We start from the raw sequence: 56,121 nt of genomic DNA, 5'->3' as shown, positions 1-56,121 counted from the left end.
GGCGAACGCATTCAGATCGGTCAGCACCGGCAGGCGGCTGAGCCGCGCGCCATAGGTGCCGGCCGCTTCGATGCTGGTGTCGAAGACGCAGACCGGCTTGAAGCCGGCTTGCGGAGCATGGTCGAGATGCGCGAGCAAGGTGCGCGAGAAGCCGGGCGCGCCGACGATCGCGACCGTGCGGAAATTCATGCCGCGCCGGCGCACGCTGCGCAAGGCCACATGCACGAGGCACTTGGTGGCGATGATCAGCGCGCCGGAGATCAGCGTCGAGTAACCGAACCACAGGCGCGAAAGCGCATCCATGCGGTGCAGTGTGAACGCCAGAACAAGGGCGGTGGCGACCACCACCAGCCATGCGGCGGCGACTCTCAGCAGCATGGAGGGCAGTGCCTTGCCACGCCACGTTTCATAGACGCCGAAGCCGGGAAACATCAACAGCACGAGCACGCAGTTAAAGGCGATCAGGAGGCGCTCGGTGTCCGACAACGCAATCGGCGTCGAAAAGCGCATCCCGTGAGCGAGCAGCCCGCCCGCAATCACAAAGAGTGCGTCGAGACATCGCGCAGTATTCCTGAACATAATGATCTACCCTGTAATCGAACGATGCAGCCTTGAGTTGACTGCTTATTCGACGGTCTCGGCCTGGCGAAGACGCGGCAGCAGGCGGTCGAATTCCCGCTTGACGAGGCCGTAGCATTCGCAGGCGCGCGCTTCGAGACCCTTGCGATCGAGTATCTTGATGTGGCCGCGGCTGTGATGAATCAGGCCTTCGTCGTGCAACTTGCCGGCCGCTTCGGTGATGCCTTCGCGGCGCACGCCGAGCATGTCGGCGATCAGTTGCTGGGTGACCGTCAGATCGTTCGACGCCACGCGGTCCACTTCAATCAGCAGCCAGCGGCACAGTTGCTTGTTCAACGCGTGGTGGCGATTGCAGGCGGCGGTCTGCGCGACCTGCGTGAGCAGGGCGTGCATGTAAAGCAGCATCAGGCGGCGCAGGAAGTCTGAGCGTGCGAATTGCTGCTTGAGCGCCTGTGCGTTCATCCGGTAGGCGAAGCCGGCGCATTGCACCTGCACGCGGTTCGGCATGGTTTCGCCGCCCGTGAGCACCGGCACGCCGGTCATGCCTTCGCGGCCGACCGCGGCGATTTCGACCGAGCTGCCGTCTTCCATCGTCGAAAGCATCGAGATGATCGCGGTGGTCGGGAAGTAGACGTGATGGATCCGTTGACCTGAGTCGCACAGCAGTTGCTCGGTGCGCAGATGAACGAGTTCGAGATGAGGGGCAAGTGCTTGCCATTCGTGGGACGGCAATGCGCCGAGCAAATGGTTGCCGTGCAGATCTGATTGAAGTGTCAACATGATCGGTCCTTGCTGAAGCGGCGCACAGCGCAACCTCGTGTTTTTGATCCGATGCCTGCATCCTTGAATGAACGACGTGCTACCTGGCGAGCAGCGAGGATGAACAGGAACGGCCCCGTATTGGCCTGGTGCGCCACCGCCGTTCTTGTAGATCTCGTCGCGGCGTCGCGGTGTTGCGCTCTTTCTTTAGCGAGGAGCGTGCCAACCCTGGGGAAAACGAGTGCTGGTGCGGCGCAGCGAACAAAGCCCGAGCAGCGCGGGAAGCCAAAAGTGGCTTTTTGTTTCAATTCTGTACAACGCCTGCTTAACGCGCGCCCCCGGTGAGGGGTATTTTTATTCGAGTCAAGTCCTTGTTCGGATTGGGTTAGCGGCTGATGAGCGTCCCTTTGCGGGGGCTGTCTCACGGATGAACCAGCCTTTGCGTGTGCGTTATCGGGGGCCGTCCGGGTTGTGCCGGATTTGATTCATATGTGTTCCATGCGTTGCGTACGGTGGCGTACGCAACGCCTTTTTTGAAGACCGGAAAGTCGCGAAAAAACCAACAGTGACTCCGCAGACCAGACAGCTGGATTCGCGCAGCGCGAGGTTTTGCGCGCCTTGCGAAGGGATAGCTAGGTCAGGGGCGACATTCATCCGTAGATGATGGCGGATATCGCATTGATCGCGCGGACTTCGCCGGCGGGCACCCCGCATGTTGCATCAGCTTTAAACGCCGCGTTAGATGCGTGCGCAACGAGTTTCTCAACGGGGATGAGCGGTACGGCGCAGGGGCGGTTCGGCGGCAGATGGAACCAGTCGTGCGCGGCGCGGTAATGCGTGTCAATGATATGAACGAAGCGTGCAAAGCGCTTCGCTTCGATAATCAACTGCCAGCCGTCGGCGGTACGCTCGGCGCGGACCGTCAGACCGAGGTCGTGTCGTTCGCGGGCGCGCCGCTCTGGCAGATGAACCGCTTCTGACACGATCTTGCCGCTCGCCGGATCGCGCAGTGTTGCAATCGTGACGTCGTGGGCGCGCGGCCCGAAGCGGTATGCGTGCGTGAAATCGAAGAACTGGCCGAGGTGCCCGGCCGCGCCGATACGCTGCGCGCTGTGCGGCGCCAGTTCGACCGCGCGGCTGGCCGACGCGACCTTGACGCTGCCGTCGCGCAGGCAGACCAGCTCAAGTTGAGCGTGCAACGGCTCGGCACGTTCGTTCAGCAGATGGATATCGAGGCCGTTGAGGCCTTCGTCGATCATGACCACCTGGATGGGTTGCAGCGTCCGCGCGAGGCCGTGCAGGGCGCTTTTAGGCCGTCCTGTGGCGTCGATCAAGCCCCAGCCTGCGCCCGGCTGCAGATCCTGAAGCTGCCAGACCAGCGCGCCGCCGCACGCCGAGCCGGCGCGCCGCCATTCGGCGAATACGTCGCCCATCAGGTCGGCGACCACCGCGCGCGACAGATCCAGGTAGCGCTCAGGGTCTTCGTACCGCAACTGTGCCGGCTCGATGCCGTAGAGCGTCTGAAGATAGTGGTCGCGCACGTCGTCGAAGTCCCAGCCGGCGCCGGGGTCGCGCGGCACGGCTCTTTTCCAGCGCGGATCGTGCAGATGAATCGTGCCCAGCGCGTCGTGCAAGGTGGCGTCGTCCGGCACGTTGGCGAAGGCGAGGCATTCGGCGGCGAAACGGACCTGCGCGCGGCGCACGTCGTCGAGTGGGCGTTGATAGGCGCCGACTCCGTAGTAATGCGTGATGCCCTCGTTAGTCGAAAACGGCCACGCGCCGCCCGAGGGCGAGTTGCTCACATACGGTACGTCTGCGCGCTCGCGCGCGGCGATGGCGGGTAGCTGTTCGGTAAAAAGTGGTTGCGCGCGCATTGAAGCGGGCAGGCCGAACATGGCCGCCTGCTGGTCGACTTCGCTGCCGCCGCACAACACCGCGAGCGATGCGAAGCGCCTTGTGCGGGTCAGAAATTGCGTCGCTTCGCGCTCGATGGAAGCACCGAAGGCGGCATCGGTCGGGTAGTCGAAATTCGCCAGCGCGAAGTCTTGCCAGACGAGGAGGCCGTATTCGTCAGCCAGTGCGTAGAACGCGTCGGACTCGTACACCATCGTGCCGCCTACCCGCAGCATGTTCATGCCGGCATCGCGGGCGAGCGCGAAAGTGTGGCGCAGTTGCGCCTCGGTGCCGGTCAGCGTGACGAGATCCGCGCTGGTCCAGCAGGCGCCACGGCAGAACACCGGTGTGTCATTTACGCGCAATGCGAAGCCCGTACCGTCCGCGCCGCGATCCACTTCGATGCTGCGAAAGCCGATGAATCCCAATGACTGGGATATCGCGTGTTCGTCATCAAGCTGCAACGTCAGAGGATATAGAGTTGGCTCGCCGTGCGTGTGGGGCCACCAGCGTTCGACATGCGGCACACGCACGCTTCCGGTCAGTGTATAGGCATCGTTCCATTGCAAAGACGAAACACAACCGCCGCAATTTAACGTTGCGGTGCACGTGTCGACGTCATGCGGATGCACGAAATGTAGCGTAAGCGAAACAACGCCGTCGTCGTCTTCGAGGCGGTTTGTCAGATCAATCGTGTCGAATGCGTGCGGCGCGTCGCTCAACATTTCAATCGGCCGCCATGGGCCAACTGCCTGCACCGATGGACACCATCCCGGCATATGGCCGAGCAGGGTGGTGCGCACGTTGCGCAAGGTGGGTGGCGTGACGAGCCGTGGCCGCCAGCGGGCACGTGAGCGTTTGGCCGCCAGCGCCGGGGTCAGCGAGCGAAAGCACAGCGCGAGTGTCGCACTGCCGTGCAGTTCGATGTCGAGATCGTGCGCGACGAACATCGAATCCGACTCGATAAGCCTGATGCCGTCGAGCCAGACTTCGGCGAGCGTGGCGAGGCCGTGCAGGCGCAGGCGGCGTTTGCCTGTGCCCGTCAGCGTGAGCCGGTACCAGTGATCGTCGAAGGCAAGCGGCGGCGGATTCGCGGCGTCCAGCAGGCCCGCAGCACGGCGCGCGCTTGCCACCGTACCGGGTACTTGCGCGGCGAGCCAGCCCTGCGCGGGCAAGTCGGCGGGGGAGGCGCATGCGCCGGCCGGCGTGCTGACGCACTGCCAGCCTGTGTCGAGTGGCTGCGGCCAGAGGTCATGGGGTGAGGCAACCGCCGTGATAGCGCCGACAGCGTCATCAACTTCGGCCGCCTCCGGCGTTTTGGCAAAGGTCACCGGAAGCGAGCCGCCTGCATCCGGTACCCGGTCATTCGTCAGCACATCCACGGCGATTTCCTGAAGCTCGAAACGAGCTCGTTACAGCACAAGCGCGGCGAGTGGCGGCAGCGTCTTTTCATAGGCGCTTTCGAGCACGTCGAAGCAGTCTTCACACGAATCGCGGCGTCCGCGCGTGATCGCTCGCACGAGCCTGAACTGCATCACCATCGACTCCGACGCGATACGCTGCGCCGCCTCCGGGATCGCCGCCGGCATGTCGAAGCCTTGCGCGGAGAGCCACAACAGATACTTCGAGAGAAATTCGAAGTTCGCGCCGAGCTGCCGCATCAGGTTGAACGAGTAGGGGTGGAAGAACGCCTCGCCGCGTTCGAGCAGCGTATCGAGATGCGCGGGAAACGCGGCGCGCCACTGCGAGATGGGGTTAGTCAGCGGCCGCCGGTTCAGATGCGCGCACAACAATTCCGCCGAGGCTTCGGCGAGCGCGGTGCCTTCCAGCGCGGGCCGCGCCTGCTTGGCGAATTCAACATACGGAAACAACAGATCGGGCTGCTGCGCGAATTGCGGCAGCTTGCGGAACACGCCGTCGTAGTCTTCGCCGTCGAGCAGGTGATAGCCGGTGTTGTGGAAATAGCCGAGACGGTGTGCCGGGGGATCGATAAAGTCGATCCCCACCGTGGTTTTCGGATGCTCGCGCCGATATGACGTGGCGCGCGTATTCGGCAGGTAATAGCCGTCCACTTCCACCAGCACGGTATGGCCGCGCAAGGTCTGCGCGAGCACGCGGGCTTCGAGCGAGTCGTAGATCGCCAGTTCCTGCACCTGAGTGCCGTACAGCCGCTCGAGGTCTTCGAGTGGAAATTTGAAGAAGGTGAACTGATCGCCTTCGAAGTCCTGCGTGACGGTAAAGCCGAACGCCGCGCGCGGATCGAGCCCGAAGCCATGCAGCAGTTCGATCCACAGGTCGACGTAGCAGTTGGTCTCCTGCCAGACGCGCTCGCCTTGATGCAGCGCGTGCGGTGCGTGCTGGCGCAGCGGCGTGGCAGGCGCGGCCGCGCCGCCCTGAGCCGGCAGGTCGAGCCGGCGGGGCAACGCAAAGGCGGACGGCACGCCCTTCGGCACGGGGATCAGGGATGGATTCATGCGCTATCTCCGGCACCCTGTTCAGCTACCGTGGACGCCGACTGCATGCCCTGCGCCACGCGTGCCTCGGTGTCGCCCCACAGCAGCGCGCGCACGTCGTCGGGCCACGCGTTGACGTCGAGCCCATGATGACGGAATAGCGCCAGCGTGATGCGTTCCATGCCGAAGCCGACGCAGCCCGTGTGCGCCACCGCGCCGTCTTCGCACTCGATCTTCCAGATCGCGCCGAAGTGGTCCATGTGATAGTTGAACGAGAGGCACGCGGTCTTGCCGCGCGGGTCGGCCACCGGAATCAGCAGTTCGAACTTGAGCGCCTGGGCACGCTGGCTATCGGCGACGATCTTGCCGCCGCGGCCGAAGAACGGATCGTTGGCGAGATCCACTTCCATCGGCAGTTGCAGCAGCGTAATCAGCAGCGAGCCGCGTTCGACCCACATCTGCCGGAATGCCATTACCTGTTCGGCGTTGCCGAGGCGCACGTATTCGCGCTGCCGGAACATCTGCATGCGGCCCGGATCGAGCGAGGGTTCGTGGCGGAAGCAATACGACAGCACGTCGATGGTGCGGCCGTCTGCGGGCAGCGGGCCGCGCCGCGCCATCACCGGATAGATCGGATAGCAGGCGGCCGGCGTAAGTACCACGCGGGTCGGTTTTTGCTGCGCCATCCATTCTTCGCTGCGTTCATCGTCGCGCTCGGTCATCGCGTCGTCGAGTGCGCGCAACAGGCGCTGGTGGCCCATGTCGTTGCCGCAGAACGAGTGGATCGTGCCGGCGAGGTTCGGAAAGCTCTTCAGATATTCGCTGTCTTCGAAATCGGTGCGGCGCATGGCGGGCGGAAAGCGCAGCACTTCGGGCTGCTGGTCCGCGCCGAGATGCGTGATCGCCACGTTCAGACGGTCCACCACGTCTTCGAAAACCTGGCTGCGACCGTACAGGCCGTTTTCGCCGGTATCGATCAGCAGGCCCGTGGCCAGCAGTTCGTCGCGGAAAGTCGGCGCCGAAGATTCCGGAGCGGCAGCGGCGAGCGCGGCGGTATCGGTCATCGTGTTCATGTCAGGCTCTCCCCGGGGCGGCAGGACGTTGCGCGAGCAACAGGCTTGCCGTGTTCTGCGCGATACGGTCGTTATTGATCATCAGCGGCGCGGAGTAGAGGTCGCGCAGATGCCGTCCCACGCTGTATTCCGTGCCGTTCTTGTAGCCCGCCATGCCGCAGATCATCAGCACTTCCTGCACGACTTGCAGTGCGGTGGTCGAGATGCTGGTCTTCAGCGTGTTCATGTCGGAAGCGAAGCCGAGCATCGCCGAGAGCGGCGCGTCGGCCTGGCAGCCGCCGTGTTTCGCGTGGTGGGCGGTGCGCGCGGCTTCGAGCGCGACCGACAGGCGCGCCTGCATCATCTGCAGCAGGCCGACCGCTTCGGCGAGGCGCAGGCCGGCCGGCGGAATCGAGCCGGGTTTCGAGCGGGCCTGCGCGCGAAAGAAGGCTTTCGCGCGATTCACCGCGTCGCTGGCGACGCCCGTCCATACCGAAGCCCACAGCGTGTGCGACACCGGCAGCATGGTCTGATCCGCGATATCGGCGAACGGTGTCGGCAGGATCTGCTCGGCGAGACCCGTGGCGACGAGCCGGAAGCCCTCGCTGCAGGTGCCGCGCATGCCCATCGAATCCCAGCCGCCGCGTTTTTCCAACAGCGTTTCTTCACGTAACGCCACGATCAGCACCTGGTCGGCCGCGGCCGACTCGGCGGTGCGGCGCGCGGTGACCAGGATGCCGTCGGCGTGCGCGCCGTACGAGATCGTCGGCGCGAGTTTTTCGATGCGAAAGCGCTGCTGGCCGGGCTCGCCGTCGAGTTCGACCGAGCAGGCGCTGGTGCGCATGTTGCCGCCGATGGTTTCTTCGGAGGTCGCCGAAGCCAGCAGCCATTGATGTTCAACCAGTTGTGCGAGCAACTGCCGGTGCCATGCCGACTCGCTGCCATACGCCTCGATGCAGGCCACCTGGATCTGATGCATTGCATACACCATCGCAGTGGAAGCGCAGCCTTGCGCAAGCGTTTCGCAGATCGCAGCGACATCCGCGAGCGAGAGCCCCGCGCCGCCGAACGCGGCCGGCACCATCGCCGACAACAACCGTTCGCGCTTGAGCGCGTCGAATGCTTCGTGGGGAAAGCGCGCTTCGCGGTCCACCGGATCGGCGAACTGCGCGGCTATGGCGGCGCAGCGCTGCGCCGCGGCGCGCCAGCCCGGTTCGGTTTCCACCGCGCTCAGCACGACGCTTGCGCCGGCGGGTTGTACCGCAGCGGGGTCGGCGAGCGGCGCCGGCACCGCGGCCGTGTCCAGCAGCGGGGCGTTCATGCTGCCGCCTTCGCCTGTTGCAGCTCGGTGACCGCGGTGGCCATCGAATCGATGCTGGAGAACAGCCGGCGCGTCAGCATGCGATCCGGAATCTCGATGCCGAATTCATCTTCGATGGCCAGCATCAGATGCACGGTGGCGAGCGAGGACAGGCCGGCGGCGTACAGATCGGCGTCGTCGGCCAGCGTGTCCGGCGCGACGTCGAGACGGGCCGATTCGGAAAGGATGCGTCGCAGTGCGGTTTTCATGTTGAGGTGCCCCCTTGTTGGTCAACGGTCTCTCGAATGTTGCTGACGTAAAACGAACAGACTTCTTCGCTTTTGGTGTTTATTGCAGCGCGTGGCGCAGGCGCGCGTCTTCGCCGCGCTTGCACGGTGCCCTGAGGGCCGCTTTGGCGGCTTCCAGCTACACCATGTTCTAACGCCTTGTATTTAAGAATTGTCAAAGGCCTGCGTCGGTGCGATGCCGCACGGAAACACGCGTTTCGGGGACGTACCGTGTAGCCATGACAACAGGTCGGCGTGTCGAGCCAGGCCGTCGGAGGCGGCGTGCGATACCGTGCTCGCTGAACTTATTTACCGCTGGGGAACGTGATGAACTGGAAAACGCTGGAATTCGAGCAGCTTTCGGCACGCGAGCTGTATCTGATCTTGCGGGCGCGCAGCGCGGTCTTCGTGGTCGAGCAATCGCACGTCTTTCTTGACGCCGACGGTCGCGACGAGAACGCGCTGCATGTCTTCGCGGTTGAGGATATGGCGCGGCCGATGCCGATCCTGGCCTACGCACGCCTGCAACCCGGCGACGCCGAAGATCCGGAAATCACCATCGACAAGGTGCTGACGAGCCCGCTGCGGCGCGGCGACGGCACCGCCGAAGTGTTGCTCGAACGGGTATTGCAGGCGATCGCCGAGCGTTGGCCGGGGCACGCCGCGCGGGTGAGCGCGCCGCTCGGTTTGCGCGACTTCTACGAGCAATTCAGCTTTCGCAAGACAGAAGGGCCGTACCTCGAACATGGCGTGGCGTTCATCGGCTTGACGCGCCAGGTGCGCGGCAGCCAGCCGCTCTTCGGGACGCGCCGCCGCGAGCGTGACGGCGTGGCACTCGTCAATACGTTTGAGCTCCTGTAATGGTGCGAACACTGATCACGCCTTCCACCCAGGTTGGACTATCGACATCGCCGGGTAAACCGCGTGCGCTGCCTGGTGAGGCGTTTGTGCCTGAGCGGGCCACGCCTCGCGCGCCGGCAGCGCGCCCGCGACGCAAAGGCTTGCGTCATCCGCTGAGCTTGCCGGTGCTCCTGTTTGCCATGACCTTGGGCCTGATCCTTCTGCATCAGGGCGGGCTGGTCGAATATTTCTTTCCGCTCGGCGCGTTCGGCGTGGCGTTGGTGTTGTATTGGCGCTCGCCCGCGCATTACATCGGCTTCGTCTGCTGGCTGTTCTTTCTGACGCCCGAAGTGCGGCGCCTCGCGGACTTCGTCAACGGTTCGTTCAATCAGCAAAGCCCGATCATGGTGGCGACGTTGCTCGCTGTCTCACTCACCGGCCTGACCTTGCTCAAGCATGTTTCGTTGCTTGGGCAACGCCGCGCGGCGCCGCTGGTGCTGATCGTGATCGCGTTGCTCTATGCCTTTGTCGTCGGCATGGCGCAGGTCGGTCCGGCGGCGGCGACGTTTACGCTGATCAACTGGCTGTATCCCGTGATGGTGGCGTTTTACCTCACCGTGACGTGGCGCCACTACCCGGACTATCACCGGGTTCTGCTGAAGACCTTCGTTTATGGCGGACTCCTGATGAGCCTGTACGGCCTGCTCGAGTTCGTTTCGCCGATGCCGTGGGATGCGTTCTGGCTGATCTCCTCGAAGATGCTGTCCGAGGGGCAGCCGGTGCCGTTCGGCATGCGCGTGAGCAGCACGATGAATTCATGCGGCCCCTTCGCGGTGACGCTCATGACGATCCTGCTGATGTCGCTGGCCGCGCGGGGTAAAGCGCGCATCGTGCTCGGATGCGTCGGGGTTCCCGTGTTGCTGCTTACCAGTGCGCGCAGCACATGGGGCGGCTTTGCGATCGCGCTGGTGTACTCGTTCGTCATGCTCGACGGCAAGAGCCGTAGGCGGCTGATGGCCGGCGTGCTCGGACTGGCCGTGGTGGCTGCGCCGCTGATGATGATCGATCAGGTCGCGGAACCGGTGCTGCAGCGCTTGAGCACGATTCAGGACCTCGGCAAGGACGACAGCTACCAGGCGCGCGCGGAGTTCTACAAGTCATTCATGTCGTCGGCGCTCACCGATATCGCCGGCCAGGGGCTCGGTACGACCGGCCTCGGCAGCAAGCTGTCCGACGACACGGCGTCGCAGGCGAGGCTCAATTTCGACAGCGGTCTGATGGAGGTGCCCTTCGTGATGGGGTGGCCGGGCACGCTGCTTTACACCACCGGCATCGTCATGCTGCTGTGGCGCGCGTATCGCGCGAGCCGCCAGCATCCGACCGACCTGCTGGCGGTCTCGGGCGTCGGCGTAGCGGTGGCGATTTTCTCGATGATGGTGTTCATCAACACGCTGACCGCGGTGTCGGGGATGTTTTTCTTTCTCGGCGTGACGCTGCCGGTGATTTCGCTGCGCTACGCACGTGAACGCCACGGTGCGGTCGCTGCGGCTCCGGCGCGATTCTAAAAAAAAGACAGGCAGATGAAGGACAACAGGATGCGGATTTTGATTGTCACCCATGTCGTGCGCAAAAACGATGGGCAGGGACGCGTCAACTACGAGATCGTGCTGGCCGCGCTCGCGGCCGGTCATTCGGTGACGCTGCTCGCCACCGGGGCGGCGCCTGAGCTGGTGCAGCACCCGCGCGTGCGTTTCGTGCAGATCGCAGAAAGCCGGCTGCCGACCAAACTGGCTCAGTACCAGATGTTCGCGTGGCGTTGCGGCGCGTGGATCCGCGCACATCGTCAGGACTTCGATGTGACTCACGTGAACGGCTTTATCGCGTGGGCGCGCGCCGATGTCAATGCGGCGCATTTCGTTCATGACGGCTGGTATCGCTGTGGTTTTTACCCGTTCCGCCTGTGGCGAAGCTTCTACGATGCGTATCAGGTGATCTACACGTTACTGAATATCGGCTGCGAAACATGGGCTTTCCGGCATGCGGAGGTCGTCGTGCCGGTGTCGCATGCGGTCGCCGCCGAGGTCCGCGCGCTGGGCATCGGCCGGGCGCGCCTGCAAGTGATTTATAACGGCGTCGACGTCGACGAATTCGCACCGGGTCCGTCTGAGCGGGCCCGCTTCGGTTTGCCGACGGCACCGTTCATGCTGCTGTTCGCAGGCGACCTGCGCATGTCGCGCAAGAATCTCGACACGGTGCTGCACGCACTCGTGCACACCTCGGCCGACGTGCATCTGGCAGTCGCGGGGATTCTGCACAATAGTCCGTATCCGGCGCTGGTGGCGTCGCTCGGGTTGACGGAACGGGTCCACTTCACGGACATGGTGATGGACATGCCCGCGTTGATGCGTTCGGTCGATGCGTTCGTGTTCCCCTCGCGTTACGAACCGATGGGACTGGTGCTGCTCGAAGCGCTGGCCGCGGGATTGCCGGTCATTACCGTGCGGACCGCGGGCGGCGCCGAAGTGATTACGGCCAGAAGCGGCATCGTGCTCGACGATCCCAACGATGCGACCGCGCTTGCCGCAGCGATCGAACACCTCGCGAGCGATCGCGAATACGCCCACCGGTTGGGGCAGGCGGCGCGTGAAGTCGCCAGAACCTTGAGTTGGCAGGCCATGGCGGAGCGCTATTTGTCGCTCTATGAGCAGGTGCATGCGCGGCGCGCTGCGCAATCGTTGCCGGCCGGCTGTGCGACTGCATCGGTGGACCTATGAGCGCGCCAATCGATTCGCTGCAGATCGGCATGCACTGGTTCAACGAGCGGCCGGGTGGCCTCGATCGCATGTTCAAGGCGCTGATCGATACGTTGCCGGAGCAGGGCGTCAATGTCCGTGGGCTGGTGGCGGGCAGCCCCGGGGTGTTCAATGCGTCGGGTGGCAGTGTGCTGGCCTTCGCCGGCGTAGAGGCGCCGCTCGGCACGCGCCTGTGGGGCTCGCGCAGGCAGTCGCGCGCGCTGCGGGCGGCGAAGATGCCCGACGTCGTCGCCACGCATTTCGCGCTCTACGCGGCGCCGACCGCGGGCCTGTTCAGACACGTGCCGAAGGTCGTGCATTTTCATGGACCCTGGGCGGCCGAGTCGTACCCGGGCGGCGGTGGCGGCTGGTCGCGTGCGATGCGGGTTGCGCTCGAGCGCTTCGTGTACCAGGGCGGCACGCGTCACATCGTGCTGTCGCAGGCGTTCGGGAAGATTCTGCGCGAGACCTACGGCGTGGATGAAGCGCGCATCCGGATCGTGCCCGGTTGTGTCGACGTCGGGCAATTCGATACCCGCGTGACGCAGCGGCAGGCGCGTGAGCGTCTCGGTTTGCCGATGGACCGGCCGCTGCTGTTCTGCATGCGGCGGCTCGTCTCGCGCATGGGACTCGAGGACCTGATCGATGCGATGGCCATCGTCAAGCCGATGCTTCCCGACGTACTCCTGACGATCGCCGGCAAAGGGCCGCTGGAGGCGGAGTTGCAGGCGCGCATCGCCGCGCGCGGGCTCGAGCGTCACGTGCGGCTCGCCGGCTACGTGCCCGACGACAAGGTGCCGCTCTGGTATCGCGCCGCGGATTTGACGGTAGTGCCGACCGTGTCGCTCGAGGGCTTCGGGCTCACAACAATCGAATCGCTCGCCGCCGGCACGCCGGTTCTGGTGACGCCGGTGGGCGGTCTGCCGGAAGCGGTCGCGCCGTTATCGGCTGAGCTGGTGCTGTCCTCGGGCGGATTCAAGGCGATCGGCGAAGGTATTGCCGATGTCCTGCTTGGCCGGCGCGTGATGCCGGACTCGCAGGCATGCCGCACCTATGCCCGCCGCCATTTCGACCGGCCGGTGGTCGCCGCGCAGGTCGCCCGGATTTACCGCGAAGCGATCGACGCGTTCTGACGCGTAAAAGATCATGCGACGCATCACACGCAAAACTTTCGAACGGCTCGTATGCGCCGCCGCGCTGGCGTTGCCGGTGCTCGTGCTGATCGCGGCAAGTGGCCCGGGGGGCGGCACGACACTGGGGCCGGCGCAGACAACCGGGGCCGCGCCGGGTGCAAACTTCGTGGCTTCCGCTAGCAAGCCCGCCGACGAAGTACGCGCCGCCGCCGCGCATCCGTCGCTGTCGTACCGCACTTCGTGGATCGGCAATACCTGGGGCTACGCGGATCATCGCTGGGTGCAGATCGACGTGCAGGCGCTTGCTGTCACGCCTGATGGCGAAGTCTTCACGAACGCACCGTGGGACGAAGGCGGCGGTGAGATCGGCCAGTACCGTAACGGTCAACTGGTTCGCTACGGCGGCGAGTCGCACGGCTGGGGCATGATGGGCGGCGACGCGATCGCCGTGAACGACGAGTACGTGTTCGTCGCGCAAACCGTCGTCAGTCTTGGCAACGAGATGGCGCAACACCGGCGCATGCCGCACGAGGGCGAAGTGTGGACCGGCGTGGCGCGCCGCAGCCGCGCCGATATCCGCGATGGCGTGCCGTTTGCCGGGCAGGTGAGTTGGCCGGGCGGCAACCGTCTGGCGTTTCTGCTGGTCTCGACTTTCTCGAGTAAAGAGGATTACGCGATCCGTGGGCTTGCCGCGGACGAGGCGCGGCTATTCGTGTCGAATCAGCGTGACAACCGCGTTCAGATCTTCGACGCCCAAACCATGCAGGCGGTCGGCAGTTTTCCGGTGCACGAACCGGGCCGTCTCGCGCTCGCGCCCGACGGTTCGCTGTGGATCGTCGAGAACAGCCGCACCGCAGGCGCCGAGCGCGTGGTCCATCGTGCGCGCAATGGCGCGCGCCTGGGCGAGCTCGCCTTGCCGCCAGGCGTGGTGCCAGCGGATCTGACGGTCGACACCCGCGGGCGGCTGCTGATCGCCGACAACGGCGTGCGCCAGCGGATCCTGGTTTTCACGGCGAGTCCTGACACAGCGGCATCCACCGCCGCGCAGCCGGGCGCGGGCATGCACCTGTCGGCGAGTTTTGGGGAAGAGGGCGGCATTTATGCCGGCCGCGCCGGTGCGCCGGGGCCGCGGCGTTTCAATGGATTAACCGGCGTCGGCGTGGACCGGGCCGGCAACCTCTACGTGTCGATGAACGGTGCGGGACCGCGTCCCATCGGCACGGGGCCGAGTACCTACGACGGTGCGCTGATCGAGAGCTATGCGCCCGACGGTACGCAGCGCTTCAGTCTGCAAGGGCTGCTGTTCGTCGATGGGGCGCAGTTCGTCGATGGCGAGCCGCCCTCGGTCTATAGCGGCAGCAAGCGCTTCACACTCGACCTGACACGCCCGGTCGGCGAGGAGTGGTCGTACGCCGGCTACACCGCCGACCGTTTCCGCTATCCCTATGATCCGTATTTCCATCTCTACCTCGGCGGCCAGCGCGGCATGCCGCTCGTGCGCGATGTCCACGGACATCGGCTGCTCTATACGACGGACATGTATTCGTCGTATCTGCGCATCTATCGCTTTACAGCCGATCGAGAGACGGCGATTCCTTCGGGTCTGTTCGCGCAGTCGCACATCGACGGCGCGTGGCCGCCCAACCAGCCGGCTCAAGGCGAATGGATCTGGCGCGACGCGACCGGCAAGGGCGATTTCTCCGCCGGCGCGTTCGACCAGAACACCGGCAGCACCGATGCGCCGCAGATGCGCGCGTGGTGGGTCGATAGCCATGGCGATATCTGGCAGGGCACGGAGTCGCAGGGCATCCGCCTGTTTCCTTTAGAGGGTTTCGACCGGGTCGGCAATCCGATCTACCGCTACGCCGCGATGCGGCAGTATCCGCCGCCCGCGCCGTTCTACCGCATCGCGCGCCTGAATTATTTCCCCGCTGACGACACGATGTTCATCTCCGGGTCGACACCGGCGCATCCATTTGTTCAGGACAACTGGAATAGCGCGGGCTCGCAACTGGCGCGTTATGACCACTGGAAGAGCGGCAAGCCGGTGCTGCGCTACATCATCGGCTTGCCCGACCGTGGCGCGCCCGACTGGTCGTCGATCAGCGGCTTCGCGGTCGCGGGCGACTACGTTTTCGCCATCGAAACCCGCACCGCGATCGTGCGCGTCTACGACCGGGATACCGGACGCGATGTCGGCCGGCTCGAACCGGGCAAGGAAGTCGGTTCGACGAGCGGCTGGATCGATGTGCCGATGCCGCTGACCGCTCATCGCCTCGCGTCGGGCGAGTACCTCGTGCTGGTCGAGGAAGACGCACACGGCAAAGCGCTGATGTATCGCTTCACGCCACAGACGGCGCCGCTCGCCGCGGCGCCCCCTCACTCAACGGATGTTGCGCAGACTCCATGAAAATCATCCATCTCGCCAATCACGCGCAAAGCGTCGGCAACGGTATCGTCAACGTGATGATCGACCTTGCCTGCCTGCAGGCGCGCGCCGGCCACGACGTCACGGTGGCGTCGGCGGGCGGCGGCTTCGAAAACCTGCTGGCGCGGCACGGCGTGCGTCACGTGCTGCTTCCCCAGTCGCCCAGGCCGTCGCGTGTGCCGGGCATGGTGGCGGGCTTCAGACGCCTTGTCGCGCAGGTCGATCCCGACGTGGTGCACGCGCACATGATGACGGGCGCGCTGATTGCACGCCTGAGCGCGCTGCGGCGGCGTTTCGTGCTCGTCACGACAGTGCACAACGCGTTCCAGCGAAGCGCCACGCTGATGCGCGTCGGCGATCACGTGGTGGCGGTCAGCGACGCCGTAGGGGTGGAGATGGTGCGGCGAGGTATACCCAGGACGCGCCTGAGCGTGGTGCGCAACGGCACGATCGGCACGCCGCGCCTCGCCGGCATGCCGGTTCCCGCGGCGCCGCAATTGGCGCATCCGTGCGTCGTCACGGTGTCGGGCATGTATGAACGCAAGGGCATCGGCGATTTGCTGCACGCCTTCGCGTTGCTGAGCAAGCGCGTGCCGGACGCGGTGCTGTATCTCGTTGGCGATGGTCCCGACCGCGCCGCGATGGAAGCACTCGCCGGGCAACTCGGGATTGCCGGGCAGACGCACTTCGAAGGCTTTGTTGCCGACCCGCGTGCTTACCTCGCGCAGGCCGACGTGTTTGCGCTGGCATCGCACTACGAAGCGGCCGGGCTGGTGCTGTGCGAGGCGCGCGAGACGGGACGCGTGATCGTAGCGACCCGGGTGGGCGGCATTCCCGAAATGCTGGATGACGGCGAGGCCGGTCTGCTGGTGCCGGCTCACGACCCGGTCACGCTGTCAGAGACGCTCGGGCTACTCCTGACCGATCGCGTTGCGCATGCGGCGCTGGCTGCGCGGGCGGCGCAAAACCTCGACACGTTCAGCGTGCAGCGGGTGAGTAACGGCTATCTGTCGATTTACGAACGTACGTTGGCACGTTGCCAGCCGCGCCGCTTTGCGACCATTGCGACGCGCAGCGGCAGTGTGCCTGGTATCGCCACGGCCACGCTCGCGGTGCCGGATGCCTTACACAAGCCTTGAAAAAGCGGATCGCCATTTGAAATGCACCCCAAAAGTTGGACACCGATTCAACCTTTGGCGTGCAGTTCAATTCGTGGCCCGCTTCAACTCCCTGTTTCACCTCCCGCTGCAACCGCTCGACTAACTCGCCGACAGCGTCACGCGCGTCCAGAGTTTGTAGACGACACTCCTGAGTTCGCTGGACCCATGCAGCGACATGCCCAGATTCGCCGCCGCCATGACAAGTGCCGCAGCGATGAGCGTCGGCAACGCGGTGATCGATTCGGAGAGCACCAGCGCGACGACCAGGAACGCGAGATGGACCACCATATTGCGCACGATGGACCAGACATGCAGTCGCGCAAACCATAGCAGCACGGCATAGTCGAACAGCGACTTCGTCACGACGACGACGCCCGCGCCCATGATCCCGAACCAGTGAATCCCGCACCACAGCGCGCCGGCGAACACCGGCAGTTCGAGCCAGTTCACGCTCGCGATATAGGCCGGATTGGTCTGCGCCTGAATCAGAATGCCCAGAATGCCCGACTGGCCACCCAGCCACACGCCCAGCACGAGCACGCTGGCAACCGGCGCTGCGGCCGCGACCGCCGGCCCCAGCCATAGCGTCAGAAAAGGCTTGAGCGCGAACAGCGCGACGATCACGCACGGCGTGAAGGCGCCGTTCAGAAAGGCGAGGGCGCTATGCGCAAGGGCGTCGGCGTCGGCGCGCGAGACGGCTGACAGGCGCGGGAAGAGCGTGCGCACCATCGCAATCGGCAGCAGGTTAAGGCGCGTGATGAGGTTCTGCGGGGTCGCATAGTAAGTAACGAAGCGCGCGCCCAGCAGCCCGCCGATCAGCACCCGGTCGAGTGTCGACGCGATCATGTTGGCGCCCGAGAACATCAGCATCCAGCGGCCATAGCGAAAGAGTTCGGCCATCACGCGCCATTGCGGCATCCGCACGCGGCGAATGCCGATCGCGCGGAACGCCGCCGCGCCGAGCAGCACACCGGCGATCAGACGGGCCACCACCGCGGCGGGAATCACCACCGCCAGCGAGGGCGAGAAGCAGAAGATCGAAGCGAGTGGCAGCAGCTGGAACAGCGCCGTACCGAGCGTCTGGTTGATATTGAAGCTGGTGAAGCGTTCCACCCCGTTGATGGCGCCGGCAAAGACCCACGAGACGTTCGCGATCGGCACGGCCACTGCGATCCACGGCAGGCTCGCCATCACCTCGCGCTGAAAAGCCGGCTCGATCTTCACGCCGTGCGTAATGTAGAGAAACGTGCCGAGGTAAACCAGCACGCCACCCACGATGCCGGTCCCCAGATTCATGAACCACGCGCTCCAGAAGATGCGCTCGATCGAGTCGTCATTGGCGGCGCGCGCCTTGGAGATCTGATTTTCGGTGGCGAGACTCGTGCCGAGATCGAGCACGCTGAAGTAGCCGATGAGCGCCCACACCAGATTGATGACCCCATAGCGCTCGACACCCATCAGGTGGATATAGGCAGGCACGGTGACGAGGGAGATGAAGGTCGGAGCGATTGCTCCTGCAAAATTGATGAAGATGTTCTTGACGATACTTCTTTCCATGGTGCGCTTTTCCGGCGGGTGAAGTCATTGGATGGTGTGGTCGATCGTCGATGCTGTCGGTGCGCAGCCGCACCCAGCAGCGCGCTTGAAACGAGGGCGCCGGCCTGTCGTATGCACTCGATAGTGCACCTTCGCCCTTTGCGGATGTGTGGGTGGCCGTACAGATAATTAGGGTCCGGCAGGGTTAAATGAAATCCGTTACGATTTTCGGAGCCCCCATGATTGAGACCACGAACGAGGCCGGGCAGGGTAGCGGCAGCGAATTGACCGTGCGTCTGATCTCCATCTGCATTCCGAGCTGCAATCGGCCCGCCTTGCTCGAACAGGCCATCGAGAGCTGCCACGCGCAGACGTATGGCGAGTTTGAAATCGTCATCGGTGACGACTCGAACGACGACCGCGCGCAGCAGGTGGTGGAGCGGTGCCGCTTGCGCAGCACGCGGCCGATCCCGATTCGTTATGAACGCAATGTGCCCCGCCTCGGACAGGCGGCCAATGTGAACCGGCTGTTCGCGCGCGCGCAAGGCGCGCGGCTCGTGCTGCTGCACGACGACGATCTGCTTGAGCCGGACGCACTGACCTGTCTCGACGCGTGCTGGCACGCGTATCCCGAGTTGACCGCGGCGTTCGGCAAACAGCACGTTATCGCCGACGACGGCACGCCGCGGCCGCAAGCCACTGAACGTCTGAACCGCGATTATCTGCGTGTGCCTGAACGCGCCGGCCGCCTGCCGGTGCCGGCACTGGCAGGGATCGACCAGATGTTTCCGAATAACGGCTATCTGGTGGATACGCTGGCCGCGCGCCGGATCGCGTACCGCGCGGCGGCCGAGGTCGGCGAAGCGTGTGACTTCGATTTTGGCTTGCGGCTCAGCGTCGATGCGGTCGCGATCTGTTTCGTGAATGAGTTCGTGTCGGTGTCGCGCGAAACGGCGCTATCGATATCGACTCACGCGTTGCCGGCGATGCACGCGTTCGCGCAATTGCGCGCGAGCAGCGTGCCCGCCGCCGCGCAGGCCGCGCGCGAGGACGCGCTGCGGCGCGTGGCGCCGCGCGCCGCATCCGCCTATGCGCGCGCCGGCGAATCAGCCGCCGCATGGCGTGTGCTGCTGTCGCGGCATTACCCGATGCGCGACCGGCTGCGCGCGCGGTTTTTCTATCACGTGCTGCTTGCCACCCGCTCGACCTTTGCCTTGCGAGCGCCGCACGGCAACTGAAGGGATCGTCAAGTTGAAGCGAGTCGGCCATCTCGGCGTGTCAATCAGCAAGCCGCATAAGCATCGGTGTCCGACCTAATGTGGGAGGACGTACAGATGAAGCAGACGGCGTTTGTTGTAGTGATCGAAAGCGGAAATATGCGGTGAGGAGCCTAGCGTGAGGCCAGTATTGTTCGATGGCCGGTTCGGATGGTTGCATCCGGCGGAGGGGCCAGGTGGCGTGGTGCTGTGTTCCCCGTTCGGGTACGACGCACTGTGCACCTATCGCGGCATGCGGCGGCTGGCCGAGCGGCTTGCCGCGCGCGGCATGCCGGTGCTGCGGTTCGACTATCCAGGCACCGGCGATGCGGCGGGCGAGGCGAGCGAGCCCGGCCGCTGGCGCGCGTGGATCGACAGCATCAAGCAAGCGGTGGCGCTGCTGCGTGAGACCACCGGTGTCGAGCGCGTGACCCTGTGCGGGCTGCGGCTCGGCGGCACGCTCGCGGCGCTCGCCGCTCAGGAACTCGGCGGCGTGGATGGGCTGGTGATGCTGGCGCCGGTGTTGTCGGGCAAGAATTATCAGCGCGAGTTGCGGGCGCACTACCGCAAGTGGCTGCTGATGCCGGCCGCGATGGATTGCGAAGCCGAGCCCGATACCGACGCATTCGTCGAAGCATACGGTTTTCGTCTCTATAGCGACACCCTAGAGAGCTTGCGCGCAGTCGATTTGCGGCGCGATGCCGCGCGGCCCGCCGAGCGTGTGCTGGTGCTCGATTCCCTGGACCCCGCGCGGGTCGACGCGCTGGTTGCGCATTATCGTGAACAGGGTATGCAGGTAGAGCGGCAGTCGTTCGACGAATACGGCAAGTTCATGATGGAGTCGCTCGATAGCGCGATTCCGCGGGCGGCGTTTCAATCGATCGAAGACTGGCTGGCTGGCGCTGCCGGTGACCCGGTTGCGCGTGAGCGCCTGACTGCCGGGAGCGGCGCGGACGGTATGGCGGATTGCCTTGCTGACCAGGTGTCGGGCCATATGGCGGAGCGCCTCGATGACCACACCACAGGACACATAGTCGAACCGGGCGTCGTCGAAACGCCGGTGTGGCTCGAGGGTGGCCGGATGTCCGGCATCTATTGCGTACCTGTATCGCGTTCTGACGCTGAAGCACCCGCAGTGCTGATGGTGAATACCGGTGCCGTGTCGCGCATCGGCAATGCGCGACTCAGCGTGCGCTGTGCCCGACGCCTCGCGCGCCAGGGTATCGCATCGCTGCGTGTCGACCTTGGCGGTCTGGGCGACAGCCAGCCATCGCTCGACGCGGTGAGTCTCGATGCTCTGTACGCGCAAGCGGGTGCCGACGATGCCGCGTGCGCGGCGCGCTGGTTGACGGCGCAGGGACATCGCGGCGCAGTGCTGCTCGGCATCTGCGCGGGGGCCTTCGTCGGTCTGCATGCCGCATCGCGTGAACCGGCGGTGATCGGCGCCGTGCTGGTCAATTTGCAGAAGTTCACTTGGCAGAACATCTGCGATGAACACGGCAAGCCGACCGTTCCCGTCGCCGCTTTCGGCTCGACGCGCAACTACTTGCGCTCGATGTGCCAGCCGCGCAAATGGCTTCGCGTCGTGCGCGGGCAGACGGGCGGATTGCCGGTCGCGCGCGAGTTGGCGGCGCGCTTCGCGGCCAGGTTTGGCGCGACGCTCGCCGACCGGATCGAACGCATCTGCGCAATGCAGCTGGGATCGAAGGACGAGCAACGCCTCTTCACCGCGTTGCACGCGCGAGGCGTCCATACGCGTCTTTTCTACGGTGTGCTGGACGAGGGCGTCGAGGAGCTTGAACGTTACTTCGGTGCGCGCGGCGGACGGCTGCGGCGCTTCGGCCGGATTGGGGTGACGTTTTGCGAGCGCACCGACCACGCGATTCTCTCGGCCCGTGCGCAGGAAAACGTGATGTCATACTTCGAGGATTTCTTTGCAAACACCTTTGGCGAGGGCCATCAGCCGGAACCATCCATTGCCGTCGAACCGCTCCACGCGCGGCTTGGCTGGCGGCATGCGCGCGCCACACAGTGGCTTCTAAAACGTGCGCGTGCGCTTCGTCTATCAGGGGAAGCGCAATGAACACGCGACGTCATGTCGATGCAGCGAACCGCTTGCGCACCAGTGCGCAAGCACGCTGGTTGTCGATCCGACGCACCCCCACTGAGATGGAGTAAGCCATGAGCAGCCAATCCGAGCTGGACCGCATCAACCGTGTCGCATGGAATTCGCCGGACGCCACTCGCGTATTCACGATCGAGAAGACCTTCTCGGACCCTGGCGAACAGGCCGCGTTCGAGTGGCTTGCGCCGCGCTGCGTCGGCGAGCCCTTGCTCGATATCGGCATCGGCACCGGCCGCACGATTCCGCTGATGACATCGATCTCGAACGATTACATCGGCGTCGACTACACGCTGAAGCTGCTGGAGATCGCGCAATCGCGCTATCCCGGGCTCGACTTGCGGCATATGGATGCGCGCGATATGTCGGCGCTGCCATCCGGGCATTACGGGCTCGCGGAGTTCAGTTGGAACGGCATCGACTGTGTGGACTACGACGATCGCGTGACGATTCTCGAAGAGATGTACCGCGTGGTGCGGCCCGGCGGTTATGTGCTGTTTTCTTCGCACAACCGCGGCGGCCCGGGTTACCACGAGAACATCTGGCAATTGCTGCCGCACTTCACCTTTAATCCGCTCAAGCTCGGCTGGCGCACGCTGCGTTCGATGCGGCACTTTCAGCTCGGCACGCTGAACTATATGCGTAACGTAAAGCTGAATCACGACTACGGCGACTACGCAGTGAAGACGGCGGCGGCGCACAACTTCGGCATTGTGATCGTCTATACGACGCTGCGTGAGCAGCGCCGGCAACTCGCGCAGATCGGCTTTGAGAGCAGCGCGGTATTCGGCAGTTGCGAAGGCAACCGTATCGCTGACGACGTGGAAATCAGCGACACGTGGTGGTTTCACTTCATTGCGCGCAAACCGCTTGCCGCGCGCTGTTTCGATTGACCGCCGTTGATCGGGCGAAGGCGGTGCGCCACGCGCATTGCACACAATAAAAGCACTAACAGACCAGATTGAACATAACGGGAATCGCACATGAATCGCATCGTTGAACCAGGCAATCCGATCGTGTCGGCTGCGGGTGTCACCGGAAAGGCCACGCGTTTGTGCGTCCAGCCGGTGATTCTCGCGGGTGGATCCGGCACGCGGCTATGGCCGTTGTCGCGCGAACGTAATCCGAAACAACTGATCGGCCTGATGGGCGGTGAATCGCTGCTCGAAGCGACCTTGCGCCGGATCGACCTTGCGTTCGCCACTGCGGGGCACAGTGCGACGGCGGCTGAGAGGCCGACTGAGAGGCCAACCGCGGCCACGCTGAGCATGGGCACGCCGCTCGTGATGTGCTGCGAGGACCTGCGCCTGCAAACGCTCGAACGGCTCGAGCAGTGCGCCCGGCCGGTGCGGATGGTGCTCGAACCGGTGCCGCGCAATACCGCGCCGGCGCTGACCGTTGCGGCGTTGGCCGCGCGCGCGGCAGCCGCGGCCGGCGACGATCCGATCCTCGTCGCGTTGCCGGCGGACCATCTGATTGCCGATCATGCGGCTTTCGGCGCGGCGCTTGCAGAAGCGCTCTCTCACGCCGCGCGCGGGGCGATCGTGACGCTCGGCGTGCCGCCGCAGCGCGCGGAAACCGGTTACGGCTATATCCGCACAGGTATGGCGCTCGGCGCGCGCGGGGCGCGTGCGATCGAACGCTTCGTCGAGAAGCCCGATGCGGAACTCGCCGGACGCTATGTCGCCTCCGGCGAGTACTGGTGGAACAGCGGCATGTTCGTGGTGCGCGCGTCGGTGTGGCTCGCGGCCATCGAGTTGTGCCGGCCCGCGATCGCGGCGGCTTGCGCGGCGGCTTTCGAGCATGCCGCCGTGGATGGCGACGGCACGCTGCATCTGGCGCGTGAAGCGTTCGCTGCGTGTCCTTCCGACTCGATCGACTACGCGGTGATGGAGCGCGTCGCCATCGACGCTCGCCTCGCCGGCGTCGCGGTGCCACTGGTCGCGGGTTGGTCGGACGTGGGTGCCTGGGATTCGGTATGGGAAGCGTCCGATAAGGACGCGTGCGGCAACGTCGCGCGTGGCCGCGTGATGTTCGAGGACTCGACCGACAGCTTCGCGCATTCCGAGGGGCGCCTCGTCGCGTGTGTCGGCGTGAGCGGCGTGGTGGTGGTCGAGACCGCCGACGCGGTGCTGGTCGCCGCGAAAGATCGCGTACAGGACGTCAAGGCGATCGTCAGCCGCCTGAAGGCGGAGCAGGGCGCGGAGGTGCAGGAGCATCGCAAGGTCGGCCGGCCGTGGGGCTTTTACGACTCGCTCGAGCGCGGGGAGCGCTTCCAGGTGAAGCGCATCGTCGTCAAGCCGGGCGGGCGTCTGTCGTTGCAGATGCATCACCATCGCGCGGAACATTGGATCGTGGTGCGCGGCACCGCGCGCGTCACGCGCGGCGATGCGTGTTTCCTGCTCTCGGAGAATCAGTCGACGTATATTCCGCTCGGCGTCACGCACCGGCTCGAAAATCCGGGCAAGACGCCGCTTGAAATGATCGAGGTGCAATCAGGCGGCTATCTCGGCGAAGACGACATCGTGCGCTTCGACGATCAATACGGCCGCGATCAGGAGAGCGGCCATGCAGGCGCGGGTACTTCACGCTGACGCACAGCAGGCGGTGCGTGCCGCGACGTTGCAGGACCCTGTGGCCTGCAGCGCAGGCGGCGCGGCCGGTTCAGGTACTGCCTGCGCGGGCACGACCGCTTTGAGTGCGGCGGCCTCAAACGCAGCAGACCTGAACGTGGCGAGCTTCGACGAGCGCCGTTTCCGCCATGCGCTCGGGCGTTTTGCCACCGGCGTCGTGGTGATTTCGACCGGCAGTGGCGACGGGATGCATGCGATGACCGCCAATGCCTTCATGTCGGGTTCGCTCAAGCCGCCGCTGATCGTCGTGTCGGTCGGGCACCGCGCACGCATGCACGAGCGTCTGATGAACAGCGCGAGGTTCGGTGTGAGTGTGTTGTCCGACACCCAGGAACCCCATAGCCGCCACTTCGCCGGTGAGCCGCAGGGCCGGCTTGCGCCGCGCTTCGCGCCGGTGGACGGCTTGCCGGACGTGGTGCTGCTCGAACACGCCGCCGCCCGTTTCGCGGCGCGCATGGTGGACCGGCATCCGTGCGGCGACCACACGCTTTTCGTCGGTGAAGTGCTGGTGTTCTCGCTCGACGAACACGCGCCGCTGATCTTTTTTGGCGGGCGCTATGGATCGGTGGCCAAGCCGTTCGAGGCGCCGGTGACAATGCCGGTCGGAACGCCGGTCACGATCAGCCCGCTGCTGAAGCGGTGAGTGCGCCGGATTTCCTTTCAATTTGCCCGCGATTTTTTCGCATTCTTTTGCCGACGATGCTCGGCCCCTGAAGCGCCGCATCGTTGCGCAAGTGCTTTCGCGCCTGTCCGGAACCGTCCAGGGCGTGTGGATCAGACAAATCGATTCGCTACGTGCGTCTTCGCACTATGCAAATTTCGCAACGCAGGCACGCTTGAGACGCAAGCTTATGGCCCGTCAAAACATGCGGCGTTACATGAACGAAACAATTCTTCAGAGGGATAACCCTCTCAGGACGTTTCCCAACTGGCGCAACCGTTTCGAAGCTAGCAACGTATCGTAAAAGAACAACGACACCTGGATAAAACGACACATGAGGGCTGCTTGATCAACAGGCTACGCGGGGGCAAACACCGCTTCGGGGAGAGTGTCAAAATGGAACAGGCAAACAAGGATCGATCGCTGGTCAGCAAAGTCATGGATGGACTCGTGACCGGCATTGTCGAAGAGAAGTACGGCGCCATCCTGCCACCGCAGGACGTGCTGTCGAAGGAATTCGACGTCAGCCGCACCGTCATGCGCGAGGCGCTGTCGATGCTGCTCGCGCGCGACATGCTGGACGTGCGGCCCAAGATCGGCACGCGCATCCGGCCGATGAGCGATTGGCGCATGATCGACGAGGACGTCGTGAACTGGCGCTTTCGCGCGAAACCCGATCCGCTGTTTCTGCGCGACGTGATCGAGTTTCGCATCCTGATCGAACCGCGTGCTTCGGCGCAGGCGGCCGCGCGGGGCAGTGCGGCCGACATCGCCGCGATTCGCGAGGCGTTCGACGCGTTCCGCGTGATCCGGCCGGGCGAGGCCGGCTATCAGGCCGCCGACGAACTGTTCCATGCCCGCATCGTGGTGGCGAGCGGCAATCAGTTCTTCAAGCAGATGGCGGCCATCATTCGCGGCGCGCTGTCGACCGTCAACCCGATCGTCAATCAGAAGGACGGGATGTGGGAGAAGGCGGTGAGCACGCATCAGCGCGTGGTCGAAGCGATCGAACGGCGCGATCCGAAGGAAGCGGAACTCGCCTCGCTGGCGATGATCGACTACACCACGGAAGAGCTCGGCAGCAACTTTACGCCGGAGCCCCCGGTGCGCTGAGCGCGGCCGCTACCAGTAGCAACTGGGGGTGCCTTCCTGCGGGACCTTGCATAACGAACGGCGCGACAGCATGCCTGCGCATGCGCGCGTGGCTTGCGTCACAATAGCGCCTGTTCTGAACTGCACGGACTCGAAGGAACGATGACAATTGCACTGCAAGAAGCCCCTGGGGGCGGCGTGATTCGCTGGGGGATCGTCGGGACGGGCCGCATTGCCCGTCGCTTCGCTCTTGGACTCAATCATGTGCCGCAGGCGTCGCTGAGCGCGCTGTGGTCACGCCGCGCCGAACCGGCCATGGCCTTCGCCGGGGAATTCGGCGGCGAGGTGTGCGCGAGTTTCGACGCGCTGCTCGCGAGCGGTATCGACGCGCTTTATATCGCCACCGTCCAGGACAGTCACGCCGATTACGCGATCGCCGCGCTTAAAGCCGGTCTGCACGTGCTGTGCGAAAAACCCGCCACCATCAACAAGCCGCAACTCGAGCGTGTACTCGAGGTCGCGCGCGCCGAGCAACGGCTTTTCATGGAAGCCATGAAGCCGCCGTTCTATCCGCTGTACAGAAAGTTGCGCGCGCATCTGGATGCCGAGCCGATCGGCGAGGTAGGTCTCGTGCGCGCCGGCTGCTCGGTGCCGGGCGTGCCGGACGATCATCCGTCGCTGTCGTTCGAGCATGCGGGCGGCGCGCTGCTCGATATCGGCGTCTACGAGATGTTTCTCGCGATCGACTGGCTCGGTGCGCCGCGTGAGGTACAGACGCTCGGACGGCTCGGCTCGACCGGCGTCGATACGTTCGCGAGCCTGAACAGCCAGCATGAGCGCGGCATCGCTCAGTTGTTCTGCGGACTCGACCTGCACGGCAAGGGCGACGCGTTGCTGATGGCCACGAGCGGCCATGTCACGATTCATGAACCATGGTGGAATCCGGCGCGCGCGACGATCCGGTACGCCGACGGTCGTGTGGTCGAGCTCGACGAGCCGTTCGAAGGCGGCGGTCTGAACTACGAGACCGCGCATTTCTGCGAGCTGATTCGAGCGGGGCAGATTGAGAGCCCGCTGATGCCGCACAGTAAGTCGTTGCAGATGATCGAGATGGCCGATGCGGCGCGTGCTGCGTTGGGGCTCAAGTTCGCGGGGGAGTGAGAGTCCGTCGCCGCGTTGCTTCCCGCGGCGGTGGTACGATTTGCGCGGGCGCGCGGACTCGAACAAAAAGGGCCGCGTACCCACAGCTTTCGATCACCTTCCACTGGAGCCGCCTGCGATGCGCATGCTTGGAAAACTGTGGCGCGACAACAAGAGCCTCGTCGCCTTTCTGTTCCTGATGGTGCTGTTTCGCAGCGCCGTGGCCGACTGGAACGTCGTGCCGAGCGGCTCGATGTTGCCGACGATTCGCGAAGGCGACCGGATTTTCGTCGACAAGATGGCCTACGATCTGCGCGTGCCGCTCACCCATATCACGATCGCGCATCTGCACGATCCGCAGCGCGGCGACATCGTCACGATCGATTCTTCGGCCGCGCATGAATTGATCGTCAAGCGTCTGATCGGCTTGCCCGGCGACAGCGTCGCGATGCGCGACAACGTGCTGTATGTGAACGGCGTGCGCGCACGTTATCAGCCGCTGAAACTCAAGCCGTTGCCGGGCGATGCGACATCCCCCGGCGACTATCTGACCGAACGCTTCGACGGCGTTACGCACACGGTGCGGCTTGCACCTGAGGCGCCGAGTCCGCGCAATTCGTTCGGTCCGGTGCTCGTGCCGCAAGGCGAGTATCTGATGCTCGGCGACAATCGCGACAACAGCGCCGACTCGCGTTACTTCGGTTTCTTTCCGCGCAAGGAACTGATGGGCCGCACGCGTCACGTCGCGTTTTCGCTCGACCCGGATCACTTCTACAAACCGCGCTTCGAGCGCTTCGGAGCGCCGCTGGATGCAGCGGCGCTAGCTGCCAGCCGGTAGGTTGGCGGGGAGGTGTGGAGGCTCTTCAGTGGCGCGACGGCAGCGCCAGGCGCTTTTCGTACCAGTGCTGCACCCACTCGAGCACCTGGCACAGCACCCAGTAGACCGCGGCTGCCGCGAGGTACAGCGGCAGCGGCTGATAGGTCGACGCGATGATTTCCTGCGCGCTGCGCAGCAACTCGGTCACGGTAATCACCGACACCAGCGACGTATCCTTGATCAGGCTGATCAAACTGTTCGACAGACTCGGCACGGCGATGCGCAAGGCCTGCGGCGCGATCACGTAGCGTAATGTCTGACGCCGCGAGAGCCCGAGGCTATAAGCGGCCAGCCACTGGCCGTTGGGAATGCCGAGAATCGCGCCGCGCATGCTCTCCGACAGATACGCCGCCACGTTCGCCGACAACGCGATCACGCCCGCAGGCGTGGGGTCGAGCGAAATACCGAGACTCGGCAAGCCGTAATAGATCACGAAGATCTGCACCAGCAGCGGCGTGCCGCGGAACACGCTCACATAAACGCGCGCGATCCAGTTCAACGCGCGGTTGTGGCTGACGCCCATCACCGCGAGCACGGCGCCGGCAAGCAGGCCGAAGATCATCGACAGAACCGCGAACTTGACCGTCAGGACGGCGCCCTGTGCGAGCACAGGAAGCGATTGGACGAGCAGGGAAGTGGTGGACATGAGCGGTGGGTAAGGTTGACGCGCAAAGTGCACATGGGGGCACATCATGGACAAAAGCGAAGGGCGGCATCGTCGACGATGCCGCCCCTCGTTTCATCCGGCGTGCGTTACTTGATCGGCTTGCTGACGTCGATGCCGAACCACTTGTCCGAAATCTTCGAGAACGTGCCGTCCGCTTCGAGCTGGGTCATCGCGTCGTCGATCGCCTTGGCGAACTTCGGGTTGCCCTTCCTGAACGGAATGCCAGACGGGTTGCCCGCGCCGACCGTCGCGCCCGTGCGCAGCGGCAGTTGCGAGTTCTTCATCAGATACGCGAGCATCAGGCGGTCGTTCAGCGCCGCATCCAGACGGCCGGAGGCCAGATCGCGCAGGTATTCAGGCGCGCCCGGGTACGTCTTCACGTCGATGCCCGGCACCGACTTCGCCATGTCCATGTAGTTGGTGCCCAGACCGACGCCGAGCTTCTTGCCCTTCAGATCGTCGAGCGATTTGAACTGGCGCGTGTCGTCCTTGCGCTGGATCAGTTGCGCGGCCGAGTACGTGTACGCCGGCGAGAAGTCGAGTGCCTGCTTGCGTGCGTCCGTAATGCCGACCTGGTTGACGATCACGTCAAACTTGTTCGCCTGCAGACCGGCGATGATGCCGCTCCACTCGGTCGTGACGAATTCCGGCTTCACGCCGAGCTTGGCCGCAACGGCCTTGGCGATGTCGACGTCATAGCCGACCAGTTCGCCCGACGGCGCTTTCGAATTGAACGGGGGGAAGGTGCCTTCCAGGCCGATGCGCAGCGTGCCGCGTTGTTTGACCTGGTCGAGCAGGTCGTCCGCGTGGGCGGTGACCGCGGTGAACGACGCGCCGATCAGGCCGGCGACGAGCATCTTTTTCAGCAAGCCAAATTTCATCGAGTTCCTTTTTTGTTCGTCTGGCGTTTTAACAGACGAAAGCATAACAAAGCAGACTATCGAAACCTAAATATCGTTTGTTTATGTCTATATTACGGAGGCGGGTCACGGGCGGCTTAGCGCAGCGCCTGCGCGCATTCAGCCACCAGCGCGGGTCCGCGATAGATGAAGCCGGTATAGAGCTGCACCAGCGAAGCACCTGCCGCGAGCTTGGCGCGCGCATCTTCGCCCGAGAAAATCCCGCCCACGCCGATGATCGGCACCGTTTCGCCGACTTCGGCGCGCAGCTTGCGGATCACTTCGTTCGACGCGTCGAACACGGGCTTGCCCGACAGGCCGCCGGCTTCATCGCCGTATTGCATACCGGTGACGGCGGTGCGCGACAGCGTGGTGTTGGTGGCGATCACGCCTTCGAACTTGTGGCGCAACAGCGTATCGGCGATCGATTTGATCTGCTCGTCGTCGAGATCCGGCGCGATCTTCAGGGCGAGCGGCACCAGCTTGCCGTGCATGTCGGCCAGACGCTGCTGCTTGTCCTTAAGCGCCGCGAGCAGCGCGTCGAGTTCGCCCGCGCCTTGCAACTGGCGCAGATTCTTCGTATTCGGCGACGAGATGTTGACCGTCACGTAGCTCGCGAACGGGTACACGCGTTCGAGGCAGTACAGATAGTCTTCGGCGGCGCGCTCGATCGGCGTGTCGGCGTTCTTGCCGATGTTCAGCCCGAGAATGCCGCGATAGCGCGCGGCCTGCACGTTCTGGACGAACTGGTCGACACCCGCATTGTTGAAGCCCATCCGGTTGATCACGGCATTCGCCTCGGGCAGGCGGAACATGCGCGGACGCGGGTTGCCCGGCTGCGCGCGCGGCGTGACCGTGCCCACTTCAATGAAGCCGAAGCCGAGCGCCGCCAGACCGTCGATGCACGCGCCGTCCTTGTCGAGGCCCGCGGCGAGCCCGACCGGGTTACGGAACGTCAGCCCCATCACGGTGCGTGGCGAATCCGGCACACGTGGCGCGAGCGCGCCGGCAAGGCCGGTGCGGCCCGCGGCGCCGAGCATGCGCAAAGTCAGGTGGTGAGCGTCTTCCGCGTCCATGCGAAAGAGTTGGGCGCGTACGAGCGGGTAGAGGGAACTGAACACGGGACGAAGCCGGGCGGCCGGAAAATGGGAACCCGCCATTTTACCGGCTTTGGGGCATTAATGAGACTAACTGGTAGGGACCGTTATGGCCACGTTGTGGCCACCTTCGGGTTACCTTATGGCCGGGGTTAAGGCCGCAGCGGCCCGCGCCGACCCTGAATCGCCAGATCGACCGGCGGCAGATCGATGCTGGTTGGATCGAGCACCTTCCAGACACCGTCGATCAAACCTTCGAGCGGCCGGAAATTCGCCTTGTACGCCATCTTCGGGCTCTCGCGAATCCAGTAGCCGAGGTACACGTAGGGCAGCTTGAGGCTTTTCGCCTGCTCGATCTGCCAATAGATGTTGTAGGTGCCGAAGCTGGTGTGCGGCAGTCCCGGTTCGAAGAACGTGTACACCGACGAGAGCCCGTCGCCGAGGATGTCGATCATGCTGATCATGCGCAGAATGCCCGGTGCTGACGGATGGTCCGGCAGCGGCTCGCGGAATTCGACCAGCCGCGAGTTGATCCGGCTCTGCAGCAGGAACTGTTCGTACTGGTCGCGGCTGTCGCGGTCCATGCCGCCGCCGGCATGCCGCGCCGATTGATAGCGCATATAGAGCGCGTAGTGCTCTTCGTCGTAATGCAGCGGGGCAACCGTTGCGATCAGCTCGCCGTGCTTCTTCCACACCCGGCGTTGCGTGCGGTTCGCCTCGAAATGATCGACCGGCACGCGCACCGGCACGCAGGCGCGGCAGCCATCGCAATACGGGCGGTAGGTGAACACGCCCGAGCGACGGAAGCCGGCTTTGACGAGGTCGGTATAGACGTCGGAGTTGATCAGGTGACTGGGCGTGGCGACTTGCGAACGCGCGATGCGTCCATCCAGATAACTGCAGGGATAGGGCGCCGTTGCATAAAATTGCAGCGCCGAAAGCGGAGAAAGAGGCAGCTCGTTGGGATGAGTCACGTTGGCAGCTCTCGAAGCGTCTCTGGTATTGCAAACCCGGCGCCTTGCGGTTTGAAACCCGCGGCTCGTGACCCGCGGCTCGGTTGGCGACGGATCCGGATTCGGCCTGATTTTTCCTACGCCGCCGGCGCTACGACATCGTGCAAGACGGTCTTGTCGAAACGCCAGGGAATCGGCGGTGCATCGACAGACGCGCGAACATGCGCGATGAACGCTTTGCGCGCTATCTCGCGACCGCCCAGCGACGCCAGATGCGACGTGTTCTGCTGGCAGTCTATCATTTCTATTTCGTGACAGCGCAAGTGTCCGACAAGCGCGGCCAGCGCCATTTTCGACGCATCGGTGACCTCCGCGAACATCGATTCGCCGAAGAACATCCGGCCGAACGACACCCCGTACAAACCGCCTACGCGTTTGCCTTCGAACCAGGTTTCGATGCTGTGTGCATCGCCGACCCGGTGCAGCGACGAATACGCTTCGACGACATCCGCGGTGATCCACGTGCCGCGCTGGCCGCGTCGCGGCGCCTGCGCACAGGCGCGCATAACAGCTGCAAAATCATGGTCGACACGGATTTCCCACGCGTCCTCGCGCAGCACGCGCTTGAGCGTTTTACGCAGTGACGGCGATAGTTTGAACTCGGCGGGGCGCAGGATCATGCGCGGATCAGGACTCCACCACAGCACCGGCTGGCCGTCCGAATACCAGGGGAAGATGCCGCGCCGATAGGCGTCGATCAGCCGCGACGGCAGCAGGTCGCCGCTGGCGGCGAGCAGGCCGGGTGCGCCGCTTGCCGCGCCGAGCGCGCGCTCGACGGAGGGAAACGGATCGTCAGGTCCGAGCCAGGGAACCATGCGCGCCGCTCAACCTTCGCGCAGCGAGCGGAAGATGTCGCCCGTATGCAGCCCGAAGCTGCCGGCGGCACGGTCGGCGAAAAAGAAACGCAAAGTCTGGCCGACGGTGGGGAAGGCGATCTCGTCCCACGGAATGTCGTGTTCCTCGAAGAGTTTCACTTCGAGGCTTTCTTCGCCGGCGGCGATGTCGAGATCGAGCAGGCGCGCCATATAGAACAGATGCACCTGATGCACGTGCGGCACGTTCAACAGCGAGAACAGGCTCTGCACCTCGACGCGGGCGCCGGCTTCTTCCAGCGTTTCGCGCGAAGCCGCTTCGGCGGTGGTTTCACCCATTTCCATGAAGCCTGCCGGCAGCGTCCAGTAGCCGTAGCGCGGTTCGATCGCGCGACGGCACAGCAGCACTTTGTCGTCCCAGACCGGGACGGTGCCGACCACGTTGCGCGGATTCTGATAATGCACCGTACCGCAACTTCCACACACGAAGCGCTCGCGGTTGTCACCCGGCGGAATGCTCAGGCTGACGCCGTGGCCGCAGACAGAACAGAATTTCATAGGAAGGGGACGAGAAAGGGTGATGGGAGTTTATCACTGGGGCGAGCTTTGTCGGGAGCGGGCCATGACGGTGTGGGCCAGTCGGTGTGGGGTGGGGAATTTCGCTGATCAGGCGCCCGTCGATGCGACGGCATTGCGAATACTGTGGAGGAAAAATGCGGATATGTTTGGAGTCCGGATCAACGGGCACGAGCGGGCGTCAGCGCACGCAGCCGCGAGGCGGAAAACGGGAGACAGAAAACAAAAAAGGCCTGCCGGTTGGGCAAGCCTTTGAAGTTTTTCGACGTCTTCGAACCGATTTAGCTACTTAAGCGCTACTTGGTTGCGGGGGTAGGATTTGAACCTACGACCTTCGGGTTATGAGCCCGACGAGCTGCCAGACTGCTCCACCCCGCGTCCGTCGAAGAAAAGATTATAGAACAAAGCGGCGACCAGCGCAATAGCTTGTTAAGAACCGGCTTCAATGCGCGCCGCTGCGGGCGAACTTCAAAGCGGAACGCCAAAGCGCAGCGGCCTCCAAAGTCGCGGCGTGCATTGCCGGCGTCGTATGCCGGAAGGCCTGCGTTGCACGCTGCGCTAGAATCCAGGTTCTCTTCGCGCGCCGGGATGCATGTGCAACGGCCTGCGCTTCACTTCTTACCTTGTTCAGAACTCCATGGATATCGCTCACGATCTACAGGTGATTGCCGCTCAGGAACAAGCGCTGGTGTTCCCGCAATTCGATGCCGACCGCGCATGGCAGATCGGCGCCTATCTGCACGAAGTCGCGAAAGCACGCGGCATTGCCGCGGCTATCGACGTGCGCACATTCGGTCAGCCGCTGTTCTTCAGCTTGCTCGAGGGCGCGACGCCGGACAACGTCGACTGGGCGCGTCGCAAGGGCAACACGGTCGCGCATTTCCGGCGCGGTTCGTATGCGATCGGTTTGAAGATGCAACAGGCAGGCAGCACGCTCGCCGACAAGCACGGCTTGCCGGTCACGGAATATGCGTCCCATGGCGGCGCGTTTCCACTGACGGTGGCGGGCGCCGGCGTGATCGGCTCGATCACGGTGTCCGGTTTGCCGCAACGCGCCGATCATGAGCTGGTGGTGGAAGCGCTGTGCGCGCACCTCGGCCACGACTACAGCAAGCTCGCGCTTGCAAAGGCCTGAGGCGATGCGGATGCCGCCTTATGCGTTGCTCGCCATTGCGATCGTTGCCGAAGTCATCGCGACCTCCGCCATGCGGGCCTCGGAAGGTTTTTCGCGGCTGCTGCCCGCAGCGGTCGTGGTGATCGGCTACGGCATCGCGTTCTATTGCCTGTCGCTCACGCTGAAGACTATTCCGGTGGGCATCGTCTACGCAGTGTGGTCAGGCGCCGGCATCGTGCTGATTACGCTGGTCGCGGTCGTGATGTACCGGCAAGTGCCGGACGTGCCGGCCATCATCGGGCTCGGGCTGATCATTGCCGGGGTCGCCGTGCTGAACATGTTCTCGAAGATGCAGGCGCACTGAGCGCTCATTGAGCGTCCACTGAGCGTTACTTGCAGCGCACGATCATCGAACGGTTTTTCACGTTAGCCGATACGACGTTCGTGACGCTGCCGCCCGCGGCGCCGCCTTCGTCGTTGTCTTTCGACACGATGTCGTAGCCGGTTGCGCCACACGCCTTGCCGGCCTGCACGTAGCAGGAGGCCCAACTGGACGCGGCGTCGGCGCCGCTGCAGTTCACCGCAAAACCCGTCTGGCCGTTCGGCAGATTGATCAGCGAGGTGGTGTTCGACGATGCGCAGCCCGCGAGACCCGCGCCGAGCAGCACGGCGGCGGGCAGCGCGGCAGACAGGGACGCCCTGCGGACGAGAGCAAGCGCGGCGCTGCTGGGTAGGAAGCGGCCGGAGCGGCGCAGTTGCGTCATGAAATGCATCGTGATGTTTCCTTTCAAATAGGTATCGAGGCTCGCCACACACACGGGGCGTGTGCCCACACGGCTAAGGCGTTTCGATCGTGATGCCTGCCGCGCGGACCAACTGGCGGCTTTCCGAGCCGCTTTCGGTCGCTGCGTCTTCCCAGATGCTGATGGCTCTCGGAATGTCGATGCCATGGCTTTCTGCGTAAGCAAACCAGGTGTTTGCCGCATCCGGTTCAGGCAGTTCGTGGTTCTGCAGGAAATATTTTCCCATACTGTGTTCGCTGACCTCGAAAAGGCGTCACTGCGTCAGCACGGATCGTGCCGATGAACCGGTTCGACCGAAGCAGTCGGCACAAGTGCAATCCGGCGTGTCGATTTGCCTGCGAAGCTTATCGGCATGGGGCGTACGACGTTGATCAGGCGGGCGCTGGAGGCTGGACCGCAGTCCAGTCGCGCGAGTACCATAGCGGGCATATCCGGGGCGGCCGGTACTCCCCGGTGTCCGTTTCCTGCCGGATCCTTCTGATGAGGCGACCATGGAAATTCGGTTTCCCGCGGACGCGCCCGCTTACCGCGACTCCAATCTGACGGTGGTCTTTCGCGCGCTCGTGGACGGCGAACCGGTGCCGTGCGCGATCTCGGTCGAGGCGCTCGAGGATCACTTCGGCGCGTACACCGAGGATCTCGAAGGCTGGATGCGCGCGTTCGACGCCGGACGTCCACACATCGAGGCGGTTGCGCGCGAACATTTGCAGATCAGCAATGGCACGCCTGTGTTGCTCAAGAGCGGCCACTTTCCGCCCGGCAACATGGCGGGCTGATCCGGTTCATTCGCACACGCACAAAAAACGCGCTTTAAAGCCGCTCGCTTGCGAAAGCCGTCCACAATCAGGCCGTTTTCGCGGCGTCCCGTTGCGTGTCCGTATTCGCCGATGCCGCTGCGCGCGCGGCGTCGAACGCATGCCGGATACCGTCTTTGTACGAGGTTTTGGCGATCGGACCGAGCAGTTGTGTCAGTGCCGAGTCGTCAAGCACAACCGGCTCGGTCATCAGGTAGTTCATCTCCACCAGTTCCCGCATCAGCGGATTGAAGAGGCCGAGCACGCGCAGCATGGTCTTGCCGGCCACCATCAGCTTCGGCTCGCGGCCCGCTAGCGCATAAGCCTGTCTCGCCACTTCGCGCTGCGTGATCGTGCCCGTGCCGGCCAGATGCCACCAGCGGCCGTACGCTTCGGGCGTACGTGTGAGTTTCTCGACCACTGGTCCGATATCCGGCAGGTAGATGAATTCGTGCTGCACATCCACCGGCCCGATCACCTGCGCGCGCTTGCCGTGCGCCGCGCCCTCGAATATGCCGTTGATCAGACTGCGTTCGATGCAGTGACCGTAGAAATCCGGCAGGCGCAGCACCAGCGTCGACAAACTGGTAGACCCGCTCGCGCGCCCGTGTGCCGCCAGCACCAGTTTTTCCTGCTCGAGCCGCATCTTGCCTTTGAACGTATGGGGCTCACGCGGATGATTTTCGCTAATCGGATTGCCGCGCGCGCGGCCGTACGGATACACGGTGCCGATCAGAATGAAGCGTTCGACGCCTGCCGCCGTCACGCCGTCGAGGGTTTTTTGCATGAGTGGCGGATGCGAGGCGAACTGATCGTAGGGCACGCCCACCAGATAGATCACCGTCTGCAAACCGGCCGCCGCGGCGCTGATCGAAGCCGGGTCGTCCGGATTCCACGTGACGATTTCCGCATGCGGGTCGTGGCCGAAGGCCGCCTCGAGCGGCGCGCGCGAGCGGCCGACTACCCGGTAATCACGGCCCGCCGCGCTCAGCGCCGCCCCGATGATTTGACCGGCGGCGCCCGCGGCGCCGAATAAACCTACTTTCCCTGTAGCTTGCATGAACGACTCCTGAAGACGGCGCCGTATTGCGCCTGGGTGAGCTTGTCTGATCGATGAGAATTTAGTGAACACCGTTCAGTAAACAGTGTTCAGTTTAATTTGACATTTCAGTTTGTCAAGCCGAAAATGCCCGGCATGGGAATCGTCGAACGAAAAAGCCGCCAGAAACAGGCGCTGCGCGAGCGCATCCTCGATGCAGCGCGGCGCATCGTGATGCGCGAAGGCTTCGCTGCGCTGTCAATGCGCAAGATTGCCGACGCCATCGAGTATTCACCCGCCACGCTGTACCTTCACTTCGCGAGCCGCGATGAAATTGCGCAGGCCTTGTGTGCGGAAGGTTATGCGCAATTGCTGGCCACCTTCGTGCCGCTCGCGCAGATCGCCGATCCGGCTGAGCGCTTGAAGGCGCTCGGGCGTGCTTATGTGGCATTCGGTGTTGCTCATCCGGAAACCTATCGGCTGATCTTCATGGAAGACCCGAGCTACACAGGCGCGGCGCTGGGCGGCGCGGCTGCCGCGGCTGGTAAGGGTGCGGGTGGGGCGGTGGCTGCCGTGGCGGATGCAGGGGTGACCGCCGCGAGCGAAGCGGTGGAAACCACGGCCGCTGGGACAACGGCCGCAGGAACAACCGCGGCGGCTTCCACCGCGTCCGGAAAAGCGAATCTTGCGCCTGCGAAACCGGACGACGATCCCGGCGACGCCGCGTTACACATCATGCTCCGCGCCCTCGAAGAGTTGAAAGCAGCAGGGCGCTTGTCCGCATCGATGGACGTGGCCGTGTGGGCGGAGGCGTTCTGGGCGACCCTGCACGGCATCGTCGCGCTCAACCTCACATGCCCTGTGTTTCCGAGCGCGCCGCTGGATACGGTGGTGGGTGTCGCGCTCGATACCTGGCTGGGCATGCAACCCGCCGGGCAGTCGCAAGGCGCCGCAAAATCCACGCGTGCCGGCAAGAAAAAGTCTGCTGAAGCGCCAGCGGAATTGCACGCAGAAGCGCACTCAGAAGCGCACGCAGAATCGCCCGCTGAGACAGGCGTCAAGCCCGCCACCAAGCCCAAAGCCGCGAGCGCGTGATAACGTTCAGTTCCGATTCATTTCGCGCCATCGCGCTTCGCTCTCCATGTCTATTTCCGCCTCGCCCGCCGTCAGCGACGAAGTCGCGACTTACGTAGCCAACCGCATCGGTTTCATCGAACTGGAGAGGCCGAAGGCGCTCAATGCGCTGTCGACCGGCATGATTCGCGCGATGCACGCGGCGCTCGATCAGTGGCGCGAAAATCCCGACGTGCTTGCCGTGGTGGTGCGCAGCCAGCATCCGCGCGCGTTCTGCGCGGGCGGCGATGTCCGCTTTCTGTACGAGTCGGCGCAGCGCGGCGAGCATGATGCGCGCGATACGTTTTTCACTGAAGAATACCGGCTCAATCACGCGATTTTCACTTACCCGAAGCCGTATATCGCCTTGACGAATGGCGTCGTGATGGGCGGCGGCATGGGGATTTCGCAGGGCGCGCATCGTACCGGCGGCCTGCGGGTGGTGACGAACTCCACGAAGATGGCGATGCCCGAGACCCGCATTGGCCTCTTTCCAGATGTCGGCGCGAGCTGGTTTCTGGCGCGCACGCCGGGCGCGCTCGGCCGCTATCTGGCGGTCACGGGCGAGACGATCGGCGCAGCAGACGCACTCTACGCAGGTCTAGCCGACGCCTATATCGACGACGCGGCATTGCCCGCGCTAGCCGATACGTTGCGCAGCGAGCCGTTCGAACGTGGTGCAGACGTGGTGGCGAGCATCGAGCGTGAGGCCGCTAAGCATCAGGTCGTACCAGAACCCGACGCTTCACCGCTAGCGAGCACGCGAGCGTTGATCGACCGGCATTTCGCGTTGCCTGACATGACGCAGATTCTCGCGTCGCTGGAGCAGGAACGGGAGCACGGCGGCGATTCGGCCGATTGGGCTGAGCAGACGATTGCCGTGTTGCGCGAACGTTCGCCGTTGTCGATGGCCGTGTCGCTGGAAGTGGTGACGCGCGCGGAGGGTTCGATGGCGGACGTGCTGCGCGGCGATCTCGATCTGACGCGCACGTGCTTCGCGCAAGGCGACACAATCGAAGGGATTCGCGCGCGCATCATCGATAAGGACAACGCGCCACGCTGGCGTTTTGCGCGTATCGAAGACGTGAGCGCCGCCGACGTGGCGAAGATGTTCGAAAGCCCGTGGCCGGCAAACGAACACCCGTTGCGAGATCTGCGAGGTTAAGCAGACACCAGGAAGACGCTCAGTCTTCGTCTTCGCTCGCCATGAATGCGCGCATGAACACCAGCGCGCCCCAGCCCCACATCGCGTTCGCCGCGAAACCCACCGCGAGGCGCGGCAGCATGTTGCCGCTCGGCCAGATGCCGCGCAACGGATCGACCACAAACACGCTCGCCGCCGTCAACGCAAGGCCGCCGAACACGAAGGCGGGCACCCACGGCGCGCGGCGTCCCGGCGCAACGCGCAACAGCCACGCCATCAGCACAGCCCAGAATGCGCTCCAGATCGCGTTCGCAATAAACTCCGGCAGCCCGAGCGGCAAAAACGGCGCGGTCGAAAAACCGGTAGGGTCGATCAGACCGGCTGCGTGCAGCAGCGCCAGAGTCGATTCATGAAAGAACAGGGAAGCCAGAAAACCGGCGATGAACGGCAGGATGAGTTTTTGCATGCATTGCACCGCGAGAGATCAGGCGGCGTGGTTCACGCGGCCTGCACCGGATTATTGGAAACGTGGCGCCATTATATATAGGGGTGCCCGGCTTCCAGCGTAGGTAAGGCGCAACATCCGTATGCTTTAGCGTCGGGCTAATCACGAAAGTGGAAAACCTAAGCTAAAAAAAATCGTTCAAAAGCCGCGCCCCGATCCATAGACTGTTTCTCCATGCAGACGGTGTTTGCCGCCGTCGCCCATTTAATCGAGCGCATCACGCGCACGTCTGGTCGAGGGAAGCCGTCGCGATGTCCTGCCTGATGCCGATCTTCAGCCGCTCCATGGCACACACGCGCTTGCGGATGCGCTGTCGGAGCTAGTCCGCGCCTCGCCGCAGTTTTTCCGTTCCTTTTTGCGCTTGCATCTCCGGCTTTCGTACCGGATGGATGTGCGCGACCAGCGGCGCGCGGCCGGCGTGTGCACTTTCACTCGACGCACCGTTTCCATTCAATCCAGTTTCGAACAAGCAGGAGCAGCAAATGAATGTGTTCTGGTTCATTCCGACTCACGGCGACAGCCGCTATCTCGGTACGTCCCAAGGCGCACGCGCAGCGGATTACGACTACTTCCAGCAGATCGCCGTCGCCGCCGATACGCTCGGCTACGAGGGCGTGCTGCTGCCGACCGGCCGTTCGTGCGAAGACGCATGGGTCGTCGCGTCCAGCCTGATCGCCGCGACCAAACGTCTGAAGTTTCTGGTGGCGATCCGTCCGGGCATCTCATCGCCGGGTCTGGCGGCGCGCATGGCGGCGACCTTCGACCGTCTGTCGAATGGGCGTCTCCTGATCAACGTCGTGACCGGCGGCGATTCGGCTGAACTGGAAGGCGACGGCGTATTCGTCGATCACGACACGCGCTATGAAATCACCGACGAATTCCTGCATATCTGGCGCAAGTTGCTGACCGCCGCGCATACCAACGATGCGATCGATTTCAACGGCAAGCATCTGGTCTCGAAGGGCGGCAAGGCGCTGTATCCGCCGGTGCAGAACCCGCATCCGCCGCTGTGGTTCGGCGGTTCGTCGGCGGCTGCGCACGACATCGCGGGCGATCACATCGACACGTATCTAACGTGGGGCGAACCGCCCGCAGCCGTCGCGAAGAAGATCACCGACATTCGCGCTCGCGCTGAAGCGCGTGGCCGCAAGATCAAGTTCGGCATTCGCTTTCACGTCATCGTGCGCGAAACCGAAGAAGAAGCATGGGCCGCCGCCGACAAGCTGATCAGCAAGCTCGACGACGAAACCATTTCCCGTGCGCAGGCTTCGTTCTCGAAGATGGATTCCGAAGGACAGCGCCGCATGGCCGCGTTGCACGGCGGCAAGCGCGGTGGACGCGCGGAACTCGAGGTGTATCCGCATCTGTGGGCGGGCGTCGGTCTCGTGCGCGGTGGTGCTGGGACGGCGCTGGTCGGCAATCCCGAGCAGGTGGCCGCGCTGATGAACGAGTACGCGGCGCTCGGTATCGACACGTTCATCCTGTCCGGCTATCCGCATCTCGAAGAGTCGTATCGCTTCGCCGAATTGGTGTTCCCGTTGCTGCCGGGCCATCAAAGCAAGGTCGCGGGCGGTCCGCTGTCGGGGCCGTTCGGCGAGATCGTCGGCAACAACTATCTGCCGAAGGCGGCAAGTTCGAGCTGAGCGCTTGCGCCCGGTTCGGCAATGACGCCCATCGATAAGCAACGAGGACAATCATCATGGCTCAATCCACTGTGAGTGAGGAACGAGGCACACAGGCAGGCTCGGGCGCGGCTTTCAGCGCGGGCCTCGTCGGCGCATTGCGCCGCATCGGCGCGCCTCTGGCGCCGTGGCTCGTGCCGCTGGCGATTCTGCTGGCGTGGGAATTCGCCGCGCGCAGCGGCATTCTCTCGACGCGTGTGCTGCCCGAACCGCTCGCGGTCGTGAAGGCCGCGTGGTCGCTGATCCAGTCCGGCGAAATGTGGGCGGACGTGAAGGTCAGCACGTGGCGCGCGGTGTCGGGCTTTACGATCGGCGGCGGCATCGGACTCGTGCTCGGCCTTGCCACGGGTCTCTTCAAACCCGCTGAAATCGCGCTCGATTCGACTGTGCAGATGGTCCGCAACATTCCCGCGCTGGCGATGATTCCGCTCGTGATCCTGTGGTTCGGTATCGAGGAAGAGGCGAAGGTGTTTCTCGTCGCACTGGGTGTGTTTTTCCCGGTCTATGTGAACACGTTTCACGGTATCCGTTCGGTGGATGCCAACCTGATCGAGATGGCGCGCAGTTATGGCGTGAAGGGTTTTTCGCTGTACCGGCATGTGATTTTGCCGGGGGCGTTGCCGTCGATTCTGGTCGGCGTGCGGTTCGCGTTCGGGCTGATGTGGGTCACGCTGATCGTCGCTGAAACCATTTCCGCGCAGTCGGGCATCGGCTACATGACGATGAACGCACGCGAATTCCTGCAAACCGATGTGGTGGTAGTGGGCATCCTGCTGTACGCGGCACTCGGCAAACTTGCCGACGTGCTGGCCAAGAGTCTCGAGCGTGTATCGCTGCGTTGGCATCCTGCCTATCAACGAGGAGCGAAAACATGAGCGCAACGACATTGTCGACCTCGTTCGGCGGCATCGCGGGCAGCGATCTCGAAGCCGAACTGGCGCAACCGCGCACTGTCGATCATGACGCGGATGAGGCTGCCGGCTTCGACCGTGCGGATTCGGCGCACGATCGCCAGCGCGTGGGCGTCGTGCCTTCGGCGACCGGTGCATCGGCGCGCAACGACGCACGCCGCTCTGGCGATTTTTCGGTCGAATTGCGCGGCGTCGGCAAGCAGTACGGCGAGCGCACGGTGCTGTCCGATTTTGATCTGTCGATCGAGCGCGGCAGTTTCGTGGCGATCGTTGGCCGCAGCGGCTGCGGGAAATCGACTTTGCTGCGCCTGGTGGCGGGTCTGGAGAAGGCCACCTCGGGCGTGCTCGAAAAGCGCGCCGAAGACGGCCAGCCGCTCGACACGCGCATCATGTTCCAGGACGCGCGGCTCCTGCCTTGGAAGAGCGTGCTGCAAAACGTGATGCTCGGCCTCGGCCGCAGCGCCCGTGAAGATGCGCGCGCCGTGCTCGACGAAGTTGGCTTGCTGGAGCGCGCCAACGACTGGCCCGCGCAGCTCTCCGGTGGTCAGCGTCAGCGTGTGGCACTGGCGCGGGCGCTGGTGCATCGGCCGCAATTGCTGCTGCTGGACGAACCGCTCGGCGCGCTCGACGCGTTGACGCGCATCGAAATGCACGCGCTGATCGAACGGCTGTGGCGCGAACATCAATTTACCGCGCTGCTGGTGACGCACGACGTGCATGAGGCCGTCGCGCTCGGCGACCGGATTCTGCTGATCGAAGAAGGGCGCATCGCGCTCGATCAGCCGGTGCCGCTGGCGCGCCCACGGGCGCGTGCGTCGGCCGGTTTTGCAGCGCTGGAAGAACATGTGTTGCAACGCGTACTGAAGACGGCGCCGAACGACGACGCACTGTCCCATCGCGCTTACGACGCACGTGACGAGGGCCGCCTCACGCGGCGGCCGACAGACGTCCGCTGGGCCGTCTGACACCCCTTGACTGACTGTTTTCAATCGCTTTTCTGGAGTCACTCGACATGAGCATTTCCGCAATCAACGTACGCAATCAGTTCAAAGGCAAGGTCAAGGAAATCATCCGCGGGCCGGTGGTGTCCGAGGTCGATGTGGACACGCCGTTCGGTATCGTCACCTCGGTGATTACCACACGTTCGGTCGACGAACTCGACCTGAAGGTCGGCTCGGAAGTGGTCGCGCTGGTGAAGTCGACGGAGGTGTCGATCGCTCGTCTGTAAGCGCGCGAGGGCACTAGTCGCATTGATCGCATCTTCACGCGCGCCGACGCTATTTTGCGTTGGCGCCGCTTCGCTTGATCTCATCCTCCTTGCCGATACCACTTGCCGGTTTGTTGCCGCCACGCATCCATACGGCACCACGCAACCCGCATGCCTCAACGCGCCCCTGCGTGCCCCCGCAAAACTTGCTACGATGAATTGAGCACCACGACGGAGACGGCCATGTCGAAGTCATTAAGTCCGGAAGCGGTTGAAGCGTTGCGGCGCCTGAACGATGTCGGCGTCGGACAGCCCATGCCGAAGTTTGAGCAATCCGTCACGGCGGAGTTGCTGACGAACGGGCTTGCCGCCGAAGCAAGCGGCGGCGAAGTCGAAATCACCTGTAGCGGCCGGCAGTACCTTTCTGGCGATTGCGACTGATCGTCAGGCGAGGGCGGGCCGGTGCATGCTCCGAGCCGCAACGACGGCCCGGTGGAAAGGCGCGGCCGCCGACATTCAAGGGCACGCAAGACACCAAGGAGGCGATCATGGAGCCGAAAGGCCTCGACATGGGCGACTACCAGGAGCGCTATCAGGACTACGAGATTGAAGTCGCGGTCGAACAGGTGCTCACCGGTGTCAAAGCGCATTTTCGGGTGTTGCGCAACGACGCGGTGGTGGTCGACTGGCGGCTCGTGCATATCGACACGCTATGGTCCACTGAGCATGCCGCGGCCCTGGCGGGCTTCAAGGCGGCGCGGGAAACGATCGATGCTGGCCTCACCACGTAGCCACAAGCGCGCGAGCCGGCGAGCGCATTCAATTAAGCTGACGATCTTTCGACTTGCTGGAGACGGTCGATCCGTTCGGCAACCGGATTCGTTTTTGCGAATCGCCGAACAAGGATATGCGTGGGGCGTGATGAGCCAGTGGCAGGGGCTTGACGCCGCGGTCGCGGCCGTCGTGTAAACGGAACCGGGCGCCGGCATGCATTGCATTCGCGGCGCCCAGTTCGGCTGCCGTCTTGTGAACGGCAACCTTCAACGGCGACAGATTAGTGGCCGAAGAAAACCGATTGCGGGCCCGACGAAGCCGGTGCACGCGTACCCGATTGCGACGACACGTTGTTCACGCCACCGTATGCGTTCGACTCGGCATTAGCGCGTTCAGCCGCGACGGTTTGTGCGCTCTGGCCTTGTTGCGAAGCCGGTGCGCCGACCGACGGACGGTAGAACGGTGCCGGGCCGTAGCCGCTAGCGAATGCGGGAGCGGCGATCGAGGCAGAAACAGCAACCAACAGGGCGGCGATGAGCTTGGTCTTCATGGTGTGACTCCGATAAGTTTCGATTTCATTTCAGGAAGGCGTCGCAGGGGCCGGTGAGGTGTGTCTGCAACGTCGATGGAAAGCAGTGTATACCCCTACTATTGAAAATTTGTACCGATAATCTGAAATTACTATTCTCGGTATTGAAATAATCGGTCGGAGGGTTATGCGACAGGCGTCAGCGGTGGTCTGCCCCCGTCTGTCAAGCGGTTTTGGCGGTCAAAGACCGGGTTGGGAGGGTGGGTTACAGGTGGCGTTTTCCGGAATTCGCGGCTCGTCACGAGCGTTTCCGGGGCATCGGGCCACTTGCGGTAAAATTGCGGTTTGATTCAAGCCGTCCGCCTGCCCCATGTCTTCAGCTCAAACTCCCAGTGCACGCCGCGTTTCTGTCGCGCCGATGATGGACTGGACCGATCGCCACTGCCGCTCGCTTCATCGCGTGATATCGCGTCACACGTGGCTTTACACCGAAATGGTTACCACCGGCGCGTTGCTGCACGGCGATGTGCCGCGCCATCTGGCGTTTACGCCCGAAGAGGCGCCGGTCGCTTTGCAACTCGGTGGCAGTGAGCCTGACGACCTTGCGCGCTCGGCTAAGCTCGGTGAGCAATGGGGCTATGACGAGATCAATCTGAACTGCGGTTGTCCGTCCGAGCGTGTGCAGCGTGGTGCGTTCGGCGCCTGCCTGATGAACGAGCCGCAACTCGTCGCCGATTGCGTGAAGGCGATGCGCGATGCCGTGTCAGTACCGGTAACTGTCAAGCACCGGATCGGTGTCGATGCAGTTGAGGAATATGGCTTTGTGCGCGACTTCGTTGGCACGATAGCGGATGCTGGTTGCAACGTGTTCGTCGTGCACGCGCGCAATGCAATTCTCAAGGGCTTGAGCCCGAAAGAGAACCGCGAGATTCCGCCGCTCAAGTACGACTACGCGTATCAGTTGAAGCGCGACTTCCCGCATTTGGAGATCATCATCAATGGTGGTATCAAGACGCTTGATGAGGTCGAAACGCATCTTCAGCATATCGATGGCGTGATGCTTGGGCGCGAGGCTTATCACAATCCCTATGTGCTCGCCGATGTCGATGCACGCTTCTATGGCTCGACAGAAGCGCCGCTTACGCGCGAGCAGGTCGAGGCGAAGCTGATTGAATATTGCGCGGCTGAAATGGCACGCGGCACGTACCTTGGTTCGATCACGCGTCACGCGCTTGGTCTCTATCGCGGTGAAGCCGGTGCACGTGGATGGCGTCGCGTGTTGTCCGATAGCAAGCGTCTTGCCGCGCGCGATCTGACCATCTTCGACGAGGCAAGACAGCATCTGCGTGAGCCCGTCGAAATTTTTGAATAAAGGACTAGGCAAACGGGATTCTTGTTCGTATAATCTCGTTTCTTCATCGGCGAGCCAAGTTTCTCAGCAATGAGTTGCTAGCAAGTCAAGCAGATGTCAGTGGTGGCTGTAGCTCAGTTGGTAGAGTCCAGGATTGTGATTCCTGTTGTCGTGGGTTCGAGCCCCATCAGCCACCCCAAAGAATTCAAGCAGTAAAAAGTTTGACCAAACGGCGTTGTGAGAAATCACAACGCCGTTTTTGTTTGTGCCTTTGCAAAACGTCGCGCGATACAGGATGGTCTCGTCATTCGATACGTGGTCCGATTGGCATCAATGCCCATGCCCCCCATTGCCGCCGCTGCTCCACGAACTACCCCCGCCGCCTCCGTGGGAGCCACCGCCGCCGCCATGCCAGCCGCCTCCTCCTCCTCCGTGCCAACCTCCGCCATGCCAACCTCCGCCGCCTCCCTGCCAACCTCCGCCATGCCACCCGCCGCCGTGCCAGTACCCGCCACCTCCATGGTAGTAACAGCACGGCCCACCCCAACCGCCCCAGATGTCCACCGTGCCGTAAGCCGGTCCATACACCGGTCCATAGGCATATCCGTAGCCGGGGTAATAGGGCTGCGCGTAGGCATAGTCGTATCCTGGCGCGACCACGCACCCGGCGAGACTTCCCGCCACGACCAACATCGCGATTGATGCAATGAGCCTGCTCACGATTTTCTCCCTCGTATGTGAATGAGAAAAACGGCGCACCCGGGAGTTCAGCAGGATTTGTGTCCGCAAATTACGGCCCGGATTTACCACCCGGCTTCCGTTACGCCTGCACCGCAACCCAACGCCATAGCGGCCGCCCGTTACGCCAGCCTTCCAAACTATGACGGATTCATCGCGCTGTAACAGTTGGTTAAATTTTCGCAACGTAACTGTAGGGCGCGCCTGATACTTTCCCGTCAGACAATTTCCCTTTGAATCCAGATCCATGCTTGTGCTGACGCTGGACGAAGAAGAACGCATCCCACTTTGCCGGGCCGCCTGATGCAAAGCCTGCAAAAACCTGGTCGTCAATGAAGCACGATACACAGCCTGCGACCGCATCGGCATGGAGCGCCGAAGGCGACGCCTGTGCCGCTCGCGGCGACCTCCAGGCCGCACTCCAATGTTTCGAAACAGCGCGCGCGCACGATCCTGTCGACGCCGTCGCCCTTGAGCGTCTCGCCGCGACGCTCGCCGCGCTGAACCGTTTTCCCGAAGCCGTCATCCGCTATCACGAAGGGATCGGGCTCGATTCGCGGAACACCGATTTGCGTCATGGCCTCGGCTGGTCGCTCGAACAGATGCATCGACTCGAGCAGGCGGTAGACGCGTATCGTGAAGCAGTCCGGCTGAATCCAAAAGCCGACGGCTCATACAACAACATGGGCAACTGCCTGCAGGCACTCGGTCGTTTCGACGAGTCTCACGAAGCCTATCGCCGCGCGATCGAGGCCGCTCCGCAGGTGCCGCTGTACTACCGCAACTTCGTGCAGTCCAAGCGCCTTGGCGCCGATGATCCGGTGTTTGCCGCGCTGGAGCAACTCGTCGGCGATGCCGCCTCGCTGACACCCGCCAATCAGGCGGAGATTCATTTCGCGTATGGCCAGGCGCTGTCCGATGTGGGCCGCAACGATGCGTCGTTCGATCACTTCCTGAAGGGCAATGCACTGCACCGTGCCGGCGTGCGCTATGACGAAGCCGCGTCGCTCGGCCTGTTCGCGCATTTGCCTGAGCTCCTGACTTCAGAGGTGCTGGCGGCCAAGCATGGTCTGGGCGATGCGTCGGACGCACCGATTTTTATCGTCGGCATGCCACGCTCCGGTTCGACACTGATCGAACAGATTCTCGCGAGTCACCCACAGGTTTTCGGCGCGGGGGAACGCACGGAGTTCGGCGCGGCGCTGGTTAACTGCATCGGCCGCGATCTCGACGATCCCTTGCGCATCGATATCGAAGCCTTGCAGGGCATCGGCCCCGCGCAATTGCGCACGCTCGGCGCCGACTATTTGCACCGCATACGGACGTCGCTGCCGGAAATGCAAACCGCAACGCCAGGCTACGCACGTTTCACCGACAAATACCCATTCAATTTCATCAACGTCGGGCTGATCCATCTGGCGTTGCCGAAGGCGCGTTTCATTCATAGCAGCCGCTCGCCGTTGCAAAGTTGTCTGTCGATTTTTGCGCGAATTTTTCATGACGTGCCGTTCAGCTACGATCTCGGTGAACTGGGCCGCTACTATCGCGCGTACGACGCGTTGATGGTCCATTGGCAACGCGTGTTACCCGAGGGCACGATGATCGAAGTGAAATACGAAGAGCTGATTGAAGATTTCGAAGGGAATGTCCGACGCCTGCTCGCGCATTGCGGACTCGACTGGGATGAGCGCTGTCTGGCGTTTCACCAGACCACGCGGCAGGTGAACACGGCAAGCGCGGCACAGGTGCGCCGTCCGCTCTACAAGACATCGCTGCAGCGCTGGCAACCGCAGCAGGCGTTGCTGCAACCCTTGTTCGACGGTCTGGGACCGGAGTTGGCGCCCGCTGGCAGCGTCAGCGGGCGCGAGCGGGCGCCTCGGGCAGATGCCGGGACAGCGGCCAACGGGATGGAGCGGAAATCGTGAGCGCAACGCGTGGAGCCGTCATCTGGATGACCGGTTTGTCCGGCGCCGGTAAATCGACCGTAGCCGAGGCGTTGCATCAGCGTCTGAAAGAAGCCGGACATGCCTCGATCGTGCTCGACGGCGACGTGCTGCGGCGCGGCCTGACCGCGGGCCTCGGCTTCACGCCCGAGGATCGCGCCGAAAATCTGCGGCGGATCGCGCACGTCGCGGCGTTGTTCATGCAACAGGGCTTCATCGCGATTGCCGCGGTGATCTCGCCCGAGCATGAACATCGGCGCATGGCTCGCGAGATCGTCGGCGCCGGTTTCGTCGAAGTGTTCGTGAATGCGCCGCTGACGGTGTGCGAAGCGCGTGATGTCAAAGGCCTCTACGTGCGTGCGCGGCGCGGTGAAATACCCAATTTCACGGGTGTTTCGGGGCCGTACGATGTGCCGCTCGACCCCGATGTCATGATCGAAACCGATCGCGTGTCGATCGAAGAGGCCGTAGGCCGCCTGCTTATGCATCTGAGCGCCATGGGTTGCCTGTCGAGGGAAGAAAGCGGGCTCGGCAGGCCTCGTCTCGCGAAATAGTCGCCGCGAGGTGTGTGCCTGTATTCGGCCGCGCAAATTTTCCACCCGGCGCGGCGCATTTCGCTATACCTTTTCGCCTACTTGTGGACAGAAGGGGTGATGCGTCGATGCCGACATTGTCGATACGAAAAATAAAGCCGAACGTCGAAACGCTCGTTCTGGCGGCCGATCTGACCGGCACGGTTGTTTTCGCGATCGAGGGCGCGGTGAGCGCGATGCGCGGCGGTCTCGATCTGCTGGGTGTGATGGTGATCTCGTTTGTCGCGGCGCTCGGCGGTGGGGTGATCCGCGATCTGTTGATCGGCGATTCACCGCCTAACGCGATACGCGACTGGCGTTATCCGGCGTTGACGTTCGTCACCGGTCTGCTCACGTTTATTTTCCATTCGACAGCGCAGCAGTTTCCTGTCGCGCTGATTACCGTGCTTGACGCCGCTGGTCTCGCGCTGTTCGCTGTTGCGGGCGTCGAGAAAGCGCTGCTGTTCGGGATCCGTCCGTTTATCGCGATGCTGATGGGCACCATCACCGGTGTGGGCGGCGGGGTGATCCGCGATGTGCTGATGGCGCGCGTGCCGCTGGTGCTGCATGCCGACATCTATGCGACGGCTGCTTTCGCTGGCGCATTCATTGTGGTGGTTGCGCGGCGTACCGGCTGGCCGCCGGGCGTCGCGGCTTTAGCAGGCGGTGCGGTGTGCTTCGTCTTGCGCGTGCTGGCCGTCACCTATGGTTGGCATCTGCCGAAGGCGTCGCTCTCAGCGCTTGCGTAACGGCTCGATCAGCGACGACAAACCGTTGTGATCGATCTCGTGCATCAACGCCAGCAGACGGCCGATTTCGCCCGGCGGAAAGCCCTGGCTCGCAAACCAGTTCAGATAGTGGCCGGGCAGATCCGCGATCAGCCGGCCTTTGTATTTTCCGTACGGCATCACGCGCGTGACCAGCAGTTCGAGGTGTTCGGGGTTCATCGCAAGTGGGTCGACGGAAAGTTCATTGAGCGAGGCGGTGCGAGCACCCGCTGAAGCAGCATTTTAGCTGCGCTGCAGGCATCGCGCCGGCATGGTAACGTCAGCGCTTTCCCTTTACACACAACAGGACAGGTTCGATGGAATACCGCAGACTCGGCGACTCGGATGTGAAGGTTAGCCTGATCGGTCTCGGCACCATGACGTGGGGCGAGCAGAATACCGAGCAGGAAGCGCACGCGCAGATCGATTACGCGCTCGATCATGGTGTCAATCTGATCGACGCCGCGGAAATGTACCCGGTGCCGCCCCGTCCCGAGACGCAAGGCTCGACCGAGCGCTATATCGGCACGTGGATCGCGCAACATCGCAGCGCGCGCGAGAAGATCGTGCTGGCCACCAAAATCGCCGGCCCGGCGCGTCAACCGCACAACCCGCGTCATATTCGCGGGGAGGGCAACCAGTTCGACCGCAAGAACCTGACCGAAGCGCTCAACGATAGCCTGAAGCGCCTGCAAACGGACTACGTCGATCTGTATCAGTTGCACTGGCCGGATCGCAGCACGATGACGTTCGGCCGTCCCGCCTATCCGTGGGTCGATGACGCGTATACGGTGCCGATCGAAGAAACGCTGTCGGTGCTCGCTGAATTCGTCAAGGCGGGCAAGATTCGCCATATCGGCGTGTCGAACGAAACGCCCTGGGGTGTCGCGCAGTTTCTGCGCGCGGCGGAAAAGCTCGGCTTGCCGCGCATCGTCAGTATCCAGAATCCGTATAGCCTGTTGAACCGCACGTACGAAGTGGGTCTGTCCGAGTATGCGCATCGCGACAACATTGGTCTGCTTGCGTATTCGCCGCTGGCCTTCGGCTGGTTGTCGGGTAAGTATGAAGGCGGCGCGCGTCCGGATGGTGCCCGCATCACGCTGTTCGAGCGCTTTCAACGCTACAGCAAGCCGCAAGCGATTCAGGCGACCACGCGCTATGTGGAACTGGCGAAGCGTCACGGTTTGTCGCCCGCGCAGTTCGCGCTGGCCTTCGTCAATAGCCGGCCGTTCCTGACGAGCAATCTGATCGGCGCCACGTCGCTCGATCAGTTGAAGGAAAACATCGGCAGTGCTGAGGTGAAACTCTCGCCGGAAGTGCTCGCGGAGATTGATAAGCTGCATGAGTTGCAGCCGAATCCGGCGCCTTGAGGTAGCTGCCGGGGCGGCAAGGCGAGTTGATCCGCCTTGCTTGCCTCGAACTCAATCAACGTCGCCCAGGCTCGCTCAGCGAATCTTCAATTTCGAGCGCACCGCATTGAGCGCCAGCAAACTCACCACCGCGCAGAACATCAGATAGAAGCCGGGCGCAAGTTTATTGCCGCTCGCGTCAATCAGCCAGGTGATCACAAAGGGCGCGAAGCCGCCGAACACCGTCACGCCGATGTTGTAGCTGACCGCGAGACCGGTCGCGCGCGTCTGCGTCGGGAAAATCTCCGACATCAGCGCGGGCAGTGCGCCGAAGTACGTCGCCTTCAATACGCCGATCCAGATCAACGCCAGCAGCATCGTGGCGAACGACGGATGCGCATTCATATACACGAAGGCCGGATAGACCGTCAGCAGCATCAACGTCGCGGCGACTGCCATGATGCGGATGCGTCCCATGCTATCGGACAGGTGGCCGGCGAACGGCGTCAGCACCGTCAGCACGATTCCCGTTGCAAGCGTCGCCGAGAAGCCGGTCGAAGCGGGCAGATGCAGTTGCTTGATCGCATAGGTCGGCATGTACAGGATCATGTAGTTGGCCGCGGTCGAAATGACCAGCGAGCCGACCGCGAGCAGCATGCGGACCTTCTGCGTGCCGAACAGATCGCGCAGCGGCGTGCGGGTTTTCGGCTCCGTGTTGAATTCGGCGCCTTCGTCCACGTAACGGCGAATATAGAAGCCGACCGGGCCGATCGCGAGGCCGAACAGAAACGGAATACGCCAGCCCCACGATTCGAGTTGCGCCGTCGTGAGCTGGCTTGTCAGCAACGCGCCGAAGCCGGAGGCGAGCAGTGTCGAGAGGCCCTGGCTGGCGAACTGCCAGCTACCCATGAAGCCGCGCCGCTCGGGTGCATGCTCGACCAGAAACGCGGTGGAAGCGCCGAACTCGCCGCCCGCCGAGAAGCCCTGAACGAGCCGCGACAGCATGATGCCGGCCGGCGCCCACAAACCGATCACGGCATACGGCGGCATCGCGGCGATCGTCAACGTGCCGATCATCATCAAGCCGATCGACAACAGCAGCGACACCTTGCGCCCCGCGCGATCCGCGAGTGAACCGAGTACGAGTCCGCCGAGCGGCCGGATCATGTACGAGATGCCGAAGGTGCCGAGCGTGAGCATCAACGAAATCGCTTCGGTACGTGCCGGGAAAAACAGCTTCGCGATCGTCACCGCGAAAAATCCATAGACGACGAGGTCGAACCATTCAAGCGCATTGCCGATCGACGCCGCGAGAATGATGCGATGGACCTTTGCGGCGGACGGCCGCGCGGCGCTGGCTTGCAAGGTGGACGTGCTCATCGTGGCGTGCCTCGTGGCGGATGCGGCTAACAGTTAACTGCGGGTGTGCGGCAGGCGTACTGCGTCGATCGCTCAGGCCGCGGCTTTTGATGTCGTCGGGGTTGAGTGCGGCGAGTTCTCGCCGAGATCCCAGAAGAGCCCCGCCATGATCTGCAAACCCTCGCGCACCACCGGTCCGAGCAGATGCTCGTTCGGCGCGTGCTGGGAGCAGGCCGGGTACGAATGCGGCACCCAGATGGTCGGCAGACCGAGCGTGTCGGCGAAGACTTCGTTGGGCAGCGTGCCGCCGAGATTCGGCAGTACTGCCGTTTTCTTTCCGGTGGTCTGTTCGAGTGAAGCGATGGCCCACGTGACCCACGGATCGTCGGGATTCAGACGTGTCGCCGACGCACCGCGCTCGACGTTGATCTCGACGAGCGAAAAGCCATGCGCGTCCAGATGCTTGCGCAGGTGCTGTTCCAGGCTTTCCCAGTCGGTGCCGACCACGAAACGCAACTGGCAATGCGCGAACGCTGACGCCGGGATGGCATTGACCGGGTTCTCGGGATTGCCGGCCTTGAAAGCGAGCACTTCGAAGCTGTTCCAGCCGAACACACGTTCTGGCGGCGTGAGACCGGGCTCGCCCCAGTTATCGTCGACGGCCGGGTCGTTCGGACCGCCGCCTACCGTGATATCCGCCAACGCGCGACGCACCGCTTCCGGAATCGGCGGCGGACGCAAGCCGTCGACAGCGATTACGCCACGCGCATCTACGAGGCTTGCAAGTGCGTTCGCCAGCACGGTGGCCGGGTTGCGCAGCAGACCGCCCCAGTTGCCTGAGTGATGCGCGCCGTCGCGCAGATTCAGCGAGAGCTTGAAGTTCACCGAGCCGCGCGAACCGAGGAAGACGGTGGGGCGGCGCGCGGCGAGGCGCGGACCATCGGAGGCGATCAGCACGTCCGCGGCCAGTTCCTGTTTGTGTGTGTGGCAAATCGCGTCGAGCCCTGGCGAGCCGGTTTCCTCGCCCATCTCGATCAGCAGTTTTGCGTTGAAGCCGAGCTTGCCGTCGCGCGCGGCCAGCACGCTCGCTAGCGCGGCAAGATTGATGGTGTGCTGGCCTTTGTTGTCGGCGGTGCCGCGGCCATACCAGCGTTCGCCTTCGATTGTCACGGCCCACGGCGTCAGCGGCGCGCGCCATTGACTGTCGTAGCCGCGCACGACGTCGCCATGGCCGTAGATCAGTACGGTGGGCAGACGGTCGTCTTCGTGACGATTGGCGATCAGGAACGGCCCGAACCCTTGCGCCGGGTTATCGACGATGCGTGCGCTGAAGCCAAGCCCTTCGACTTCGGGCGCGATCTCGTCGGTCAGATACGACAGCAACGTAACTGCACGATCGTTTTCCTGACTCTCCGTGCGAAATCCGACGCGCCGGTTGAGGTTCTCGAGGAAGGCGCCTGATTCGAAATGATGCGTTGCGTGTTCGATGGCCTGATTGCGGCTCATGTTTGTCTCCGATGCGGGGTGCGGGGATGGCGGCGACGCGGCGCCGTGCGTGGCACGTCTGGTTCGCGGCCATCAACTTCGAAACGATTCTAGGAGGCCGTTATTTTTGTCACAATGATCGTCTTTCGAAGCTTGTGTTGCCGAAAAGGCAAAGCTCGATACACTGACACACGGCCACATCCGCTTGCAAAAGGCATCGCTCATGGCACTTTCATTACACGGCATCGCATTGCGCTATTTCGTCGAAGTGGCGCGCACCGGTTCGATTAGTGACGCGTCCGCGCGGCTGCATGTGGCCGTGTCGGCGATCAGCCGGCAGATCGCGCGGCTCGAAAGCGACCTCGGCGTCGCGCTGTTCGAACGGCGGCCGCGCGGCATGTCGCTCTCCGAGGCGGGCGAGCGTCTGCTCGCCTACGCGCAGCGCAGCCTGCTCGAGGCGGAGCACGTGATGAAGGAGATCGGCGGCCTCGAGGCGTTGCACGGCAGCATGATCAAGGTCGCCAGTTCGGAGGGCTTCGCCGCGGATTTCCTGCCCAGCGCGATGGCGGCGTTCCGTTGCCACTACCCCGGGATCGACTTCACGCTTTCCGTGATGCCGCCGGGCGAGGCCACCCGCCGGGTACGTGATGGCGACGCCGATCTCGCGCTGACCTTCAGTCTCGCGCCGGAAAAGGGCGTCAAGGTCGAACACACCGAGCGGGCGCCGGTGCTGGCGTTGCTGCGCGCCGATCATCCGCTGGCCGGGCGCGCGAAGGTGTCGCTCGCCGACCTGCAGCGCTATCCACTGGTGCTGCCGGAGCCCGGCACCACGATCCGGCAATTGATCGACATCACTTGCGCGCTTGAAGGCGTGCTGCTCGAGCCCGATCTCACCTGCAACAATAGCGGCGCGATGTACCGTTACGCGCAGAAGTCCGGCGCGATCATGTTCACGGGGCTGCTGTCGGTACGCGACCGTTACGCCGGCGACGGCTTCGTCGCGATGCCGCTGACGCATCCGCAGATGCGCCAGCGCAGCATCCAGGTGCAGACGATGGCCGGACGGGAGTTGCCGCCGTCGGTGAAGGCGTTCCGCGACCACCTGATCGCAGAAATCGGCGGCGCCAAGCCTACCAATGCTGCAGTGCCGAAGCCGGCTCGAAAGCGCGGCGAGGCGCGTTGAAAGGCAAATCTCCCTGCCGGACGTCGAATCACGACCTAAACTGTGGGGACGGGGCGGGCTGGTCAGCCTCTACTGCACGGCTGGCGGTGCTGTGGCCCATACCAGTGGTAGGATTCAGCCCGAAAAATGGAGCACGGTGCGCGATGAATGGGCGTGCCGTCCACAACAGAGCGATAGGACTCAGGACATCGAATGGCGCAACAAAAAACAAACCCAAAACTTGAGCAGGCGCTGACGCGCGGGGATCTTGCAATTCGCCAGGCCAACTCGGCACGGGCGACGGCGTTGCTGCGTGCGTTGGGCAAGATGATCGTCGAGGCATCGGCGACGATTGGCGTGGAGGCATTCACGCTGATTCCGGACGGCGACAAGATTTACGATCCGACTGATGGGCTGTGGCCGCAGGAACTGCAGGTTTCGCTTGATGGTCCTGTCGAGGAGCAGGACCCGGATGAGGTTCGGACGGTGCGGTTGATTGCCGATGATCCGGCGACGGTGTTCAGGGTTGAATGGCAACGCGCCGACGGGAAGATCGGGCGTCAGGATGGGGGGCCGTTTGCAACGGTGGCTTTTATTTCTGATGTGGATATTCCTTGGACGGATGATGAGGATTGAGGTTTGGGGTTTTTTGCCTGCGCGGCGCTTGTTTGTCCGTGTTCTTAGGGCGTTGGCCTTTCCTTGAATTGTTAGTGGTCTATTAGC

Annotated in this window: 54 protein-coding genes, 2 tRNA genes and 1 pseudogene (1 of these 57 only partly in view); 33 read left to right on the top strand and 24 right to left on the bottom strand. The window is 63.5% G+C overall.

The genetic code is table 11. The annotated features are described in order from the left end of the window. The 7 genes from M0D67_RS12455 to M0D67_RS12425 form a co-directional block, all read right to left on the bottom strand. Window positions 1-579, bottom strand: partial view of an undecaprenyl-phosphate glucose phosphotransferase gene (locus tag M0D67_RS12455; RefSeq protein ID WP_154561385.1) — the 5' portion only. It extends 807 nt beyond the left edge of the window; 579 of the gene's 1,386 nt are visible here — the first part of the coding sequence; the start codon lies at window positions 577-579; its stop codon lies off the left edge, out of view. A 45-nt stretch (window positions 580-624) separates the two neighbouring features. Further along, window positions 625-1,359 (bottom strand): Crp/Fnr family transcriptional regulator, encoded by a 735-nt coding sequence (locus M0D67_RS12450; RefSeq protein ID WP_154561383.1) that lies wholly within the window; start codon window positions 1,357-1,359, stop codon window positions 625-627. 629 nt (window positions 1,360-1,988) lie between these two features. Beyond that, entirely contained in the window at window positions 1,989-4,508 is a 2,520-nt protein-coding gene (locus tag M0D67_RS12445) for a glycoside hydrolase family 2 protein (protein WP_233464911.1), read from the bottom strand. Between the two features lie 135 nt (window positions 4,509-4,643). After that, the gene (locus tag M0D67_RS12440; protein ID WP_154561381.1) at window positions 4,644-5,705 is read right to left on the bottom strand and encodes a DUF1839 family protein; all 1,062 of its coding nucleotides are present in this window, start codon (window positions 5,703-5,705) and stop codon (window positions 4,644-4,646) included. After that, entirely contained in the window at window positions 5,702-6,757 is a 1,056-nt protein-coding gene (locus M0D67_RS12435; RefSeq protein WP_266238893.1) for an amino acid--[acyl-carrier-protein] ligase, read from the bottom strand. The genes M0D67_RS12440 and M0D67_RS12435 overlap by 4 nt, the downstream gene beginning before the upstream one ends. A 1-nt stretch (window position 6,758) precedes the next feature. Continuing rightward, on the bottom strand, window positions 6,759-8,057 hold the full coding sequence (locus tag M0D67_RS12430) for an acyl-CoA dehydrogenase family protein (RefSeq protein ID WP_154561377.1): 1,299 nt from the start codon (window positions 8,055-8,057) through the stop codon (window positions 6,759-6,761). Further along, window positions 8,054-8,305, bottom strand: coding sequence for an acyl carrier protein (locus M0D67_RS12425; RefSeq protein WP_154561375.1), 252 nt, complete (start codon window positions 8,303-8,305; stop codon window positions 8,054-8,056). The genes M0D67_RS12430 and M0D67_RS12425 overlap by 4 nt, the downstream gene beginning before the upstream one ends. Before the next feature lie 345 nt (window positions 8,306-8,650). Here M0D67_RS12425 and M0D67_RS12420 point away from each other — a divergent pair, with 345 nt between their 5' ends. From M0D67_RS12420 to M0D67_RS12395, 6 genes are read left to right on the top strand one after another with little or no spacing between them, the layout of a single operon-like run. Beyond that, on the top strand, window positions 8,651-9,184 hold the full coding sequence (locus M0D67_RS12420; RefSeq protein WP_154561373.1) for a GNAT family N-acetyltransferase: 534 nt from the start codon (window positions 8,651-8,653) through the stop codon (window positions 9,182-9,184). Then, window positions 9,184-10,728 carry an O-antigen ligase gene (locus tag M0D67_RS12415; protein ID WP_171926434.1) on the top strand — a complete coding sequence of 515 codons (1,545 nt, stop codon included), beginning with the start codon at window positions 9,184-9,186 and terminating at the stop codon, window positions 10,726-10,728. Before M0D67_RS12420 ends, M0D67_RS12415 begins: the two co-directional genes overlap by 1 nt. Window positions 10,729-10,758: 30 nt before the next feature. Next, a complete protein-coding gene (locus M0D67_RS12410) occupies window positions 10,759-11,937 on the top strand; it encodes a glycosyltransferase family 4 protein (RefSeq protein ID WP_154561369.1) in 1,179 nt (392 codons plus the stop codon). Beyond that, the gene (locus tag M0D67_RS12405; RefSeq protein ID WP_154561367.1) at window positions 11,934-13,088 is read left to right on the top strand and encodes a glycosyltransferase family 4 protein; all 1,155 of its coding nucleotides are present in this window, start codon (window positions 11,934-11,936) and stop codon (window positions 13,086-13,088) included. Before M0D67_RS12410 ends, M0D67_RS12405 begins: the two co-directional genes overlap by 4 nt. Window positions 13,089-13,101: 13 nt before the next feature. Further along, window positions 13,102-15,498 (top strand): hypothetical protein, encoded by a 2,397-nt coding sequence (locus M0D67_RS12400; protein ID WP_154561365.1) that lies wholly within the window; start codon window positions 13,102-13,104, stop codon window positions 15,496-15,498. Further along, window positions 15,495-16,655 carry a glycosyltransferase gene (locus M0D67_RS12395; protein WP_154561363.1) on the top strand — a complete coding sequence of 387 codons (1,161 nt, stop codon included), beginning with the start codon at window positions 15,495-15,497 and terminating at the stop codon, window positions 16,653-16,655. Before M0D67_RS12400 ends, M0D67_RS12395 begins: the two co-directional genes overlap by 4 nt. Before the next feature lie 120 nt (window positions 16,656-16,775). Here the strand turns inward: M0D67_RS12395 and M0D67_RS12390 are convergent, their stop codons facing one another. After that, window positions 16,776-18,233, bottom strand: a complete 1,458-nt coding sequence (locus M0D67_RS12390; RefSeq protein ID WP_074284441.1) for an oligosaccharide flippase family protein — start codon at window positions 18,231-18,233, stop codon at window positions 16,776-16,778. A gap of 218 nt (window positions 18,234-18,451) precedes the next feature. On the opposite strand from M0D67_RS12390, the gene M0D67_RS12385 reads away from it, so the two are divergent. From M0D67_RS12385 to lepB, 8 genes and pseudogenes are all read left to right on the top strand, one after another. Then, a complete protein-coding gene (locus tag M0D67_RS12385; protein WP_154561361.1) occupies window positions 18,452-19,450 on the top strand; it encodes a glycosyltransferase family 2 protein in 999 nt (332 codons plus the stop codon). A gap of 157 nt (window positions 19,451-19,607) precedes the next feature. Then, window positions 19,608-21,551, top strand: a complete 1,944-nt coding sequence (locus M0D67_RS12380) for an alpha/beta fold hydrolase (RefSeq protein WP_168435742.1) — start codon at window positions 19,608-19,610, stop codon at window positions 21,549-21,551. A 98-nt stretch (window positions 21,552-21,649) separates the two neighbouring features. Continuing rightward, a complete protein-coding gene (locus M0D67_RS12375; RefSeq protein WP_154561359.1) occupies window positions 21,650-22,483 on the top strand; it encodes a class I SAM-dependent methyltransferase in 834 nt (277 codons plus the stop codon). A 90-nt stretch (window positions 22,484-22,573) separates the two neighbouring features. Further along, on the top strand, window positions 22,574-24,184 hold the full coding sequence (locus tag M0D67_RS12370; RefSeq protein ID WP_266238892.1) for a mannose-1-phosphate guanylyltransferase/mannose-6-phosphate isomerase: 1,611 nt from the start codon (window positions 22,574-22,576) through the stop codon (window positions 24,182-24,184). A gap of 196 nt (window positions 24,185-24,380) precedes the next feature. Next, a pseudogene (locus M0D67_RS12365) lies at window positions 24,381-24,863 on the top strand (flavin reductase family protein); the annotation flags it as partial. Between the two features lie 417 nt (window positions 24,864-25,280). After that, on the top strand, window positions 25,281-25,997 hold the full coding sequence (locus M0D67_RS12360; protein ID WP_154561355.1) for a FadR/GntR family transcriptional regulator: 717 nt from the start codon (window positions 25,281-25,283) through the stop codon (window positions 25,995-25,997). A 141-nt stretch (window positions 25,998-26,138) separates the two neighbouring features. After that, window positions 26,139-27,137, top strand: coding sequence for a Gfo/Idh/MocA family protein (locus M0D67_RS12355; RefSeq protein ID WP_154561353.1), 999 nt, complete (start codon window positions 26,139-26,141; stop codon window positions 27,135-27,137). Window positions 27,138-27,255: 118 nt separating this feature from the next. Further along, window positions 27,256-27,954: a signal peptidase I gene (gene lepB / locus M0D67_RS12350; protein ID WP_154561351.1), complete on the top strand. Its 699-nt coding sequence runs from the start codon at window positions 27,256-27,258 to the stop codon at window positions 27,952-27,954. Window positions 27,955-27,979: 25 nt separating this feature from the next. Here the strand turns inward: lepB and M0D67_RS12345 are convergent, their stop codons facing one another. From M0D67_RS12345 to M0D67_RS12315, 7 genes are all read right to left on the bottom strand, one after another. After that, window positions 27,980-28,639: an amino acid ABC transporter permease gene (locus tag M0D67_RS12345; protein WP_154561349.1), complete on the bottom strand. Its 660-nt coding sequence runs from the start codon at window positions 28,637-28,639 to the stop codon at window positions 27,980-27,982. Between the two features lie 107 nt (window positions 28,640-28,746). Next, entirely contained in the window at window positions 28,747-29,541 is a 795-nt protein-coding gene (locus tag M0D67_RS12340; protein WP_093632562.1) for a cystine ABC transporter substrate-binding protein, read from the bottom strand. 116 nt (window positions 29,542-29,657) lie between these two features. After that, the gene (locus M0D67_RS12335) at window positions 29,658-30,719 is read right to left on the bottom strand and encodes a quinone-dependent dihydroorotate dehydrogenase (protein ID WP_154561347.1); all 1,062 of its coding nucleotides are present in this window, start codon (window positions 30,717-30,719) and stop codon (window positions 29,658-29,660) included. An 89-nt stretch (window positions 30,720-30,808) separates the two neighbouring features. After that, window positions 30,809-31,630 (bottom strand): arginyltransferase, encoded by an 822-nt coding sequence (locus M0D67_RS12330; protein ID WP_168435741.1) that lies wholly within the window; start codon window positions 31,628-31,630, stop codon window positions 30,809-30,811. 116 nt (window positions 31,631-31,746) lie between these two features. Next, complete coding sequence (aat, locus tag M0D67_RS12325; RefSeq protein WP_154561345.1) at window positions 31,747-32,484, bottom strand: leucyl/phenylalanyl-tRNA--protein transferase; 738 nt, start codon at window positions 32,482-32,484, stop codon at window positions 31,747-31,749. A gap of 9 nt (window positions 32,485-32,493) precedes the next feature. Beyond that, window positions 32,494-33,039 (bottom strand): NUDIX hydrolase, encoded by a 546-nt coding sequence (locus M0D67_RS12320; protein WP_097392281.1) that lies wholly within the window; start codon window positions 33,037-33,039, stop codon window positions 32,494-32,496. Between the two features lie 319 nt (window positions 33,040-33,358). Next, window positions 33,359-33,435 (bottom strand) — tRNA-Met (locus M0D67_RS12315). A gap of 259 nt (window positions 33,436-33,694) precedes the next feature. Here M0D67_RS12315 and M0D67_RS12310 point away from each other — a divergent pair. Then, complete coding sequence (locus tag M0D67_RS12310; RefSeq protein WP_266238891.1) at window positions 33,695-34,192, top strand: heme-degrading domain-containing protein; 498 nt, start codon at window positions 33,695-33,697, stop codon at window positions 34,190-34,192. Window positions 34,193-34,196: 4 nt separating this feature from the next. After that, window positions 34,197-34,535 (top strand): multidrug efflux SMR transporter, encoded by a 339-nt coding sequence (locus tag M0D67_RS12305; protein ID WP_154561341.1) that lies wholly within the window; start codon window positions 34,197-34,199, stop codon window positions 34,533-34,535. A gap of 25 nt (window positions 34,536-34,560) precedes the next feature. Here the strand turns inward: M0D67_RS12305 and M0D67_RS12300 are convergent, their stop codons facing one another. After that, window positions 34,561-34,944: a hypothetical protein gene (locus M0D67_RS12300; RefSeq protein WP_154561456.1), complete on the bottom strand. Its 384-nt coding sequence runs from the start codon at window positions 34,942-34,944 to the stop codon at window positions 34,561-34,563. A gap of 64 nt (window positions 34,945-35,008) precedes the next feature. After that, window positions 35,009-35,200, bottom strand: a complete 192-nt coding sequence (locus M0D67_RS12295) for a hypothetical protein (protein ID WP_266238890.1) — start codon at window positions 35,198-35,200, stop codon at window positions 35,009-35,011. 265 nt (window positions 35,201-35,465) lie between these two features. Here M0D67_RS12295 and M0D67_RS12290 point away from each other — a divergent pair, with 265 nt between their 5' ends. Continuing rightward, entirely contained in the window at window positions 35,466-35,750 is a 285-nt protein-coding gene (locus M0D67_RS12290) for a DUF1488 domain-containing protein (RefSeq protein WP_154561337.1), read from the top strand. Between the two features lie 67 nt (window positions 35,751-35,817). On the opposite strand, the gene M0D67_RS12285 is transcribed toward M0D67_RS12290, so the two are convergent. Further along, on the bottom strand, window positions 35,818-36,828 hold the full coding sequence (locus M0D67_RS12285; RefSeq protein WP_154561335.1) for an NAD-dependent epimerase/dehydratase family protein: 1,011 nt from the start codon (window positions 36,826-36,828) through the stop codon (window positions 35,818-35,820). Between the two features lie 135 nt (window positions 36,829-36,963). On the opposite strand from M0D67_RS12285, the gene M0D67_RS12280 reads away from it, so the two are divergent. Beyond that, a complete protein-coding gene (locus M0D67_RS12280; RefSeq protein ID WP_154561333.1) occupies window positions 36,964-37,902 on the top strand; it encodes a TetR/AcrR family transcriptional regulator in 939 nt (312 codons plus the stop codon). 46 nt (window positions 37,903-37,948) lie between these two features. Further along, a complete protein-coding gene (locus M0D67_RS12275) occupies window positions 37,949-39,085 on the top strand; it encodes an enoyl-CoA hydratase/isomerase family protein (RefSeq protein WP_266238889.1) in 1,137 nt (378 codons plus the stop codon). A 19-nt stretch (window positions 39,086-39,104) separates the two neighbouring features. Here M0D67_RS12275 and M0D67_RS12270 read toward each other — a convergent pair whose 3' ends face one another. Next, window positions 39,105-39,530, bottom strand: a complete 426-nt coding sequence (locus tag M0D67_RS12270; protein WP_154561329.1) for a hypothetical protein — start codon at window positions 39,528-39,530, stop codon at window positions 39,105-39,107. 521 nt (window positions 39,531-40,051) lie between these two features. Here M0D67_RS12270 and ssuD point away from each other — a divergent pair. The 6 genes from ssuD (at window position 40,052) to M0D67_RS12240 (ending at window position 44,160) form a co-directional block, all read left to right on the top strand. After that, a complete protein-coding gene (gene ssuD / locus M0D67_RS12265; protein ID WP_266238888.1) occupies window positions 40,052-41,212 on the top strand; it encodes an FMNH2-dependent alkanesulfonate monooxygenase in 1,161 nt (386 codons plus the stop codon). Window positions 41,213-41,268: 56 nt separating this feature from the next. Beyond that, window positions 41,269-42,126, top strand: coding sequence for an aliphatic sulfonate ABC transporter permease SsuC (ssuC, locus tag M0D67_RS12260; RefSeq protein ID WP_154561325.1), 858 nt, complete (start codon window positions 41,269-41,271; stop codon window positions 42,124-42,126). Next, window positions 42,123-43,127 carry an ATP-binding cassette domain-containing protein gene (locus M0D67_RS12255; RefSeq protein ID WP_154561323.1) on the top strand — a complete coding sequence of 335 codons (1,005 nt, stop codon included), beginning with the start codon at window positions 42,123-42,125 and terminating at the stop codon, window positions 43,125-43,127. The genes ssuC and M0D67_RS12255 overlap by 4 nt, the downstream gene beginning before the upstream one ends. Window positions 43,128-43,174: 47 nt before the next feature. Further along, complete coding sequence (locus M0D67_RS12250; protein ID WP_011488137.1) at window positions 43,175-43,390, top strand: molybdopterin-binding protein; 216 nt, start codon at window positions 43,175-43,177, stop codon at window positions 43,388-43,390. A gap of 222 nt (window positions 43,391-43,612) precedes the next feature. After that, complete coding sequence (locus M0D67_RS12245; protein ID WP_054034588.1) at window positions 43,613-43,810, top strand: hypothetical protein; 198 nt, start codon at window positions 43,613-43,615, stop codon at window positions 43,808-43,810. Window positions 43,811-43,917: 107 nt separating this feature from the next. Next, on the top strand, window positions 43,918-44,160 hold the full coding sequence (locus M0D67_RS12240) for a DUF6566 family protein (protein WP_154561321.1): 243 nt from the start codon (window positions 43,918-43,920) through the stop codon (window positions 44,158-44,160). 263 nt (window positions 44,161-44,423) lie between these two features. On the opposite strand, the gene M0D67_RS12235 is transcribed toward M0D67_RS12240, so the two are convergent. Continuing rightward, window positions 44,424-44,693: a hypothetical protein gene (locus M0D67_RS12235; RefSeq protein WP_120291432.1), complete on the bottom strand. Its 270-nt coding sequence runs from the start codon at window positions 44,691-44,693 to the stop codon at window positions 44,424-44,426. A 349-nt stretch (window positions 44,694-45,042) separates the two neighbouring features. Between M0D67_RS12235 and dusA the strand changes: the two genes are divergently transcribed. Both dusA and M0D67_RS12225 read left to right on the top strand, forming a co-directional pair. Further along, a complete protein-coding gene (gene dusA / locus M0D67_RS12230) occupies window positions 45,043-46,044 on the top strand; it encodes a tRNA dihydrouridine(20/20a) synthase DusA (RefSeq protein ID WP_154567506.1) in 1,002 nt (333 codons plus the stop codon). A gap of 102 nt (window positions 46,045-46,146) precedes the next feature. Beyond that, window positions 46,147-46,222: transfer RNA gene (locus M0D67_RS12225), tRNA-His, on the top strand. Between the two features lie 131 nt (window positions 46,223-46,353). On the opposite strand, the gene M0D67_RS12220 is transcribed toward M0D67_RS12225, so the two are convergent. After that, window positions 46,354-46,743, bottom strand: a complete 390-nt coding sequence (locus M0D67_RS12220) for a hypothetical protein (RefSeq protein ID WP_266238887.1) — start codon at window positions 46,741-46,743, stop codon at window positions 46,354-46,356. Window positions 46,744-47,093: 350 nt separating this feature from the next. Between M0D67_RS12220 and M0D67_RS12215 the strand changes: the two genes are divergently transcribed. From M0D67_RS12215 to M0D67_RS12205, 3 genes are all read left to right on the top strand, one after another. Beyond that, window positions 47,094-48,686, top strand: a complete 1,593-nt coding sequence (locus tag M0D67_RS12215; protein ID WP_266238886.1) for a sulfotransferase — start codon at window positions 47,094-47,096, stop codon at window positions 48,684-48,686. Next, the gene (gene cysC, locus M0D67_RS12210; RefSeq protein ID WP_266238885.1) at window positions 48,683-49,258 is read left to right on the top strand and encodes an adenylyl-sulfate kinase; all 576 of its coding nucleotides are present in this window, start codon (window positions 48,683-48,685) and stop codon (window positions 49,256-49,258) included. Before M0D67_RS12215 ends, cysC begins: the two co-directional genes overlap by 4 nt. Before the next feature lie 107 nt (window positions 49,259-49,365). Continuing rightward, window positions 49,366-50,025: a trimeric intracellular cation channel family protein gene (locus M0D67_RS12205; RefSeq protein WP_266238884.1), complete on the top strand. Its 660-nt coding sequence runs from the start codon at window positions 49,366-49,368 to the stop codon at window positions 50,023-50,025. Here the strand turns inward: M0D67_RS12205 and M0D67_RS12200 are convergent. Then, window positions 50,011-50,223, bottom strand: coding sequence for a DUF3820 family protein (locus M0D67_RS12200; RefSeq protein WP_006048800.1), 213 nt, complete (start codon window positions 50,221-50,223; stop codon window positions 50,011-50,013). The genes M0D67_RS12205 and M0D67_RS12200 overlap by 15 nt on opposite strands. Window positions 50,224-50,360: 137 nt before the next feature. Between M0D67_RS12200 and M0D67_RS12195 the strand changes: the two genes are divergently transcribed. Then, the gene (locus M0D67_RS12195) at window positions 50,361-51,413 is read left to right on the top strand and encodes an NADP(H)-dependent aldo-keto reductase (RefSeq protein ID WP_266238883.1); all 1,053 of its coding nucleotides are present in this window, start codon (window positions 50,361-50,363) and stop codon (window positions 51,411-51,413) included. Between the two features lie 75 nt (window positions 51,414-51,488). On the opposite strand, the gene M0D67_RS12190 is transcribed toward M0D67_RS12195, so the two are convergent. Then, a complete protein-coding gene (locus M0D67_RS12190; RefSeq protein ID WP_266238882.1) occupies window positions 51,489-52,772 on the bottom strand; it encodes an MFS transporter in 1,284 nt (427 codons plus the stop codon). A gap of 72 nt (window positions 52,773-52,844) precedes the next feature. Beyond that, complete coding sequence (locus M0D67_RS12185; RefSeq protein ID WP_266238881.1) at window positions 52,845-54,257, bottom strand: M20 family metallopeptidase; 1,413 nt, start codon at window positions 54,255-54,257, stop codon at window positions 52,845-52,847. Window positions 54,258-54,459: 202 nt separating this feature from the next. On the opposite strand from M0D67_RS12185, the gene M0D67_RS12180 reads away from it, so the two are divergent. Then, a complete protein-coding gene (locus tag M0D67_RS12180; protein WP_266238880.1) occupies window positions 54,460-55,419 on the top strand; it encodes a LysR family transcriptional regulator in 960 nt (319 codons plus the stop codon). Window positions 55,420-55,611: 192 nt separating this feature from the next. Beyond that, entirely contained in the window at window positions 55,612-56,034 is a 423-nt protein-coding gene (locus tag M0D67_RS12175; protein WP_054034577.1) for a hypothetical protein, read from the top strand. Window positions 56,035-56,121 lie beyond the last annotated feature (87 nt).

Origin of the sequence: Paraburkholderia sp. SECH4 (assembly GCF_030511745.1) — a bacterium.
GTDB lineage: Bacteria > Pseudomonadota > Gammaproteobacteria > Burkholderiales > Burkholderiaceae > Paraburkholderia > Paraburkholderia madseniana.
This window is presented reverse-complemented; position numbering and strand designations above follow the sequence as displayed.

Coding starts and splice junctions, on each gene's coding strand:
- M0D67_RS12390 (WP_074284441.1), bottom strand. CDS start 18,233: ATGGAAAGAAGTATCGTCAAGAACATCTTCATCAATTTTGCAGGAGCA.
- dusA (WP_154567506.1), top strand. CDS start 45,043: ATGTCTTCAGCTCAAACTCCCAGTGCACGCCGCGTTTCTGTCGCGCCG.
- M0D67_RS12340 (WP_093632562.1), bottom strand. CDS start 29,541: ATGAAATTTGGCTTGCTGAAAAAGATGCTCGTCGCCGGCCTGATCGGC.
- M0D67_RS12195 (WP_266238883.1), top strand. CDS start 50,361: ATGGAATACCGCAGACTCGGCGACTCGGATGTGAAGGTTAGCCTGATC.
- M0D67_RS12255 (WP_154561323.1), top strand. CDS start 42,123: ATGAGCGCAACGACATTGTCGACCTCGTTCGGCGGCATCGCGGGCAGC.
- M0D67_RS12320 (WP_097392281.1), bottom strand. CDS start 33,039: ATGAAATTCTGTTCTGTCTGCGGCCACGGCGTCAGCCTGAGCATTCCG.
- M0D67_RS12290 (WP_154561337.1), top strand. CDS start 35,466: ATGGAAATTCGGTTTCCCGCGGACGCGCCCGCTTACCGCGACTCCAAT.
- M0D67_RS12400 (WP_154561365.1), top strand. CDS start 13,102: ATGCGACGCATCACACGCAAAACTTTCGAACGGCTCGTATGCGCCGCC.
- M0D67_RS12450 (WP_154561383.1), bottom strand. CDS start 1,359: ATGTTGACACTTCAATCAGATCTGCACGGCAACCATTTGCTCGGCGCA.
- M0D67_RS12270 (WP_154561329.1), bottom strand. CDS start 39,530: ATGCAAAAACTCATCCTGCCGTTCATCGCCGGTTTTCTGGCTTCCCTG.
- M0D67_RS12375 (WP_154561359.1), top strand. CDS start 21,650: ATGAGCAGCCAATCCGAGCTGGACCGCATCAACCGTGTCGCATGGAAT.
- lepB (WP_154561351.1), top strand. CDS start 27,256: ATGCGCATGCTTGGAAAACTGTGGCGCGACAACAAGAGCCTCGTCGCC.
- M0D67_RS12175 (WP_054034577.1), top strand. CDS start 55,612: ATGGCGCAACAAAAAACAAACCCAAAACTTGAGCAGGCGCTGACGCGC.
- M0D67_RS12300 (WP_154561456.1), bottom strand. CDS start 34,944: ATGCATTTCATGACGCAACTGCGCCGCTCCGGCCGCTTCCTACCCAGC.
- M0D67_RS12305 (WP_154561341.1), top strand. CDS start 34,197: ATGCGGATGCCGCCTTATGCGTTGCTCGCCATTGCGATCGTTGCCGAA.
- M0D67_RS12360 (WP_154561355.1), top strand. CDS start 25,281: ATGGAACAGGCAAACAAGGATCGATCGCTGGTCAGCAAAGTCATGGAT.
- M0D67_RS12355 (WP_154561353.1), top strand. CDS start 26,139: ATGACAATTGCACTGCAAGAAGCCCCTGGGGGCGGCGTGATTCGCTGG.
- M0D67_RS12250 (WP_011488137.1), top strand. CDS start 43,175: ATGAGCATTTCCGCAATCAACGTACGCAATCAGTTCAAAGGCAAGGTC.
- M0D67_RS12280 (WP_154561333.1), top strand. CDS start 36,964: ATGGGAATCGTCGAACGAAAAAGCCGCCAGAAACAGGCGCTGCGCGAG.
- ssuD (WP_266238888.1), top strand. CDS start 40,052: ATGAATGTGTTCTGGTTCATTCCGACTCACGGCGACAGCCGCTATCTC.
- M0D67_RS12425 (WP_154561375.1), bottom strand. CDS start 8,305: ATGAAAACCGCACTGCGACGCATCCTTTCCGAATCGGCCCGTCTCGAC.
- M0D67_RS12405 (WP_154561367.1), top strand. CDS start 11,934: ATGAGCGCGCCAATCGATTCGCTGCAGATCGGCATGCACTGGTTCAAC.
- M0D67_RS12240 (WP_154561321.1), top strand. CDS start 43,918: ATGGAGCCGAAAGGCCTCGACATGGGCGACTACCAGGAGCGCTATCAG.
- M0D67_RS12295 (WP_266238890.1), bottom strand. CDS start 35,200: ATGGGAAAATATTTCCTGCAGAACCACGAACTGCCTGAACCGGATGCG.
- M0D67_RS12395 (WP_154561363.1), top strand. CDS start 15,495: ATGAAAATCATCCATCTCGCCAATCACGCGCAAAGCGTCGGCAACGGT.
- M0D67_RS12345 (WP_154561349.1), bottom strand. CDS start 28,639: ATGTCCACCACTTCCCTGCTCGTCCAATCGCTTCCTGTGCTCGCACAG.
- M0D67_RS12410 (WP_154561369.1), top strand. CDS start 10,759: ATGCGGATTTTGATTGTCACCCATGTCGTGCGCAAAAACGATGGGCAG.
- M0D67_RS12180 (WP_266238880.1), top strand. CDS start 54,460: ATGGCACTTTCATTACACGGCATCGCATTGCGCTATTTCGTCGAAGTG.
- M0D67_RS12335 (WP_154561347.1), bottom strand. CDS start 30,719: ATGGCGGGTTCCCATTTTCCGGCCGCCCGGCTTCGTCCCGTGTTCAGT.
- M0D67_RS12285 (WP_154561335.1), bottom strand. CDS start 36,828: ATGCAAGCTACAGGGAAAGTAGGTTTATTCGGCGCCGCGGGCGCCGCC.
- M0D67_RS12245 (WP_054034588.1), top strand. CDS start 43,613: ATGTCGAAGTCATTAAGTCCGGAAGCGGTTGAAGCGTTGCGGCGCCTG.
- aat (WP_154561345.1), bottom strand. CDS start 32,484: ATGGTTCCCTGGCTCGGACCTGACGATCCGTTTCCCTCCGTCGAGCGC.
- M0D67_RS12190 (WP_266238882.1), bottom strand. CDS start 52,772: ATGAGCACGTCCACCTTGCAAGCCAGCGCCGCGCGGCCGTCCGCCGCA.
- M0D67_RS12235 (WP_120291432.1), bottom strand. CDS start 44,693: ATGAAGACCAAGCTCATCGCCGCCCTGTTGGTTGCTGTTTCTGCCTCG.
- M0D67_RS12385 (WP_154561361.1), top strand. CDS start 18,452: ATGATTGAGACCACGAACGAGGCCGGGCAGGGTAGCGGCAGCGAATTG.
- M0D67_RS12275 (WP_266238889.1), top strand. CDS start 37,949: ATGTCTATTTCCGCCTCGCCCGCCGTCAGCGACGAAGTCGCGACTTAC.
- M0D67_RS12430 (WP_154561377.1), bottom strand. CDS start 8,057: ATGAACGCCCCGCTGCTGGACACGGCCGCGGTGCCGGCGCCGCTCGCC.
- M0D67_RS12310 (WP_266238891.1), top strand. CDS start 33,695: ATGGATATCGCTCACGATCTACAGGTGATTGCCGCTCAGGAACAAGCG.
- M0D67_RS12200 (WP_006048800.1), bottom strand. CDS start 50,223: ATGAACCCCGAACACCTCGAACTGCTGGTCACGCGCGTGATGCCGTAC.
- M0D67_RS12370 (WP_266238892.1), top strand. CDS start 22,574: ATGAATCGCATCGTTGAACCAGGCAATCCGATCGTGTCGGCTGCGGGT.
- M0D67_RS12440 (WP_154561381.1), bottom strand. CDS start 5,705: ATGAATCCATCCCTGATCCCCGTGCCGAAGGGCGTGCCGTCCGCCTTT.
- M0D67_RS12420 (WP_154561373.1), top strand. CDS start 8,651: ATGAACTGGAAAACGCTGGAATTCGAGCAGCTTTCGGCACGCGAGCTG.
- M0D67_RS12185 (WP_266238881.1), bottom strand. CDS start 54,257: ATGAGCCGCAATCAGGCCATCGAACACGCAACGCATCATTTCGAATCA.
- ssuC (WP_154561325.1), top strand. CDS start 41,269: ATGGCTCAATCCACTGTGAGTGAGGAACGAGGCACACAGGCAGGCTCG.
- M0D67_RS12205 (WP_266238884.1), top strand. CDS start 49,366: ATGCCGACATTGTCGATACGAAAAATAAAGCCGAACGTCGAAACGCTC.
- M0D67_RS12435 (WP_266238893.1), bottom strand. CDS start 6,757: ATGAACACGATGACCGATACCGCCGCGCTCGCCGCTGCCGCTCCGGAA.
- M0D67_RS12215 (WP_266238886.1), top strand. CDS start 47,094: ATGAAGCACGATACACAGCCTGCGACCGCATCGGCATGGAGCGCCGAA.
- M0D67_RS12415 (WP_171926434.1), top strand. CDS start 9,184: ATGGTGCGAACACTGATCACGCCTTCCACCCAGGTTGGACTATCGACA.